Source organism: Kitasatospora sp. GAS204B (assembly GCF_029892155.1).
In the GTDB taxonomy this organism is placed as follows: domain Bacteria; phylum Actinomycetota; class Actinomycetes; order Streptomycetales; family Streptomycetaceae; genus Kitasatospora.
Genome location: NZ_JARZAG010000038.1, coordinates 1 through 57,671 on the forward strand (window position 1 = coordinate 1; position 57,671 = coordinate 57,671).

General features: G+C 66.5%; 30 protein-coding genes and 3 pseudogenes. 20 read left to right on the top strand and 13 right to left on the bottom strand.

Going from position 1 to position 57,671, the window contains the following annotated elements:
* A pseudogene (locus tag P3T41_RS33430) lies at positions 1-284 on the top strand (hypothetical protein); the annotation flags it as partial.
* Between the two features lie 96 nt (positions 285-380).
* Here P3T41_RS33430 and P3T41_RS33435 read toward each other — a convergent pair.
* Positions 381-700: pseudogene (locus P3T41_RS33435) on the bottom strand (ISAzo13 family transposase); the annotation flags it as partial.
* A 447-nt stretch (positions 701-1,147) separates the two neighbouring features.
* The gene (locus P3T41_RS33440) at positions 1,148-1,636 is read right to left on the bottom strand and encodes a hypothetical protein (protein WP_280694376.1); all 489 of its coding nucleotides are present in this window, start codon (positions 1,634-1,636) and stop codon (positions 1,148-1,150) included.
* A 1,471-nt stretch (positions 1,637-3,107) separates the two neighbouring features.
* Between P3T41_RS33440 and P3T41_RS33445 the strand changes: the two genes are divergently transcribed.
* Entirely contained in the window at positions 3,108-3,338 is a 231-nt protein-coding gene (locus P3T41_RS33445) for a transposase domain-containing protein (RefSeq protein ID WP_280694377.1), read from the top strand.
* Between the two features lie 36 nt (positions 3,339-3,374).
* Positions 3,375-4,319, top strand: a complete 945-nt coding sequence (locus tag P3T41_RS33450) for an IS4 family transposase (protein ID WP_280694378.1) — start codon at positions 3,375-3,377, stop codon at positions 4,317-4,319.
* Positions 4,320-4,959: 640 nt separating this feature from the next.
* Here P3T41_RS33450 and P3T41_RS33455 read toward each other — a convergent pair.
* The 3 genes and pseudogenes from P3T41_RS33455 to P3T41_RS33465 all read right to left on the bottom strand — a co-directional run.
* Positions 4,960-6,453 (bottom strand): hypothetical protein, encoded by a 1,494-nt coding sequence (locus P3T41_RS33455; RefSeq protein WP_280694379.1) that lies wholly within the window; start codon positions 6,451-6,453, stop codon positions 4,960-4,962.
* A 329-nt stretch (positions 6,454-6,782) separates the two neighbouring features.
* Positions 6,783-7,022 carry a transposase gene (locus P3T41_RS33460; protein WP_280694411.1) on the bottom strand — a complete coding sequence of 80 codons (240 nt, stop codon included), beginning with the start codon at positions 7,020-7,022 and terminating at the stop codon, positions 6,783-6,785.
* A gap of 680 nt (positions 7,023-7,702) precedes the next feature.
* Positions 7,703-7,960 (bottom strand): annotated as a pseudogene (locus tag P3T41_RS33465) (helix-turn-helix domain-containing protein); the annotation flags it as partial.
* A gap of 681 nt (positions 7,961-8,641) precedes the next feature.
* On the opposite strand from P3T41_RS33465, the gene P3T41_RS33470 reads away from it, so the two are divergent.
* A complete protein-coding gene (locus P3T41_RS33470) occupies positions 8,642-9,154 on the top strand; it encodes a nucleoside 2-deoxyribosyltransferase domain-containing protein (RefSeq protein WP_280694380.1) in 513 nt (170 codons plus the stop codon).
* A 29-nt stretch (positions 9,155-9,183) separates the two neighbouring features.
* Here the strand turns inward: P3T41_RS33470 and P3T41_RS33475 are convergent, their stop codons facing one another.
* From P3T41_RS33475 to P3T41_RS33505, 7 genes are all read right to left on the bottom strand, one after another.
* Positions 9,184-9,666 carry a hypothetical protein gene (locus P3T41_RS33475; protein ID WP_280694381.1) on the bottom strand — a complete coding sequence of 161 codons (483 nt, stop codon included), beginning with the start codon at positions 9,664-9,666 and terminating at the stop codon, positions 9,184-9,186.
* Positions 9,667-9,772: 106 nt separating this feature from the next.
* Positions 9,773-10,450: a hypothetical protein gene (locus P3T41_RS33480; RefSeq protein WP_280694382.1), complete on the bottom strand. Its 678-nt coding sequence runs from the start codon at positions 10,448-10,450 to the stop codon at positions 9,773-9,775.
* An 88-nt stretch (positions 10,451-10,538) separates the two neighbouring features.
* Positions 10,539-10,745: a hypothetical protein gene (locus P3T41_RS33485; protein WP_280694383.1), complete on the bottom strand. Its 207-nt coding sequence runs from the start codon at positions 10,743-10,745 to the stop codon at positions 10,539-10,541.
* Positions 10,746-11,139: 394 nt separating this feature from the next.
* Positions 11,140-11,775 carry a hypothetical protein gene (locus tag P3T41_RS33490; protein WP_280694385.1) on the bottom strand — a complete coding sequence of 212 codons (636 nt, stop codon included), beginning with the start codon at positions 11,773-11,775 and terminating at the stop codon, positions 11,140-11,142.
* An 805-nt stretch (positions 11,776-12,580) separates the two neighbouring features.
* Positions 12,581-13,408 carry a dihydrodipicolinate synthase family protein gene (locus P3T41_RS33495; RefSeq protein WP_280694386.1) on the bottom strand — a complete coding sequence of 276 codons (828 nt, stop codon included), beginning with the start codon at positions 13,406-13,408 and terminating at the stop codon, positions 12,581-12,583.
* A 20-nt stretch (positions 13,409-13,428) separates the two neighbouring features.
* Complete coding sequence (locus P3T41_RS33500) at positions 13,429-13,950, bottom strand: DUF6190 family protein (RefSeq protein ID WP_280694387.1); 522 nt, start codon at positions 13,948-13,950, stop codon at positions 13,429-13,431.
* Complete coding sequence (locus tag P3T41_RS33505) at positions 13,940-15,154, bottom strand: aminotransferase class I/II-fold pyridoxal phosphate-dependent enzyme (protein WP_280694389.1); 1,215 nt, start codon at positions 15,152-15,154, stop codon at positions 13,940-13,942. Before P3T41_RS33505 ends, P3T41_RS33500 begins: the two co-directional genes overlap by 11 nt.
* Positions 15,155-16,580: 1,426 nt before the next feature.
* Between P3T41_RS33505 and P3T41_RS33510 the strand changes: the two genes are divergently transcribed.
* The 9 genes from P3T41_RS33510 (at position 16,581) to sbnA (ending at position 30,603) form a co-directional block, all read left to right on the top strand.
* A complete protein-coding gene (locus P3T41_RS33510; RefSeq protein ID WP_280694390.1) occupies positions 16,581-17,315 on the top strand; it encodes a DUF6444 domain-containing protein in 735 nt (244 codons plus the stop codon).
* Entirely contained in the window at positions 17,246-17,584 is a 339-nt protein-coding gene (locus P3T41_RS33515; protein ID WP_280694391.1) for a hypothetical protein, read from the top strand. Before P3T41_RS33510 ends, P3T41_RS33515 begins: the two co-directional genes overlap by 70 nt.
* Before the next feature lie 227 nt (positions 17,585-17,811).
* The gene (locus P3T41_RS33520) at positions 17,812-19,029 is read left to right on the top strand and encodes a hypothetical protein (RefSeq protein WP_280694392.1); all 1,218 of its coding nucleotides are present in this window, start codon (positions 17,812-17,814) and stop codon (positions 19,027-19,029) included.
* Between the two features lie 1,279 nt (positions 19,030-20,308).
* Entirely contained in the window at positions 20,309-20,794 is a 486-nt protein-coding gene (locus P3T41_RS33525) for a transposase (protein ID WP_280694393.1), read from the top strand.
* Between the two features lie 1,452 nt (positions 20,795-22,246).
* Positions 22,247-24,751 carry a Pls/PosA family non-ribosomal peptide synthetase gene (locus tag P3T41_RS33530; protein WP_280694412.1) on the top strand — a complete coding sequence of 835 codons (2,505 nt, stop codon included), beginning with the start codon at positions 22,247-22,249 and terminating at the stop codon, positions 24,749-24,751.
* The gene (locus tag P3T41_RS33535; protein ID WP_280694394.1) at positions 24,748-27,264 is read left to right on the top strand and encodes an amino acid adenylation domain-containing protein; all 2,517 of its coding nucleotides are present in this window, start codon (positions 24,748-24,750) and stop codon (positions 27,262-27,264) included. The genes P3T41_RS33530 and P3T41_RS33535 overlap by 4 nt, the downstream gene beginning before the upstream one ends.
* A 255-nt stretch (positions 27,265-27,519) precedes the next feature.
* On the top strand, positions 27,520-28,524 hold the full coding sequence (locus tag P3T41_RS33540; RefSeq protein WP_280694396.1) for a TauD/TfdA family dioxygenase: 1,005 nt from the start codon (positions 27,520-27,522) through the stop codon (positions 28,522-28,524).
* Complete coding sequence (sbnB, locus tag P3T41_RS33545; RefSeq protein ID WP_280694397.1) at positions 28,521-29,579, top strand: 2,3-diaminopropionate biosynthesis protein SbnB; 1,059 nt, start codon at positions 28,521-28,523, stop codon at positions 29,577-29,579. The genes P3T41_RS33540 and sbnB overlap by 4 nt, the downstream gene beginning before the upstream one ends.
* Before the next feature lie 37 nt (positions 29,580-29,616).
* On the top strand, positions 29,617-30,603 hold the full coding sequence (gene sbnA / locus P3T41_RS33550) for a 2,3-diaminopropionate biosynthesis protein SbnA (protein WP_280694398.1): 987 nt from the start codon (positions 29,617-29,619) through the stop codon (positions 30,601-30,603).
* Positions 30,604-30,712: 109 nt separating this feature from the next.
* On the opposite strand, the gene P3T41_RS33555 is transcribed toward sbnA, so the two are convergent.
* Positions 30,713-31,831 carry a hypothetical protein gene (locus tag P3T41_RS33555; protein ID WP_280694399.1) on the bottom strand — a complete coding sequence of 373 codons (1,119 nt, stop codon included), beginning with the start codon at positions 31,829-31,831 and terminating at the stop codon, positions 30,713-30,715.
* Positions 31,832-32,697: 866 nt separating this feature from the next.
* Between P3T41_RS33555 and P3T41_RS33560 the strand changes: the two genes are divergently transcribed.
* The 7 genes from P3T41_RS33560 to P3T41_RS33590 all read left to right on the top strand — a co-directional run bounded on the left by P3T41_RS33560 (position 32,698) and on the right by P3T41_RS33590 (position 57,381).
* On the top strand, positions 32,698-34,407 hold the full coding sequence (locus P3T41_RS33560) for a hypothetical protein (RefSeq protein ID WP_280694401.1): 1,710 nt from the start codon (positions 32,698-32,700) through the stop codon (positions 34,405-34,407).
* A gap of 851 nt (positions 34,408-35,258) precedes the next feature.
* Positions 35,259-35,753 carry a hypothetical protein gene (locus P3T41_RS33565; RefSeq protein WP_280694403.1) on the top strand — a complete coding sequence of 165 codons (495 nt, stop codon included), beginning with the start codon at positions 35,259-35,261 and terminating at the stop codon, positions 35,751-35,753.
* Between the two features lie 1,410 nt (positions 35,754-37,163).
* The gene (locus P3T41_RS33570; RefSeq protein WP_280694404.1) at positions 37,164-46,988 is read left to right on the top strand and encodes a non-ribosomal peptide synthetase; all 9,825 of its coding nucleotides are present in this window, start codon (positions 37,164-37,166) and stop codon (positions 46,986-46,988) included.
* Positions 46,985-54,412 (top strand): non-ribosomal peptide synthetase, encoded by a 7,428-nt coding sequence (locus P3T41_RS33575; protein ID WP_280694405.1) that lies wholly within the window; start codon positions 46,985-46,987, stop codon positions 54,410-54,412. Before P3T41_RS33570 ends, P3T41_RS33575 begins: the two co-directional genes overlap by 4 nt.
* Positions 54,413-54,640 carry an MbtH family protein gene (locus tag P3T41_RS33580; protein ID WP_280694406.1) on the top strand — a complete coding sequence of 76 codons (228 nt, stop codon included), beginning with the start codon at positions 54,413-54,415 and terminating at the stop codon, positions 54,638-54,640. It abuts the gene before it with no gap.
* A gap of 278 nt (positions 54,641-54,918) precedes the next feature.
* The gene (locus tag P3T41_RS33585) at positions 54,919-56,118 is read left to right on the top strand and encodes an MFS transporter (RefSeq protein WP_280694407.1); all 1,200 of its coding nucleotides are present in this window, start codon (positions 54,919-54,921) and stop codon (positions 56,116-56,118) included.
* A gap of 576 nt (positions 56,119-56,694) precedes the next feature.
* Complete coding sequence (locus P3T41_RS33590) at positions 56,695-57,381, top strand: hypothetical protein (RefSeq protein WP_280694408.1); 687 nt, start codon at positions 56,695-56,697, stop codon at positions 57,379-57,381.
* Positions 57,382-57,671: the final 290 nt, after the last annotated feature.

Below are 57,671 nucleotides of genomic sequence, written 5' to 3' on the forward strand. Positions count from 1 at the left end.
GGACGTCGTGCTTTCGGGTGATCGATGCGTCGAGGCAGGGGGCGCGGCTCACCGCGGTGGTCGGCGAGCGGGTGCTGCGGGTGGGCCTTCGCGGCCGGACCGGCGACTGCCCGGTCACCGCACTCGTCGACCGGCTGCAGGCCGTGAGCGCCGACTTCCGCCGGAGCTGGGCCGAGCACGAGGTGGCGCTGCGGCGCGTCGAGCGCAAGATCCTGCCGCGTCCACGGGTCGGCGGCCTGCTGATGGACGGCGAGAGCCTGGTCACGCCCGACCAGGGCCAGTAGCTGCTGGTGCTCGCCGCGGCGGGCACCGAGGCTTGCGAGCGGCGGAGCTGCTGCGGGTCATCGGCATCGGGCAACGGCCCGACCGCGCTCGGCCGTCAGCAGTGCGGCGACCGTGTCCGGGCCGACCCGGTGGCCCTGACGAGTCGGCTCGGCCGTCAGGTTCCGGGTGGACTTCACCGTCCAGCGCAAGGGCGACTGCGGATCCCCACGCTGATCCGGCTCGACCAGCGCCAGCAGCGCCGTCACCAGGCCCGGATCGCTCTCACGCAGCGGCTTGCGCCCGCCGCCCGGACCCGGTCGGCGGGCTCCTGGTCCGCGTCCAGCTCCCGAGCGCCACGGTGGACTGCGCCACCCCCTGCCAGGCGGGCGACCCGGCGCACATCCCCATAGCCGAGCATCCGAGCCGCCGGCCCCAATGTCAGGCGCGGCTGCCGCTCATCCAACTGTGGCAGCAGTCGGGCGAGCACCTCCCCGAGCGCCGCCGCACTCTCATCCGTCACACCGTGATCCTGGACCCCAACCACCCCATCAGAGCAAGGAGTTATTAATCGTCAACTCCCTGACCGCCTCCGAGTCGAACGGCAGACTCAGCCGAGCCACCACCGCCCCGAGATCAGAACCGATCCCGTCACGAACGATACCTCCTATTTGTGATCACTCTCGATGGTCTCCGACCAGAACGGTGCCGCGTGCCTAATGATCAGTGGCCGTGAACAACATGGATGCTGAGGTAGTCCTGTTCCCGGACCTGGACGACCTGGCGACAGCGAACAGTGAGATCGGCGGGATACCGTGACCGTCGTTGCCTACGCGGGTGCGCCCGAGGTGCTCTGCCCGGCCTGCGGCGGCCGATTACGTCGGGACTACCGACCCTCAGGCGTTTGCTGATGGCCGCTCAGCTCGTGCCCCGCCTCCCGGCCCCGGCCGTCGACCGGCGGCGACCTGCGGCCACCACCAGGCCAGCCCTGGGCGGCACAGCCGGACAGGGCACGCACAGCCCCGCCACCGCCCACCTGCCCTACGAGCCTCAGTCCGTCGGCGCGGCCCGCCGCCTGGTGCGCGGCGCACTGCGCGAGTGGCAGCTGCCCGACCTGGTCGAGGCCGGCGAACTTCTCGCCAGTGAGCTGGCTGGCAACGCGGTCAAGACCGGTTGCGGGTGGCGTATGACGGTCGCGATCGAGCACCTCACCGACCGGTGTGTGCGCATCAGCGTCCGTGACGGCTACCGGAGCTTGCCGTGCCTGATCGAGGTGGGCTCCGGTGCCGAGCCGGGCCGAGGCCTGGCCCTGGTCCACCAGCTCACCGGCGGGCACTGGGGTGCCACCGCGCAGGCGTTCGGCAAGACTGTCCACGCGGAGTGCGCCCTGCTGTGTGGTGAGGGGCCGGGAGGAGTAGAGGGCCGGCGCTATCGCGATCGCTCCCGGCGCTCCGAAGCTTCTGGACCGCTACGGCGTCGGCCCGGACACCGTTGGCTAACGCATCGGGGCTGCAGTTTCTCTACGTACCTATTTGAGCATGGCTCCCGTCGAACAGATTCATAATTTCAGATAAAGTAAACCCCATCTTTCACGTCGGCTGGAATGGAGGTGGCCTGCAATGCCAGATGCCAGAGACAGGTATCTTAGGCCCGGCAATCCCGAAAGGGATAATTACCACCCAGACGTAGTGCCCAACTCCGACGAAATGAATGCAACAGGCGGACCCCTGAATTCGGCACGATTCCGGGCAAGGCAAGCGGATGCGTGGGCCCAGAACGACCCAGCGAAGGCAGCTTTTCACTACGAGGCCGTTGGGAGAATCAAGAAAGCAGAAGCGCCTAAGAGCACCATGGACTCCCTCAAGAACACCCTCGGACGCCTATCAATGACGAGCGCGCGGGAGCAGGAAAAAAACGTCGGCGGACGGTCTAGAGATGCAAGGAAGGCGCATGAGCACAATAGAACCCCTTCGCCTACAAATCGGAACCCATCGCAAAAATAGCGGCTGACGATGCTCCGATGACTATCTGGCGCTACTGATTCCCAAATAAGCTGACCGTCCCGTGGCTGCCGCGTCAGACGAGATGGCAGGGTTCTTTCCCTGGCGTGACATATCTTCGAAGAGAGGCGCGACATGTCGACCGGCTTCCCCTCCTCTGGCAGCAGTGGACCACCGGACCCTCAGCTAGACAGCCTGCGAGAAGCTGCCGGTAAACTCGATTCTAATATCGTCAAGCAGAAGCTCACTGGGGAGGTGCATGAATTCAGCGAAGCCGATATGAAGGAACTAAAGAGTCTCGACGCGCGAGCAAAGGGTGGAATTGGGCACGGCTATGCGCATGTTGGCGAGGAGGCTCACGAGGAGGCTTACAGAGAGGCTCTGTACGGAAACGCGATCAAAGGGGCGCGAAAGATTTTCGAAAGGGTAGGGGCCACAAATCCAGAGACTACGGAGAAGGAAATTTATCGCCTTCTTGACTCTAGCGCTCGCGATGGCTTTGCGCCCATTGAGCCCTCAAGGAATGGGCCGGGCATTGGACCGGCGGGTACGGCAGTGACTAAGGCCGCGTCATGGCACACCGAAGCCAAGGGTGAAGGTGTCAGCAAGTGGGACCGCCTCACCTCCGCGTTGGGCCGCCTAGGCAAGTCCGTCGGGTTGGGTGTCACGGACTCGCCGAAAGGGGCTCATGGTCCTACCAGTACAAAAGAGAGAGCGGCAGCAAATAATGCGGCAACACAGGAGCGGGCGAATAAAAATGGAGGGCGTCATATTAAGGGGCCCTAGCCTCAATGCCAGTGACTTAAGGATCGTTGCTGGTAGGTTGCCTGTCCAGGAGGTGCCTGGATGCCACGCTCTGGGCAGGTCAAGCCGTCGACGGACGAGCGATTGTCGGACCGGATAGCGATCGGTCTGCTGACGCACGCGTTCCCGCCAGAGCTGGTGGACCGGATCGTGGAGGAGTGCGGCCGGACCGGGCGGCGCCAGCGGCTGCTGCCGCCACGGGGGTGGTCTATTTCGTGCTGGCGATGTGCCTGTTCTCCGGGCAGGGGTAGGAGGAGGTCGCGCGGCCGCTGACCGAGGGGCTGGCAGGGCGAGGCACTGGTCGGGGTCGTGGCAGGTTCCACCATCGCGGCGATCTCCCGGGCCCGGGTCAAGCTCGGGCCCGAGGTCCTCAAGGCGTTGTTCGAGCAGGCGGCCGGCCCTGTGGCGACCGGGGCTACCGCTGGTGCATGGTATGGGCGTTGGCGTTCAATGGTCATTGACGGGACGACGTTCGATGTGCCGGACAGTGAGGAGAACGACGCGCGGTTGGGCCGTCCCAAGACCCACCGCGGTGAGTGGTCGGCGTTCTCGCGGGTGAGGGTGGTGGCGTTGGCGGAGTGCGGCACCCACGCGATCACTCACGCGACCCTGGGCCCGTTCAGCACCGCCGAGTCCGTGCTCGCGCGGGAGCTGTTCGACGTTCTGGGGCCTGAAGATCTGCTGATGGCCGAGCGTGGCTTCGCCGGCCTGGAGCGGTGGCGGGCCGCTGCGGCGAGCGGAGCGGACCTTCTGTGGCGTATCAAGTCCACTGCGGTCCTGCCCGTGTGGCGCGAGCCTCCTGGCGGCTCCTACCTGTCCGACATCGCCGCCGCCGGGGACCGCAAGCGCGCGGACGCGGTCGTCGCGCGGGTCATCGAGTACACCCTGGACGACCCCGGCCGCCCGCAGTACACCACCCGCTACCGGCTGATCACCACCATCCTCGACCACGAGTCCGCGCCCGCGATGGAGTTGGCGGCCCGCTACAACGAGCGGTGGGAGATCGAGACCGTGCTGGACGAGCTGAAGACCCACCAGCGCGGCCCCGCTCAGGTTCTGCGCTCCCGCTCGCCCGAAGGTGTCGAGCAGGAGGTCTGGGGCCACTTGCTCGTCCACCACGCGATCCGCTCGCTCATGCACACCGCCGCGCCCAGGACATCGGCGAGAACCCTGACCGGCTCTCCTTCACCCGCACCCTGCGCCTCGCGCGACGCCACGTCACCGCGCGGGTGGCCTTTTCCCCTGACCGCCTGACCGCAGCCCTCGCCGGTGGGCAGGAGGTGGCCCGCCACCTCCTGCCCACCCGGCGCAGACGCTCCAACGCCCGCGTCGTCAAACGGGCCACAGCCCACCTGAGACCCGATCGAAGCAGGTCACCATTGCGCCGCACCACAAGACCGCCTCGATCAACCCACCCGTCACGGTCAGGCAATCCTGGGACTACTAAGTCACTGTATTGAGGCTGACGCTGAACTGACGACCCTATGCGCAGTCGCTGGCCGCACGAGGCGGGGAATCCTCGAAAGGCGGTCGCAATCGCAGGCCGCACCGGCACATACTGGCGCGCATGTCACGGATGCTGGAGGATCTGTCCACGAGAGCGGGACAACGGGGTGGGCCGTGGGGTTGGGAGCTCTTGCGCGGGTGCGAGCTGGACGCCGCGATATGGAGGTGGACTGAGGTTCTGGTCCGCCGTGGTGGCCCAACGCTCGCCGCTTTGCGCCCATTCGACCCAGCCGAAGTAGAGCCGAATTCCCTGAGCGCACGTTACGGTAAGGCGCTCAGGCGTTGCATGTATGGGCAAACCAGCGAGACGCTCACCACGCACGGACAGCTGACGAATCGAGGTCAACGGTTCCTTCGAAGTCGATCGGCCCGCCCCGCAGCGTTGCGGTCACAGTCTCGGTGAGTGTGCCGGAGAATCCTTCGTGGAAGAAGGGTGCTGCCACACGGCACTGCGCGAGGACTCGCCCTGCTGTGTGAGATCGCCCCTTGCCGTGCCGATCCGTGCGGCGCGCTCTCGTAGCAGCGCGGCACGCTCCGTCGTTGACAACGCCCCCAAGCTGGCTGCTTCCTGGATCGCGGCTGTGAGCTGGGGGGCCATTTTCTCTCGCGCAGGTTTTGCGGTCTCGTAGCGCGATTGGGCGCCTATCTCCCTGAGCCGGTCGACGACGTTCTGCACGGTTGACTTGTTCCGTGATCTCGATCTGACTGCCTCGGCATGCCCGGCCACAATCTCTGGGCTGGGCGCCAATGCGTCGCTCCGGTCGGGCCTCCAGACGACTGGTTCCGCGCCCGCCGCTCCGATTTCGACGCGAGGCATCCCCATGTGGTGCAGGAACTTCGTCTCGACCGTGTGGGCGTAGTTCTCCGTCGGAATGTCTGCCACGTATCCCGCGAAACTATTTTCAAAATTAACCACCCTGGCCAGGCGTGCGGATTGGAGGTAGCCACTGTAGGAGTTCACAAAAGCGACCTCGGCGTCTCGGTGCTCCTGCGTCCCGGGTATCTTCCCGTCCAACTCGACAGAGGCCTTCACGGCATTTTTGAACTCCTTACCCACGATTTCCTTCTGTTCCTTGCTCATCCCCGCAAGTCTCGGCTTTTCATGCCTCCCTGGTCGGTGCAGGTCATCCAGTGGATTTTCATTGAAGGAGTCGATCTGTTTCTTGATCTTCGCCAGTTCCGAGCCGCTGTTCCCCTTTCTGCCGTAGTTACGCAATATGGGATCTTCTGCGTAGAGTTTCTTTGCCGTGCGATCGTGTGGCGAGGGAAACGTGTCCGGGAGTTTCGCGAAAACCTTCTTCCCGCGCCCGAATCCGGTTTCGTAGTACCTCTTTCCCAGTATCAGGTCCTGAGGAGTGGTCAGTCCAGCCTCTACCCGCCCTCTCGCCGCCGTGACCATGTCAGCATGGGGCAGCCTATTGCGCGAGTAGCCCATTTGCTCCCGAATTTTCTGATCACCCTCCCTCGGATGGGTATGGATAAGGTACTCCATCGACTTCATGTCGAACTCGTAGTGTGCCAACTCGTGGACCACCGTTGCTGCACCCTCGAGCGCTGCGGTGGCATAGTTCCCACCGGGAGCTCCCAGGACAGACATTTCATTCTTCACTGCGCTAAAAGACCCTAAGTCCATTCCAATCGAATTCACCGCTTCGGGATCAGAGAACCGCAGAGGCGGGCCCGGGTATCCATCGAGCTGCAGCTTTCTAATGCATTCCTCGTGAACATCTGTGATCAGCTTGCTGTAGTTATCCGCGGAGAGTACCAGTGAACTCTTTTCAGTGGTTCCCGGCTGTGTAACTCCCGGTTGCTCTTGTGAATAATAAGCCACGCGCTGGGTGGTGAAATTTGCGAGTGCCTTGAGGAAATCTTCATCGTCCATGGATCCCATCATGGCCTCCCGGTCGCGGTGAAATGGCCCCTCTCGTAGGATAGCAATCGAACATCCTCGTATCCCCTTATGATCGTAGCGTCATACGTAGTAGCAACGACCCCTGGGAGCTGTTGGTCAATTGCACGCGGCCAGAGCATGCGGGGCTGGCCCTTCAGCCTCGATCCTTCAGTGTCCGGTCGGTGGTGACCGTCTTGGCTGGGTGCCCGGTTTGTCCTGGGTGCCGGTGAGGTAGGCCGTCGCGTGACGCTGTGGGTGCGCCGGGTTCCACGGGCCCGGGTCTGCTTTTCTTTCTGGTTCGTCGGGGTGGTGACCGGCTGTCAGGGTGCGGCCGGGAGCTTGGTGGGGCGTTGCCAGGCCAGGGTGAAGGCTTCGGCCCAGGGCCAGGTGCGGTCGATGCGGAGCCAGCGGCGGCGGGTATGGCGGTTGAGGTGGGCCGGGACGCTGTAGAGGCGGTGGCGTATGGTGTCCGGCTCGGCGCCGGCGAGGTCTTCTTGGTCGTGCAGGGCGAGGAGGCGGACCCAGCAGTCCAGGTCGTGGCCGAGGTTCGCGGTGAGCATCCAGGCCGCGTTGACCTGCCACTTCTTGCTGGAAGGTTCCGCAGCCCCGTCGCCTTGCCGACCCGGAGGCGGGCCTCGACCATGGCGTGCGAGCGGGCGAGCGCGTCGAGGAACTGGGGCTGGTGGGAGCCGGCGATGTCCCACATGTGCCCGATGTTCGTGGCGACGATCGAGTACTTGAAGCCGGTGCGGGCCTCGTAGGTGGTGAGCTTCTTCGCGTGCCGCCCCGACGGTTTGACCCGGCGGACCAGCAGTCGCATCCCCGCCGGCCAACCCGTGCGAGTGTTCAGGCCGGTCAGCTCCGCGATCCCGTAGCCCTCCTGGATCTCGCCATCTTGGCGTAGGGCAGCCTCCCACATCCGCTCGGGGAGTTTGGCGATCGCCGTCTCATCCTGGTCGGTGATGGTCGAGCCAACCAGGTAGCGCACCGTGCGCCGGGCGGTGTTCAACGCCTCGATGTTCTTGATGAGCTCGTGGGTGGCCCCGGCCGTCGACCCGCACCAGGATCTTGGGGAGATCTGCTCTGGTGACCAGTCTTCGGCGAGCCTGGCAGTCACGAAGTCCCGAAGCTGTGTGTTCGTGGCGAGCAGGCACGGCTGCCGGCGTCGGGCGCGGTCCCAGGTGCGGTCCTCGGCGTCCACAGCGCGGTAGCGGGCGGGGCCCTTGTCACGGGCGATCTCCCGGCTGACGGTCGAGACGGCTCGACCCAGGCAGCGGGCGATCTCGCGCATCGAGTCGCCTCGGGCCAGACCTCGCGAGATCGACTCCCGTTCGGCAAGCGTCAGTTGGCCGTCCCTGCGCTGCCGGACCGGTGGAATGTAGCCGCCGTTGGACTTGATGATCGTGAAGATCGAGCCCGGCGGCCGGCCCAGCGCCCGCGAGATCTCGCGAATCGACTCACCGGCCTTCCAGCGGTCCCACAACTCGCGCTTCTGCATGTCCGATATGCCCGGATGGTGTCCCGCCTGGTGGTGTAGCCGATCTTGCTTGAGATCTTCACGACCGCCCAGCCGCCGGCGAGTCGAGTCGTGTTCTGCGACCGAAGCTCGCAGGCTGATGTACCGTCAGCCTTCCGTATGCTCCGCGGAAGCCGGATTCCGGTCCTGAACTGCGCTTCTACCGGCTTGATCGGCTACACCACGCCAAGGGACGCGACTCGAGGCAGGCGAGGGGGTGAGTCGCGATGGCTGGAGGAGACGCGGCCGTGCCCCCAGTCCGGGCCCGCGACAGCGGGTGCGCCGAGGCGGTAAGAAGGGCGACAGCGGGTCGGAACTGGCGAAGATCAAGGAACAGATCGATTCCTTCAATAAAAATCCACGCAGTCACGGGGCGTCCCTTGGGGGCGGCGGAGCGTGAGGCGGCGGCTGAGGGCCGCCGGTCTGTTCGAACAGGGTGTGCGGCAGGCGGAGGTGGCGCGTCTGTCGAAACAGCTCCCGCGCGAGCACGGACCCCGCGGTGGTGAACGGGCCCAGGGTCGCGTGAGTGATCGCGTGGGTGCCGCACTGCGCCAGCGCCACCACCCTCACCTGCGGGAACGCCGACCGCTCACCGCGGTGGGTCTTGGGACGGCCCAACCGCGAACAGGCGTTGCCCCGGCCGCCGCCGAGCAGGCTCCAGCCATGACGACACTTCACCTGACGAGCCGGTACTTCGAGGCCCCGCACGAGTACCGCCCGACCGCCGGCGACCCGACCGCCGTCTTCCTCGGCGGTGGGATCACCGGCTGCCCGAACTGGCAGGAGGCCGCGGCTCGCCGGCTGCTCAGGGCCGGCTTGGTGGTGCTGAACCCCCGCCGCGCAGTCGGCTTCGCTATCGACGACCCGACCGGCGCCCCGGCCCAGATCGCGTGGGAGCACCGCCACCTGCACCTGCCTGGCGTGCTCACGCTGCTGTGGTTCGCCGTCGAGAGCGTGCAACCGATCGCGCTGCTGGAGCTGGGCGCCGCCCTGGGTGAAGGCCGGGCACTGGTCGTCGGCGCGCACCCGGGCTACCCGCGGCGCCTGGACGTCCAGCACCAGGTGCAGCTGGCCCGGCCGGGCACACTGGTGTACGCCGCACTGGACGACGTCCTCGACCGTGTGGTGGAGCTGACGGGTGGGCAGGGCGCCCAGGCGGACCCCGCACGGAAGTAGCCCGGGGTCGAGGAACATTCGAGGTTTGCTCAGGAACCCTCATCCGTCCGGTGGTCCATCCGTTCGCCCAGCTCCACCCCGCGCGCGATGATTGCTGCGGTGAAGGAGTCGACCGGAGCCGGGCCCGTCTCCTCTGGTCGGTAGCGACCCGGGAACGACGGGTCGATGGCTGGTGCCCAGTAGCCCACGTCATGGCGGTTCGCGTACTCGATCAGGGCATCGCACAGGTAGTACTCGGCGCGAGCCCGACGATCTGCGGAGGTGCCGGGGGCGACGACCGCCCCGAACGACAGGTCAGCGAACACAACGCCCGCGTCGTCCCGATCAGCGGCCCGTAGAGCCTCCAACCGCACGTCAGAGGCCGCGCAGTCGAGGGCGAATGCGTCGGCGGGCACCGCACCCATCTCTCCTTCGTAACCTCCGTACATGATTCGCTGGAGTCGAATCCCGGGGTACTCGGCCAGAGTCCACCGGCTGTGCTCGCTGATCTCTTCCCACGGCCTCAGCGTCATGGGTGATCCCTTCGTGTCTGCGTCTTGTCGGGCGCAGGCGCCGAAGGGCGCAGGGCTCGCCGTGGGCGTCGGCGCCGAGCGGCAGCGCGTCACTGCGATCCGATGGTCAGGCTGCCCGCGGCTTGTCCTCCACGGGGTAGAGCTCGACCACGGCGTGGTCACCGAGGAGGAGAGCCGCACTGTCGCAGCTGGTCTTCGTCTGCGCGTCGCGCATACCCAGACCTGCGACGGCGAGCGCTTCATCAACACCCTTGAGCTGTTCGCGGCGGATGGCTGGGGCCTCGCCCTCCCAGGTGGCAGTGAGTTCCAGGGTCCGCCTGCTGCGGGCGGGGCCAGGGTGGATGTGCAGCGGTACCTCCCTGCCGAACCACGGCGCCAGGGCGGTGACCGCCTGGTCGAGCAGGCGCTCCCCGGCCAGGATGTCCAGGGCGATGGGACGGCTGTACACGTTGCCGGCGCGCTCTGCGACCTCATTCGCGCTGGCGCCCGCGCGGTTGTCCAAGAGCATCGCCTTCTCCAACCGTCGCTTGGCCTGCGTCACGGCCATCGCGGCGGGTGTGGTGTGGTCTGGTCCCGATGGCGTGGGCAGCGGCCAGCCGGTGCGCGCGCAGAGGTCATGCAGGTCCCCGGGACGCCCCTGCCATTCCGTCACAGCGGCCACGTGGCCGGCGACATCGTGCACTTCGATCCAGTCCAGTCCCGCGGCGCGCAGCCGCCCGACCAGCGTGTCCAGTGCCCGCAGTGAGCGCCGGGTGAAGGCGATCTCCAGGATCTCGTCAGCCATCGTCGTCCCTTTCGTGTTGGGGTGAACCCGCACACACGACCCTACTGATCAAAATCTTTACCAGTCAAGTTTTTTACCACTAACGAGTTCAGGTGCTGAACTCCCGACGGAGGCGGTCCAGCTTCTCCAGGACCGCCTCCGGAGACGACGAGCCGGCCCGCTCGGCGGCCGCGGTCGCCAGCGACACCGCCACGATCCGGTCGAGGCCGCCCAGGTTGCTGAGCAGCTCGAAGTGGCCGTCGGCGAAGGCCCGCAGCGCAGCCGCCACGTCTGCGGGCATCTCGATGCGCCCCATCGGGGTGGGGTGGCGTGGGCGTGGAGGTGGAATCCGGCGCCGAGTGCTGCCCCGCGCGGCCGGTGGCCAGGGGATGGGGTCCCCGGCCGAAGGCTGGGGGAGGGTGGGCTGATCGTGTTCGCGCTCTGGTTCCGGCGGGCTGCGCGGGGCAGGGGTGGGCGGCCCGTGTGGGCGCGTGCCTCCAGACGCTGGCCGAGGCCTGGTGGGGGGTGAAGCCCCTGGGGCTGGTCGGGGAGGGTGCGCGGCCTCGCCTGGGCGTCGCGCATGGTGTGTGGTGCCGGGTGGGTCCAGTCGTGGACCGGTCCACCCGGTGGCTCTGGGGTGCGGGGGTGGTCACCGCACGGGCGAGTGTCTCTACGACTGGGCGCCCGCCCGCGTGCCCGTTGCGTCACTGTCAGCGCTCGCCGTCCTCCGGTCGCCAGCTGCGCCCGGACCACAGCGGTTCGATCTGTTCCCAAGCCGGCTCCCAGGCTTGCTCTGCCTGCTGTGTAAGGGTGTGACGATGCACGACGTAGGTCGTCCAGACAACCGTCCCGGTGGCGAGGAAGACGCCCAGCCCACACAGTCCCGCGGCTACCGCCAGCTGGCTGTCCAGCGGCGGTGGCGCGGCGGGATTGCCGCTGTCGTCGACCCAGAGTGGGACGCTGCTGCCCGGCGCCGTCTTGGCGGCCACCGAGACCGTCCCGCTCCGATGCTCTGCCTGCGGATAGTCCCAGGACGCACGCGCCGAGGCGGTGTCGAGCCCTAAGCCGTTACTCGCCACCGCCAGCGTGATCGCGGTCACCTGATGGCGGTGCGCGGCGATCTGGTGGTTCTGTGCCCGCATGCTGCTCAGCAATGCCAGCGCGAGCAGCGTGGCGAGGGGCGCGGCTAGCGCCAGGGCCAGCGCGGCTGCGACCAGCAGCTGGCTGCGGGCCCGGTCGACCGGGCGACAGAGCGGATTAGGGTCCTGCCCGAGGGCGCGCCGCAGCTGGCGCACCAGGCACGTGCGGACCGCGGTGTGCCGGTGCGAGGCGGATATGGCGAACATGGCGGGCCTCCTCGTTGCCGCAGGGTCTTTCAGGGCATGACTGCCAGTTGTCGCTGCGCGATCTGCTGACCCGCAGGGCCGACGAGCCCAGGCATGGGCCCGCGACCCGGTCGGGCGAAGCCGAGCGTGTCAAGGGACCAGGCCCCGGCGGCCCAGCGGCGCGAAGGCCGCCCCGATACCGGCCACCTTGGTGGCCGCGAGCACCCCGGGGGATCCCCACGCGATGCTGGCGTTGGGCCGGCGCCTCGCTGGGCGCGTCGTGGTGGAACGGGCCCAGGTAGCCCAGCGGCGCCACCTCGGGCCAGTCGAGCGCCACGAAGGTCACCGCGCGTCCCACCGTGGCGAGCCCGATCACCGCGGCGGCCACCGGGGGCCGGCGACGCCCGACCGCCCAGACCACCAGCGCCGGCCCCCTTGTCCTCCACGCGAAGCCGTGGCCCAGCGGGCCGGCCGCGAACACCCCGCTCAGCAGCACCATCCGAGGCAACCGCGGTGGCAGGGCCACACCAACCGCCACCGTCAGCCTCGCCGCAGCATGGAGCAGTACCGAGGCGAGCGCGAGTATGGCCCTGCGCCGAGCCAGCAGCAGGTTGCGCGCGAGCGGACGAACCATCAGCAGCTCGGTGGCGCCCCACTCCACGTCGGCGGCGAACGCGACAGCGGCCGGCGAGCCGATCGCGGTGAGCTTCCCTACGATCCGAAGCCGATGGACCAGCCCGGCCCCCAGCGATGCGCGATGGCTGGCGATCGTCACCGCGCCGATCCAGCCGCTGAACACCTTGAAAACACCCGGCCAGTTGCCTGCTCACGCGGCCCTACCACCCTCGGCTGCCGCTGGGCCGGCCTGCGCGAGGTCGGCGACGGTCAGGTCGCAACTCAGCACGCCGCGTCGCATCAGCTCACTCTTGAGCGGCCGGTACCAGTCTTCCCGATCCAGCTCGTAGCGCTCGCAGTAGGCGGCCAGCTCCGCGGCCCTGGCTGGTGCCGGGTTCCTGAACAGCTCGGCGCAGAAGGCGGGTTCGACGTTGGCCAGCGCCACTGCCTTGCCATCCGGGGAGCCGGCCTCCAGCAGCAGCCGCTCCCTGCCCTGGTACACCGGTACGCCCGGATCAGCGGCGATCAGCCGCTTGATCGCCTGAGGGCAGCCGCTGGATTCCTTGACCGCCGCCACACCCGGCAGCCGGCAGATCCGCAGCAGGGTCGCCAACTCGGTGGCGTTGCCGCTGTGCACGCTCTCGTTGTACACGATCACCGCAAGGCCCGACTGGGCCGCGATCGCGGCGTAGTGCTGGTAGATCTCCTCCTGGCTGACCTGCGGCCCGTAGGGGCTGGTGGCTACCACCGCGGCCGCTCCCAGCCTCCTGGCCTCGATGGCCCGTTCGACGACCTGATCGGTGGTGGGCCGCTGAACGCCTGCCAGCACAAGGCGTCCGGCCGCATGCTGGATGGTCGTGGCCAGCATCGTGCGCCACTGATCATCCGTCAGGGCCCAGCCCTCGCCGGTGCTCAGCGTCACCAGCAGCGCGGTCACATGATCGCGCACCGAGCGCACCAGGCGCTCCACGTCCTGCTCAGCCACCTGCGCGCTGGAGGTCAACGGCGTTACCAGGGCCACCGTCACTCCTTGGAACATATTCACCTCCTGCCGGCCGCTCACAGCTCGGCGGTCGCGATCCGCAGCGCAAGCGATCGCTGGTAGAGCTCCTCCAGCGGTTGCGGGAAGGCCAGTTCGGGGCCCGGGTCGGGTGCTGCCACCGGCAGGTCCGGCTGCCTCGAGCGTCCGGTCAGGCGCGCGCTGACCGAGCGCAGCAGGCCGCCGCGGTGGATCACCATGCCCAGCAATAACCGTTCGTGGGTGGCGAGGCGGGGATACCTGGCGGCCTCAGGGGCACTGCGCAGATCGTCCTGCTCATAGCCGAGCCGGACGATCGCCATGACGGTGTGCAGGTAGTCCATGAACGGGTAGTAGGCGTCCTGCACCTCGCGCGGGAACTGCCAGACCAGGTCGTCGCAGCGGCCCACCTGCTCCAAGCTCATCATCACCCGCCCGCCGAGCCGGGTGGCGAAGAAGGTCCTGCACACCGCCCGGGTGTACTCATCGGTGCTGTTCATGCCCATGAAGAGCGTCGCGTCGACGTACTCCACCCCTTGGCCGGTCTTGATGTCAAAAGGCATGACGGTTCAGCACCTTCCGGATGATAGCCACCGCGTCGGCGAACATCTGCGGGTCACGGGCCAGCGCGAAGCGCACGTACGCGTCGCCCTTGCTCGGCTCGCTCCAGTAGAAGTACCGCCCCGGCAAAACGTAGACGCCCCGCGCGTAGAGCAGGCGCTGGACGTCCAACGCCTTCACGAGCGGGTGGTTGATCCTCGCCCAGGCCACGCTGACCTTGGCCACCGGCTCCTGGCACTCCAAGACGGTGCCATCCAAGGCCTCCCGGATCAGATCCCGGTTGCCGTCCAACACATCGCGGACGCTGGCGAGCTGCTCCTCGGCGGCGTCCCGCAGGTAGCGCGTCAGCACGTTCAACGTGAACGGCGAGACGTTGAGCAGCACACTGGTGTGCAGGTTATGGACAGCCTCACGAATGTCGTCGCTGGTGGTGATCATCGCGCACTTGGCGTCCTGGACCGGCCAGGTCTTCCCCGTGTCCTCGATCGCCAGATAGGTCACCCCCGAGTTCTCCAGCAACTCGTAGACATCGAAGCGGGTGACCGCAGAGTCGAACAGCGTGAACGAGGCGAAGCAGAAGTCGAGGACCAGCACCTTCTGCTGGTCCTTGCAGAAGCGGACCACCTCCTCGAAGCCGCGCCGACCGTGCCTCAGCAGGGTGAAGCCGGTGGGGTTGTTGGGGTCGACCAGGAAGAGCGCATCGGTGCGCACCCGCCGCTCGAGCTCCTGGTAGATCCGATCCGCAGCGTGCAGCGCCGACTCGTCGATCGGGTAGGCGGCCACGTCGAGGTTGGCGAGCACGTCGTACAGGTTGTCGAAGCACGGCTCGATCAGCGTGACGGCCATGTGGCGCTGCTTGAGGAACATGCCGACCACCATCGTGGAGATCGAGGCGGCGTAGGAGAGCATGGTCTTGTTGCGGGCCAGCGCGGTGGGCTGGCGCTGCAGGCGGAAGAAGGCCTCGGTGAAGCGCTGCTCGGAGGTGGCCTGCAGCCCACGCTCGGCCTCATACCACAGCTTGGGCAAGTCCGCGATGATGCCGCGCTGGCGATCCGACTGCCTCTGGTGGGTATGCGCGTCGGCAAGATTGTACCGGGTACGCAGCGCCTCGATCTCATGCTGCGTCAGATCAGGCAGCGCCGTGGCCGCGCTGGCGGCCTCGGTGACGGGCGGGTGGGAGCGGGGCTGGCTCTGAAGCGGGTTCATCACGGTCTCCAAGCCACCCGCGGGCGGGTGGACTACCAGATCTTGCATACGCCAGCCAATGCTCCTCTCACAGGAGATCCGGCGACATGGCGCGGAAAGTGGATCGAAGCGCCTAAGCCGAGGGATACACTGCCAGGCATCAGAGCGGGCCACATCGGGCGGAATGCTTCTGGGGCTACTTAGCCTCGATCTCGCACGACTGCCGTTGGCTTGGCCGGTAGGCCGTTTCTGCTTGGGCCGGGCCGGGTTTTCTGTCTGTCTCCACCAATCGGGCAGCGGCCCAGCGGGATTGGGAGATACCGCGCCACCCACGGGGGTTCGATCTTGGCGTAGCAATGGTCGACGACCGCATCGATAGTCCTCTCCCTGAGGCCCCTGACCTCGCGGATCTTGTCCGTGACGCCGATGAACAAGAGGCCGCCGTCGGTGCTGGCCAGTGCTGCCACACCGCAGGCGACCGAGTCGGCCAGCTGCTTCCTGTATTCGACGGTGGGAGCCGCGGGGCCGACTTGCCGCACCGCAGTGCGCACCCGGTCGGTAGTGAACTCTGAGGGAGCTGCGTCGAGCAGAGACGGTGCTGAACCACGCCTCGCGTCTTCCTTTGCCACCTCTGGCTTTGGATTGGCCGAGCCCCACGCTGGCGGTAGCCTCTGGCCGCTCTCGGGCAGTTGAGGGACTGTCGGGTCATGCTGGGTGTCGGCCGCGGTTGAGGGGGCTGAAGCCCTGGCTCTCGACCACATCCCATTGAACCTAGGTGTCCACATCACTGGGCAGTCGGGAAGATGTGGCCCGCGCGGCGTCTGTCGCGCGGAGCTTCTCCTCCCCAAACGCCGTGCGTGGCCTGCAGGCGGCGGCCCGCCTCACGGCACTCACGACGAACGGGGCAGAGCCTGCACCACGCCGCGGCCACCCGTTGGCCAGCGAGATCGTCAGTGAACCACAACTCCGGGTCCATGGCACGGCAGGGTATCCGAGCCTGCGCGTGATCCCGGATCCGCTGATACAGCTCCTCAACCGATCGTCTGATCTCTTTGGCCATCACGCTGCAACGATCCACTTCTCAGCCACGGCGATACGCTCCGCTCGCTCACCTGCACAAGGTGGCGGAGGCCATCAACTGTGTCCGAGTATGCCGCAGCGCCGCTGTCCGCGGACGCCCGGCCGATCCGGGCAGGGGGACCCGAAACTCCTGGCGTCGCACACCAATTGCCCAGCGCGGCAACCTCGATGCGCGTTACGTGCTCGGTATCCGAGTGGGACGACCACCTGGGGCCAACCCACTTATCAATATTTTTGAACGAGTTGCGCCAACCCGCTGGTTCCATCACGCCAGCTGTAGTTCGCGGTAAGCGCCGAGTCTCCGCTGGTCAGCGATCTGCCGAGGGCACTCCCGGCCATGGGGACCGCCACCGCGATCATGACCTTGGTGACGAAGAATCAGAGCGCGGCGGCGGTGGAGGCCACCGTAGCGCAGGCGGTGTGGCGGGACTTCTTCGGGGCGTTCATGGGGTTTGCGGCGAACTGCGTCCCACGCCGCGAGTCCCGGCAGACCTTGTGGGAGGTGACCGAGGCGGTCCTGATGGGACTGGAGTGCATCGCGCTGATCGGGCTGCTGCGTGAGCAGAATTCGGCGCTGGTCGAGCGGTGTGCCCAGTTGGAGGAACAAAACGCGAGGCTGACCGCGCGGGTGGCGGAACTGCAGCGCCGGCTGATCCGCGACAGCGGCAACTCCTCCAAGCCTTGCTCCTCGGACGTCTTCGGACGCCCGACGGAGAATCCGAAGCCGAAGGTCGCTGCCCTGCTCGCCCCCTACGACCTGGCCGGTGTCGTCACCGCCGACGCCCCGCACATCCAACGCGCCCACGCCCGCCACCTGGTCCAGGACAAGCAGGCGCACCACGTCCTCACCGTCAAGAAGAACCAGCCAAGCCTGTACGAGCAGCTCCGTCTCCAGCCCTGGGGCCGGGCGAGCGCGAAGTTCTACCACCGCACCACGGGCCACGGCCGGCTGCAGACCCGGGTCGTTGAGGTCCTTCACCTTCACGAACCTGGGCATCGACTTCCCCCCACGCCGTCCAGGCCGCACGGATCGTGCGGCACCGCACCGACACCCGCACAGGCAAACGCACCCGCGAAACGGTCTACGCCATCACGGACCTGACCAGCTGCGACGCTGCTCCCGAGCGGCTCGCCCCAATCGCCCGATCCCAGCAGACGGTCGAGAACCGACCCCACTCCCTGCGCGACACCACCTCCGCCGAGGACGCCTCCAAGATCCGCACCGGCCACGGCCCCGCCAACGCGGCCACCCTCCACGACCTGACGATCAACCTGCTCCGCGCGGCCGAACACACCAACATCGCCGCCGCCATCGGTGACGTCTCCTACCAACCCTTCCCCCGACCCCTGGACCTCCTGAACATCCCATGACCTGCACCACAACATGATCACCACGACTTTGAATCAGCCCGCCTCCCCCCGATCACGAGGGACGAGAGGGGCGAACCACCGAGCCCGTCAGCGACTCAACCGCCCCGACAAATCGAGGCCAACGGAACATCAGCACAAAATTAAGCACGTTCCCCGATCTATCAACTGCTTTCTCCGGACGATTATCTGAACTCCGGGGTTCTAATGGCCAGCCCAAGGAGAGAGAAATGGCAGACGCCCATGAGACTGCATCGGGAATGATCACAGAAAAGAATGCCCTAGAAGTCCGGAAGGCCATCGACACTCTCATCAGTGTCCGCAAGGAGCTCAAGCAAGATAATTACCAAGGCGACCAGTCCGGCTTTCGGAATCGTGGCGGAAAGGAGAATGCGGCACTCCAGAGCGCACTCATGGAAAATGGATGGCAGGGAAATCCTGGCCAAAATTGGTCGTACAAGGAAATATGCAAAGAGGGAGATAAGTTTTTAGCGGACCGCGGTTTCTCTCACCTGAAAACCGCGGGAGGGATGCAAAAGGACCTGACCCAAAGGTCGAACCAGCCGGCGGAAAACGCCCGTATCGTATTGCCAAATGAGAATTCCCTCAAAAATCATGTTGCCCTAGCTGAGATCGAGGCAGGTTTCAAACTCCTCGACAAGGAGGCGGCGGGACTGGGCGGGAACCGATCCCAGTCGACATCGAACGCAAAGGATGAGGAGCTCCAGGGGAAGGCTAAGTCAATTCTTCAGGGCATGGGATATGGGCAGTCAGGGTCCATGGACCGCTCCAAACTTCGGGGTGTCATGAAAGATGTACTGACAGACTTCCAAGTCGACCACCCGGCGTACAAGGGAAGAATTGACAGGATTCTCCAGGGGCATACCGCTAGAGAGATGCTTGCGAACCTGAAAGAGCCCACCGTAGGGCTGACCGCTGGCTCCCAGGACGCCGCGGAGAGGCTTGCGAACCTGAAGACCATACCCAAAACCTCAGGGCTGACCGGCGGCATCATGGACGCGGCCGCACGTACGGGCGGCGCGACGGGCGACGACAGGAATCTCCTCAAGCTCGTTTATACCCACTTTGCATCAATCGAAATGAACCCTGGAGGTGGAGGACTGCTGAAAGCGAACGTCGCAAATCAACACCTTGGGACACTGGCGGAAAAAAATCTAATAACCGCAGGAAAATACACCCCAAAGGCGCTTGAAAATAAGGACGTTAGGGCAAATCTATTGGATGATATAAGCCGCCAGCTCAAGCCGCCAACGAATACCAGAAGCACCCTTCAGAAAATAGAGACAGGCATTCGCAATCTGGCGATACGTGGCCACCGTGGCATCAGCGCCCCGAGTGCCCACAAAACGTCTACCCAGAGGGCCACACCTCATCAGTCTGGACCACTGGACCCTATGCAGAAGAGAACGTCACCTCATATAAAATAGCTTGATCTTATTCAATTTGGTTCTCGTCGCGGATGTAGCCACGGCCGTTTCAAGAGCCACGCGGTAGTCCGAGGACGCTGTAAGGGGCGGTCCATGGAGCGGCAGCCGACCGCATCACCACATGCGCCCGGCTCCGGCCAGCCCAGGACCTGACCGACCCGACCGAAGCGTCCAAGTTCACCCTGCGCCGCCTGGCCCGCCGATACCAGGACCTGGACCGCGAAATCACCGAATACAACGCCGAGTTGATCGCACTCGCGACCAAAGCCGCCCCGGAGATGCTGGCTGTGAACGGAGTCGGCCCCGAAACGGCCGCCCGCCTCCTGGCCGCGTCGGCGACAACCCCGAACGCCTGCGCTCCGAGGCCGCCTTCGCCCATCTGTGCGCAGCCGCCCCACTCCCCGCCTCCTCCAGCCGGCGGGACCGGCGCCGGCTCAACCGCGGCGGCAACGGTCCGCCAACGCCGCCCTCCAACCCATCGCCGTCGTCCGGATGCGCCAGGATCCGCGAACACGCGAGTACATCGCGCGCCGCACCGCTCAAGGGCTGCAGAAGAAGGACATCATCCGCTGCCTCAAGCGGTACATCGCCCGCGAGGTATACAGGGCGCTGACCTGCAAGAACACCACGTAGTTCCGCACGTCGCGGGTCACTGCGCAGTGCTGCGGGGCGACGCCGACGGACTTGGTCCCTTTCTCTGCACCTGGGTGTCGTCCAGCACCAGCGACGCGGCCTGATCGCCCAGGTGCTCGGCCACGTACGCCTGCGGCTCGTCCAGCAGCGCATCCGCCGAGCACGACAGCGCGTTCAGGAACTTCTAGATCCGCGAAGGCGTGACATGGCCCGCCCGTGCGGCCATCGTCCACGCGTTCTTCCGGCGTAGGTCCGACAGCAAGCCCTCGACCAGGTCCGCGAACACCTCCCGCGGCTGCGGCCGCGGAACAGATGGTCGAGCCCACCCAGCAGAACAGCCAACTCCTCGGCCCACCCGCCGAGATGCTCCTCCGTCACATCCACCAGCATGACCGCTCAACGACAGAACCGATCAGCAGTCACATGATCTGCCGCTGTAGTACCAGTTCCCGGGCGACAACGGTGACGTTCCGATGCGGCGAGGGGAGTGTCATGAATTCGGTGGACGCCCTGATCAAGGGAGTCACTGAGGAGCTCGCTGACGGATCACCAGATCGGGTCGGTTCCTGGCGGAGCGGTTTCGCCGGAGGTGGGATCGGCCGATGCCTTGGACATGGGGCCGAGGAAGAACACTGGCGGGTCGGATGTGGTGGCGTCGGTTGCCGAGCTGGCGGCCGAGCAGGCCAGGGGAGGCGGGATGCAGTTGCTGGGTGAGGGCGGGCTGCTGCAGCAGCTGACCTGGCACCTGCTCCAGGAGGCCTTGGAAGCCGAGGTGGATGAGCACCTGGCCGGCGCCGAGCCGGGTCGCAGTGCGCGCAAGGGCGGCAACGCACGCAACGGCTACCGGGCCAAGACGGTGATGACCGAGGCTGGGCCGGTCACGCTGGAGGTCCCGCGGGACCGGGCCGGGACCTTCGAGCCGAAGGTTGTGCCAAGGAATTCGCGTCGCACCGAGGGCCTGGACACCCTGGTCATCTCGCTGACCGCGAAGGGCTTGACCGCGGGTGAGATCGTCGCTCACCTGGCCGAGGTCTACAGCATGGCGACCAGCAAGGAGACCGTCTCGACGATCAGCGACCGGGTCCTGGAAGGCATGGCCAACTGGCGCACCCGTCAGCTGGATGCGGTTTGAGTTCTACCGGTGGTTGCGGACGCTGCCGGAAGCAGAGCGTGGCGCGGGGCGTACCGGCGTTGGTGGATGTCATTGGGGGCTGGTGGTTCCTGGGCCGTTGCGGTCCGTGCTGCGGGGAGCGAGCGCACCCCTGCTCGTTGGTGTGGCGGCACTGGCCGGCTGTGTGGGGGAGCTCTGGCCGGCGGGCGCGGGTGGTGAGCGTGCGGGTCGGGTTCCTGCCGGTCTGCGGCTGAGGGTGTGTGCTTTCCGCTGGGGCCGGGGTGGAGCGTGTCGGGCCGGCGGTCGGCGGGTGGGGCAGGGGCGGGGGGCGTTCGGGTGGGTCCAGGCCAATATTGCGTGCTGCTGCCGCGGGCGCTGCCGCTGGGTCGCTGGGGGGGGAGGTGCTTTCTGGGAAATGTTTTTGACGATTGGTCAGGAAATTAGCCGTGGCGCCAGCGCGGTGGGTGGCGGTTCGGGGCGCGGTTGGCAACTGGTGGCAGGGGGTGGGCGAACGGTCCGCTTGGCGGTTCTTTGGGTCGGGTGCGGCCATTGTGTCGGGCGGGTGGGGCGAGAAGGCGTCGGCTGCTACGGCAGTGGCCGATGATGATGGCGCAAAGTAGTGCCACGGACCCTGTGGGTGATGCCTAGGCTGTGGATCTCCGGCGCCGGTTCCACCGAGCGCATGTCATGCTCAGGCCATCAGTCCGGTCGGCCCGTGCCGGGTCCTGGCCCGGGTGGGGTTCGTGGCCGTCGGTCGTCGTGGTCCGGGCCGGGCTGGTGGAGAGAGACGAGGAGTACCTGTGGCACACGTGTTGGTCCGACGGCTGGTACCGCAGCTGCGTCCGGGTGCGGGGCGCAGATCGGGCGGTAGGCCGCGTGTGCGACGTTGACGCAGCGCTCTGTAGCGGGCGTCGCTGAGCCGCTGGTTCACGGTGCACCCGGACACGGTGGAGCAGCGCAGCAAAGAGCCGGACCGTCAGCCGCCGGAGCATCCGCAAGCCCTGCGGCCCGCGGTGGCACAGCAGTGGCGGTGGCCATGGCGATCTGCACACGGCGCGGCGTCGCGAGGGCCGGGGCACCGGCGGCGCCGCGATCCCCGTGCGGGTCAGGACGCCGGCGCGATGCCGGCAGGCAGCGCTCGGCGTCAGGCGTGGAGGCTACCGAACACCTCAGGCACCAGCGCGTGGGCGCCCATCGCGACACGGCATGAGCGCCAGGTGCCCGCAGGTCCGGCCACGCGACTCGACAAAGCGCCCGTCACGGCGTCCGTGGCCCGCGCCGTCGCCGGCTGCGCAGCAACCACCTTGCCAAACCGAGAAGTGAGTGCCGAAGACACGACACTCGCCCTGAGGAGTTCACGTGGCAGAAGAACCCGCCGATGTCCCAGTCCCCGAGCAGCCGGCTACGCAGGAGATCCGCGCGGATGCGGCGCGAGATGTCGAGACGGTCTACGCCTCGGTGCTGGCCGAGATCATGGGTATCGAACGGCTGTCCGTCGACAGCCACTTCTTCGACGAGCTCGGCGCCGACTCCATGGTGATGGCCCGGTTCTGCGCACGCGTCAGGAAGCGCGGTGAGGTGCCGCCGGTGTCGATGAAGGACATCTACCGGCACACGAGCGTGCGAAGTCTGGCCGCCGCGCTTGCCGGCGCCGCGCCTGCCCCCACCGCGGCGGCGCCCGCACCGCCGCCCGACCCGGTGCTACCGGGCAGCACGGCGCGGTACATCCTGTGCGGAACGCTGCAGTTCGTCGCCTTCCTCGCGTACTCCTACCTCACCGCGCTCGCCACCACGCGGGGTTACGACTGGGTCTCATCCGGGCAGGGCCTGGCGGCCGTCTACGGGCGCGCGGTGGCCTTCGGCGGGGCCTACTTCATCGGACTGTGTGTCTTCCCGGTCGTGGCCAAGTGGATCCTGATAGGCCGCTGGAAGCCCGGTGAGTTCCCGGTCTGGAGCCTGGCGTACCTGCGCTTTTGGATCGTCAAGTCCTTGGTGCACACGAACCCGATGGTCCTGTTCGTCGGAAGTCCGCTGTACGTGCTGTACCTGCGGGCACTGGGCGCGCGGATCGGCAGGCAGGTCACGATCCTCACCCGCACCGTTCCGGTGTGCACCGACCTGCTCACGGTTGGCGCGGGCACGGTCGTACGCAAGGACGCGTTCCTGCTGTGCTATCGGGCGCACGCCGGGTGCATCCAGGCCGGGCCGGTCACCCTGGGCCGGGATGTGTTCATCGGTGAGCGGACCGTACTCGACATCGACACGTCGATGGGAGACGGCGCACAGCTGGGTCACACGTCCGCGCTGCACAGCGGGCAGGCCGTACCCGCGGGCGAGCGCTGGCACGGGTCGCCCGCGGGGCGTACCGAGCTGAACTACCTGAGGGTCGCACCCGCGGTGTGCGGCGGTGTGCGGCGGTGTGCGTTCGCCGTGTTCACCTTGCTCAAGACGGTCCTGGTGACGGTGCCGCTGACGCTTGTGGGCCTGTACGTCCTGCTGAACGACCTGCCGCTGCTGGAGGGGGCCGGCGCGCAGTCGCCGACCTCCTGCGCGTTCTACCTGGACACACTGCTGCTGTCCGCCGTGCTGTTCTTCGGCTTCGTCGTTGCGGGACTCGGTGTGCTGTTCACCGTTCCGCGGCTGACGCGTCTGGTGATCGAACCGGGGCGGACCTATCCGCTGTACGGCGCGCGCTATGCGATGCATCGAACGGCCGCGCGGATGACCAACCTGAAGTTCTTCATCTGGCTCTTCGGCGACAGCTCCTACATCGTCCACTACCTCACCTGCCTGGGGTACGACCTGTCGCAGGTGGAGCAGACGGGTTCGAACTTCGGCGGCGCGGTGCAGCACGAGAGCCCATACCTGAGCGCGGTCGGCAGCGGGACGATGATCGCCGACGGGCTGTCGATCATGAACGCGGACTACTCCAGCACATCCTTTCGGGTGTCCCGGACGAGCATCGGGGCGCGCAACTTCCTCGGGAACTTCATCGCCTACCCACCGGAAGGCAGGACAGGAAACAATGTTCTCCTGGCGACGAAGGCGATGGTCCCGCTCGACGGCGAGATCCGTGAAGACGTGGGTCTGCTGGGCTCGCCGTGCTTCGAGATCCCCCGCACGGTGGAGCGCGACACCCGCTTCGAGGGCCTGCGGGCCGAAGAGGAGCTGCGCCACCGCCTCAGGGCGAAGAACCGCCACAACCTGCACACCATGGGCATCTTCCTGCTCCTGCGGTGGCTGGACTTCTTCGTGCTCACCGCGCTCGCCCTGGCCGCCATCGGACGCGACGACGCGTTCGGACAGCTGCTGGACACCGTCTTGCTGGTGGCCGGCCTCGGCTTCACAGCCGTGTACTTCGCGATCGTGGAGCGCTGGTTGACCCGCTTGCGCCCGTTGCGGCCGCGGGTGTGTTCCATCTACGACCCGTACTTCTGGCGGCACGAGCGCCTGTGGAAGGTCCCGGACACACATTTCGCCGTCTTCAACGGCACACCGTTCAAGAACGTGCTCTGGCGGCTGTTGGGCGTGCGGCTCGGCAAGCGGGTCTTCGACGACGGTTGCTATCTGACGGAGCGCACGTTGATCACCATCGGGGACGACTGCGTGCTCAATGCCGGAAGCAAGCTCCAGTGCCACTCGCAGGAGGACGGCACGTTCAAGTCCGACCACATCGTGCTCGGAGCCCACTGCACCATCGGTGTCGGCGCGCTCGTCCACTACGGGGTGGCGATGGGCGAGAGTGCCGTACTGGCCGCCGACTCCTTCCTCATGAAGGGCGAGGACGTGCCCGCGCACGCCCACTGGGGTGGAAACCCCGCCACCGCGACGCGAGCGCCCGCCGGCCACAGCCCCCGCACGCCAGGGCCCCGGCGGCTCGACGTCGTGGCGGCGGCACACAGAAGGCAGCAGGGCGGCATCCGACCCGCATCGCCCGTGCGGCACCAAGGCAACGACGAGAAAGTGAAGTCACCATGATCAACCCACCCGGCAGTGCACGGGAATTCTGGCGTGACATGCTCGCCGCGGCCCACCCCACCACGATTGCCCACTGGATCAGCAAGCCAGCACAGGCAGTTGCGGAGCACGAGGACGTCATCGCCGCCGATCTCGAAGCGGCACTGCACCGGTTGGCCGATGCGTGCGCGGTCTCCTTCGACGCGGTGCTCCTGGCCGCCCACGCGAAGGTTCTCGCGGCACTGTCTGGCGAGCCGGAGGTCGTGACCGGCTACGTCCTGACGCCCGGTGCAGCGGCGTTGCCGTGCCGCCTGACGACCAGGCCCTCCTCGTGGCGGGCGCTGCTGCTCGAAGCCCACCGCACGGCATCAGGACTGCGCACGTACCGCGACTTCCCCTTGGACGCCATGCTGCGCGATCTCGGCCTGACGCAGCCGGTGCTCACGTCGCTCTTCAGCGCAACTGGCCACGGCGGCGAACTCGCCCAGAACACGGTGCTGTCGGTGGCGTTCACCCGGCGTGGCGAGCACCTGGCGCTGCGATTGCGGTACCGGACGCAGGCCCTGGACGCGGACTTCGCCGCGCGGATCGCGGGCTACCACCAGGTGGCGCTGGCGTTGATGGTGGCCGGCGTGGACGCCGTGCACGGACAGCTGAGTCTGCTGTCAGCCGAGGAGCGCCGTTTCCAACTGGAGCAGTTGGCCGGTCCGGTCCGCGAGCTGCCAAACCGGCGCTTCCACGAGCTGTTCGAGGAGCAGGTACGGGCACGCCCCGATGCCGTGGCCGTCGTACGAGGCGAACGGCAGTGGACCTATCAGGAACTCAACCAACGCGCCAACGCATTGGCGCGGGCACTGCTGGCACGAGGGCTCGGCGCCGAAGACGTCGTGGCGGTGGTCACCGAGCGCACCCTGCACTGGGCGGCCGCCGTCCTCGCGGTCTTCAAGGCAGGCGGTGTCTACCTGCCCATCGAACCGCATTTCCCGGGCGAGCGGATCACGGCCATGCTCGCGCGCGCGCAGTGCGAACTGGTGGTGACCGAGCCCGCCAGCACCACCACCCTCGACCAGGCGCTGAAGTCGCTGCCGCAGGTGCGCACGCTGTTCATCGACGCGGCTCTGGAGGAGGGTCACGCCGGCAATGACCTCGGCGTCGAGGTGGCGGCGGATCGGCTGGCCTATGTCTTCTTCACCTCCGGTTCCACCGGTGAGCCCAAGGGCGCGATGTGCGAGCACGCGGGGATGCTCAACCATCTCTACGCGAAGGTCGGCGACCTGGGGGTCTCCCAAGGGCAGGTGGTCGCGCAGACGGCACCGCAGTGCTTCGACATCTCGCTGTGGCAACTGCTCGCAGCCCTGCTGGTCGGTGGGCGGACCCTGCTGATCGAGCAGGAGGTGATCCTGGACGTGGACCGGTTCATGGACAAGATCGCCCAAGGACGCGTCGCGGTGCTCCAGGTCGTGCCCTCGTATCTGGAAGCGGTGCTCTCCCACCTGGAACGGCATCCGCGTGAACTGCCCCACCTGCGATGCGTATCGGTCACCGGCGAGACACTGAAGAAGGAACTGGTGCAACGCTGGTTCGCCGCGAAGCCGGGAATCAGACTCGTCAATGCCTACGGCCTGACGGAGACGTCGGACGACACCAACCACGAAGTCATGGACCACGCCCCGGACGGCGACCGCGTCCCGCTGGGCCCCTGCGTCCCCAACGCCCGCGTCTACATCGTTGACGACAACCTCTCACCGGTGCCGCTGGGCGCCCCCGGGGAGATCGTCTTTTCCGGAGTGTGCGTCGGGCGCGGCTACGTCAACGACCCCGAGCGCACCCGCCAGTCCTTCACCACCGACCCCCACCGCGCCGGCGAACGGCTCTACCGCAGCGGCGACATCGGCCGCTGGCTGCCGGGCGCCAAACTGGAGTTCCTCGGCCGCAAGGACGACCAGGTCAAGATCCGCGGCTTCCGGATCGAGATCGGCGACATCGAGAACGCGCTCCTTCGCGTACCCGGTATCCGAGACTGCGCCGTGGTGATCGCCGAACGGATCGACCACAGCAAGCACCTCGCGGCTTTCTACCACGCACCCCAGCCGCTGGAGAGCGACATCCTGCGGGAGCGTCTGGGCGCGACACTGCCCGCGTACATGGTTCCCACCACGTTCAACTGGCGCGAACGACTGCCCCTGACCGCCAACAGCAAGATCGACAGAAGGGCGCTCACCGCCCTCGCAGCGCAACTCGACACCCCCGACGGGACCTGCCAGGCCCCGCGCACATCGGCCGAGAAGCGGCTGGCGGCAGCATGGGCGAAGGTTCTCGGCGTGCCCGAGAACCGGATCAGCAGGCAGGACCACTTCTTCGACCTGGGCGGCACGTCACTGTCGGCGGTGAAGCTGGCCATCGCCCTGGACCGCGCGGTGTCTTTGAAGGACATCACCCACCGCCCGATCCTGGCGGACCTGGCCGAGCTGGTCGACAAGAACCCTGATGCCCATGCCGGACGACAACCTGGACACGGCTTCGACCAGGGATGATGGCTTCATCTCTCCCACCGCCCAGACGTGGCAGGCCCCTGCGGGGAAGCCTCCGTTGCCGCCGGCGCCTCACCATCACCCCGGTCGGGCCGATCGCCACCAACGACAGGTCAATCGGGCGCGGCCTGCTTCTGCGTCACGCCCGATCACCTCCCTCGTCCACCAAGCGGACCGAACAGGCGCGCAACCACCGACAAGCCGTCACACCACGCTAGGCCCGAAGGAACACGCGCCATCCCACGAAAAGGACCACACATGTCATCATCACCCCTGAACCTCGCGCTCAATGTGGAAGTCAGCCCGGGTAAACCGCCCCTGCTGCGAGCCCAAGCCCTCGGCGCCACCCGGCAGTGGGCAGCCACGCATCGGGACGCGCTGCGCGCCGTCGTCGCCGAGCACGGCTCGGTGCTGGTCCGCGGACTGGGGCTGCTCGACACCGCGGGAGCCGGCGCTGTCTTCCAGGAGATAGGAAGCACACTGCTGCCCGAGGCGGAGCCCTTCGCCCCCCGGCTGCCGTACGGCAACGGTGTGCACTCCTCGACGAAGTGGCCGCAGAACCAGCCGATGTGCATGCATCACGAACTGAGCCACCGGCTGGAGTTCCCCGCCCTGATGCTGTTCGCCTGCCTGACCGCACCCGCCAGCGGCGGGGCCACCACAGTGGCCGACGCGCCATCGGTGCTGCAGGCGCTGCCGGCCGCACTGGTCGAGCGGTTCGAACGCGACGGCTGGCTACTCACCCGCACCTACAACGAGGAGATCGGAGCCTCCGTCGCCGAGGTCTTCGGCACCGAGGACCGCCAGGCGGTCGAGACCTACTGCCGGGCCAACGCCATCGACTTCGACTGGCAACCCGACGGCGCACTACGCACCCGCCAGCGGCGCAGTGCCGTGCTGCGGCACCCGGTCAGCGGCCGGCGCTGCTGGTTCAACCAGGTCGCCTTCCTCAACGAATGGACCATCGGCGACGAAGTGCGTGAATACCTCCTGGACGTCTACGGCCCCGACAAACTGCCGTTCAACACCTGCTTCGGCAACGGTGATCCGATCGACAAGGACATCGTGGAACTCCTGAACGCGGTCTACGAGGACCACACGCTGCGCGAGCCCTGGCAGGACGGCGACCTGCTCATCGTCGACAACATCCGCACCGCACACGGCAGGGAACCCTTCGAAGGGCCACGCGAAGTGGTCGTCGCCATGACCGACAAAACCCGCCTGGCCCACTGCAGCCCCACCACGCAGGTGACCGCCCCGTGACCACACACGCTGCGTCAGGGCCCGAAAAGCCAGCCGGGGCACCACCGTTCGCGGTGATCACCGGCACCCAGGTCCACCAGGCACTGCACGGCCGACAAAAACAGATCACGGAACTCGTCGAAGCCACCTACCGGCTGCATGCGGACGGAGAAACGCTCAACCCGCCCTCGTACTTCCTGCAGTTCCCCGACCGGCCCTCGTCGCGGATCATCGCGCTGCCCGCCTCGATCGGCGGGGACCTGCGGGTCGACGGACTGAAGTGGATCTCCAGTTTCCCGCAGAACGTCGCGACGGGCACCCCGCGGGCCTCGGCGGTGCTGATCCTCAACGACCACGCCACCGGCTACCCCTTCGCCTGCCTGGAAAGCTCCATCATCAGCGCCACCCGCACCGCCGCCTCAGCCGCACTCGCCGCCGACCACCTCACCCGAACCCGGCAACGCCCCACCCGCATCGGGTTCTTCGGCACCGGACTGATCGCCCGCTACATCCACACCTACCTGGCGGGCACCGGCTGGACCTTCGAGAGCATAGGCGTCCACGACCTGTCCGCCGACAGCGCCGACGGCTTCCGCACCTACCTCGAACAATCAGGGGCCCGCGCCGCGCTCACCGTGCACGACAATCCCGAACAACTCATCCGCCGCAGCGACCTGATCGTCTTCGCCACCATCGCAGGCACGCCCCACGTCCACGACGTGCGATGGTTCGACCACCACCCCGTCGTGCTGCACGTCTCCCTGCGGGACCTGGCCCCCGAAGCACTGCTCACCTGCGCCAACTTCGTGGACGACATCGACCACTGCCTCAAGGCCGACACCTCGCCCCATCTCGCCGAAAAGCTCACCGGCACAAGGGACTTCATCACCGGAACCCTCAACGACGTCGTCACGCGGCAGGTGACCGTCCCCAACGACCGCACCGTGGTGTTCTCCCCCTTCGGACTCGGCGTCCTCGACCTCGCCGTCGGCAAATACGTCTACGACGCGGTCACCAGCTCCGGAGAACTCCACGTCATCCCCGACTTCTTCCACGAACTGCGCAGGTACGGGTGAACAAGCGCCGTACCGCGACCGACGAGAGGAGGACGCCATGGGCGTCATAACCGCTCCCATGGACTTCAACGAGGAAGAACTCTACGTCGACCTGCGACCCATGACCGGCCACCGCGTCTTCCTCAAGTGCGAAGGCGTCAACTTCGCGGGCTCGATCAAACTCAAGGCCGCCAGCGCCATGGTGGAAGCCGCGATCCACAGCGGCGCCCTCACCCCGGAATCGACCCTCGTCGAATCCTCCTCAGGCAACCTCGGCGTGGCCCTCAGCATGATCGCCGCCAGCAAGGGCTACCGCTTCGTGTGCGTCACCGACACCCGCTGCAACCTGTCCACCCGACGCCTGATGGAAGCACTCGGCAGCCAAGTCCACATCATCACCGAACCATCCGCCACCGGCGGCCTGCTCGGCGCACGGATCGACCACGTCAGCGCACTGTGCGCCGCGGACGACCGGTACGTCTGGCTCAACCAGTACACCAACCCAGCCAACTGGAAAGCCCACTACCACACCACCGCACCAGCCATCGCCCGACGGTTCCCACACCTGGACGTGCTGTTCGTAGGAGCCGGTACCACCGGCACCCTGATGGGCTGCGCACGCTACTTCCGCGACTCGCACCACCGCGCGCGCATCATCGCGGTGGACACCGTCGGCTCAGTGACCTTCGGCGGCCCACCCGCCCCCCGGATGATCCCGGGCCTTGGGACCAGCGTGCGCCCACCCATCCTGGACGAGTCCTACGTCGACGAGGTCATCCAGGTCGAGGAGGCGGACACCATCCGCACCTGCCACCACCTGGCGCGACACGGATTCCTCTTCGGCGGCTCCACCGGAACCGTCGTCAGCGGCGCGACCAACTGGCTGAGCCGGCACGACGCGCAGCACCTCACCACCGTCGCCATCGCCCCTGACCTGGGCGAACGCTACCTCGACACCATCTACCAAACCAACTGGGTGCAGGACCTCTACGGCGGACACCTGCTGCGGAGCGAGGAACTGACCATCGACGCCCGCAAACCCTGACCACCACAGCCGTGCAGCCGCCGCCACGCCCCGTGACACGGTGGACGGGGGTGCCTTCGTATAGGCCCGTTGAAGGCACCCCCGTACCGCAGCCCCAGGACGCCCGAGGTCAGCGTTGGCAGGTACCGTCGGCCGGCACCGCGGCGAACGCCACCGAGGAGGGACCGCTTCCGGTGTTGACCGCTGCGGTGACCGTGTTGGTGGCAGTGTCGATCACCGAGAGCCCGCGCGGATTGCCCAGAGAACTGGCGACGTAGGCCTGGCGCCCGTCGGGGGTGAAGGCCACGGTCATCGGATTACGACCAACGGTGATCGTGTTCGGCAACGCCGTGGCCGTTGCCGTGTCGACCACGGCCACCTCGTCGGACGCCGCTTCCGTGACATAGGCGCGGCTGCCGTCGGGGGTGACCGCAATACCTTCCGGCAGCCCCCAGCCGGGCAGCTTGATAGGCGCGCCGGAGACACGCGCCGTTGCCGCATCCACGGTAATCACCGTCCTGCTCACGCTGCCCGCGACGTACACCTGTCGGCCATCGGGAGCCACAGCGACGCCCTGGGGATCCCGGCCCTGCGGACCGAGGCCGACACTGGAGGTGACCTTGCGGGCAGCGGTGTCGATGATCGCCAGCGTGCTCTTGGCCGCGCTGGTGACGTAGGCGTGCGTCCCGTCGGGGGCAAAAGCGATCGCCGCGGGGCTGAGGAGGCCGTCGTCGCTGATGGTGTCGATCACGCGGTCGCTCGCCGTGTCGATCACCGTGATGCTTCCCGGGTCCTCGGTCGTGCCGGAGTTGACCACGTAGGCATAGCGGCCATCGGGCGTCAGCGCGACCTGAACAGGCTGGCGCCCGACGGCCACCGCGCCCAGAACATTCCCTGTCCCGGTGTCGACCACCGATACGGTCTGCGGGGGAGTCGAAGGGTCAACGGGGTTGAGGGGCAGGCCACCGAAGTTCGCGACGTATGCCTTCTTCCCGTCGTGGGTGATGGCAATCGACGAGGGGTTCAGGCCCAGGCCAGTGGTGGTTCGGACGACCTCGTGCGACGTGGTGTCGAGTACTGCCAGGCTGCTCCTCGCCCCCGACGGGTTGTCGGCGTTGACCACGAAGGCGTAGAGACCGCCGGGAAGGCAGGAGGCAGAGGAAGGGGCCGCTGCGGTAGCCCCAGGAGCGGCTGCCCCGACGGTGGAAATGGTGACCGCTACCGCGGCCAGCGCCAGTGACTTATTCATTCGTTCTCTCCACTCGGCACTCTGTACAAGTATTGATATTGCTCACGGCTTGTCGCCGTGTCATAAATTAGTAGCGGTTTGGAGGTAGACCTTGCCACCTCATTTAGTTGTGGTCGGCTACTACTTTGATCCAGCTTGGCCTCGATCCGTCAGCTGCTTCCGCTCGGTGATGCCTCGGCGGTTCGCCCGAAATGTCTTCGATGTCATCGAGGCGGGCCGTCGCGTGACGCTGTGGGGACGCCGGGTTCCACGGGCCCGGGAGCGCGCTCCCTTCTGATCGTCGGAGCGAGGGTCGGGCGTCAGGCGCCGGTCGGAAGGTCGGTGAGCTGCTGCCAGCTCGATCCGGAGCCAGCGGCGGCGGGCGTGTGTCGCGAGGCGGGCGGGCAGGTGGTAACGCCGCAAGCGCATGGTGTCGGGCTCGACCTGGGCCAGGCCGTCGATGTCGTGCAGGGCCCGCAGCCGGACCCAGGCATCGAGGTCGGCCGCCGCCGGACACCGGGTTTTCGTGCGCCGCGAACCCGCCGTCCTCGTGCGCGGCCAGCGCAAGCGAGGGCTGAAGATCCCATCAACCTGGCCCTGGGCGGACGAGATCGTCACCGCGTTCCGCCGCCTGCAGGTCCTGCCCCGCCCCACCTGACCTGGGTAAGCGCCTGGCCGAGCACCGAGAAAAGGCCACCTCGCCATTCCCGGACCAGGCCCGTGGAACCCGGCTCCACTACGTATTCTCCCCGTTCCCGTACGGGGAGCAGAGTGAAATAGTTGACCAGTTCATGTCCTCGCGCCGGTCAAAGGCGCGAAGAGAAATCGAGACGCAACGACAGAGGCACGAGATTGCAGCGAGATCACCGCTCGAGGAGATGGGAAGCATGACTACCCCGCATGACGCGCAGGACCAGGGTTCATCGCCCTTCTCGGATGCGCAAAGGCGTCAGGATGCTATGGCCGCCGAGCTTGACACGATTAATCGCCTACGGGGGCTGGATCTCACTGCTCGCACGGGTAGGTTTGCTGACAGGTATCCCGCGAGACCGGATGATAAAAAGGGGGTCGAGCAGAAAGACCACGAGGCGAATGCCCGCAGCCTTCTTGGCGAAGCCAGAAAGTATGAATTGATTCAAGACGGCGATATTCCAAATGGATTGGCTGACATTCAGGGGGCGGACCTGTATGCCGCAGTTCGAAAAGCGGCAAAGAATGGGGTCGACAGATCCAATGCCCTGCAGGCGGACATTGGTGAAATCCGCGAGTGGATGCAGGATGTGCTAGATGTTGGCCCGTTGCATCCAGAACACCCTCAATTCAGGCCGCAGCCGCCGCCGGGGCAGCCCGGCGATCCTGAAAGTCTTGATGATGCTCTTGGTGATCGGTCGCTATCGGCTTCGGGCCACCTCGAGGAGCCACCGCCGCCACCACCGGCGGATGCCTATCCGGGAGACGGGGAGCACGGATCCCCATCCAGTAGCCCAGAGAAACCTCCAGAGGTTCGAGGGCAGGACCAGGCTCCTGGAATCACCGAGAGGGGACAGGGAAACCCGGAGCCGGCACCCGCCCCGCAGCATCATATGCATGCGGTGCTAGGGGAAGAAGATATCAAAAATGCCAGGGAGTGCATGGCACTCCTTGCGGGAACGCTCGAAATCGAAGGGAACGGCCGAGGCCGACCGGGGCCTGGGATCGCCGACATGCAAGACGCTTTTTCGCAGCGGTACCTCAAATCGGCGAGGGAACAGGCAGCCAAGATTGGCATCGAAGGAGCCGATGATCTTTCGGGGAGGGACCTTCTGCGCGAATTTAATCTTTGGGAAGCGCGCCGGGGCGGGGATAAATTCATCGGCTTTCCAGCAGTAGCCGCCCAGGCACCCGAGGCACATGGGCAGCGCGGGCCGGGAAACATTGCATGGGACGAGTTCAAGAACTCCATCAAGAACTCGATTTCGAGCCTTGCGGGCTGGGCCAAGAAGCACCCGATTGCGGCGGGGGCCGGGGCGGTAGCTATTGGCTCTGCGGCTGTTTTGGCGGCCGTGTTTGCCCCGCCCGCTGCCATTGCGATAGGTGGCCTTGCTGCGGCTTCTGCAGGGGCAGTTGTTGGTAAAGGAATTTACGATGCTCGCGCTCCTTTGAAAGAGTTAGCCAAAAATAGCTTCGGAAAATTCTCGAGCGGAATCAAGAGCCTCTTCGGCGGGCCCCGGCCATCCAGGAATATCGGGCAGGAGACGCAACCAGAGCCGGCGCCTGGGCCAGTGCAGCCAGCGGCAAGGGTGGGGCCGCAACAACCGGTGCAGCAGCCGGTAGCGGTTGAGCAGTCGACGGAACGGGCGGTACGCCCCCCTGCGCCTTTGGCGCAGCCGCAGAGGCTTCAGAAGCCGGCCCCGGATCAGAAGGACATGGAGCGGGAGACGCCTTCGAAGCGCCAGGAGATGCCCTTGTCTACTGGCGACCGGCTGGCTGCGTCACTGGAGAGACTTGAGGACCTGCAGCCCAACGTCTCGCTGCCCAAGCCAAACCCCTCACCGCGGCGCAGCCAACCATCGGTGGAGCACGAGCAGCAGCGGCATGGAAATCCCGGACTCTCGTGATCCGTTGGGGACCTGCGCAGTTGCCTGCTGCCCCGGCCCAGCGGGCGCCGGCGACCCAGGGGAACTCTGCTGCTCAATTGTGACTGCTCACGACCGCACCAGGCTCCGCAAGCACCTCGAGTTCGGATACCTCACCCCACTCGAGACGGCCGCGTCCCCTGGAGTGGTGTAGCCGATCAAGCCGGTAAAAGCGCAGCTCACGACCGGAATCCTGGTTCCGGGGACCATGGGCAGGCTGACGGTGCGTCAGCCTGCGAGCTTCGGTCGGAGCACTCCACTCTCACGATCCTGGCCGCCGCCCGCCTGCAAGCGGAGGTGCCGGCTGCTACGGGCGACGTGATGCGCGATCGCCTGGAGGCGGAGCGCACCCGATGGATCAACCAGATCGGCACGGCCGCCCGCGAGCTGGTCGACAGCCTGCTGCCACTGCTCATGGATCTCTGGGCCGGCAGGCCATGACGCGGCGCGGGCCGGCGCGTCATGCCGGCCCGCCGGGCGGCGGCAGCCGCACGCCCCCGGGCGGGAGCGGCCTGGAGGGTATCCATGACGGCAACCTTCTCAAGATCACCCCTACGGTTGGTATTGGCGGCCCGCGATCGCCTCAAGTAGGACTTTTGTCAGGGGAGTTGGTTGAATTTGTAACCTCCGGGGTGGGGTCGGCGCACGGCCGCAGGCGCGTCCCTCGCATGCCGGGCCCGGTGGCACGCTACGGTTCGATGCACCGGAGAGACCCTCAACAGCCCGGCCACGACGATGCGACCGGTCGGCCAGGGCCTTGCTGCACCCGCGTGCGCCTCCTGCCGTACGGGGACGGGCGGGGAGTGCGTGACCGTTGTGAAGGAGAGTTTTGAGTGACAGAGGTGGCGCTGCAGCCCCGCTACTGGTTCGTCCAGCCGTCCCAGGCCGAGTGGGCCGGCGGTTGTGTCAGAGCGCTGGATCCTCAGATGCTCCAGCGACACACTCTGTCCAGGGATTGCGCAGACATCCTGCGGGTCGCTGACGCGTTCCAAACTGTGCACCCTGCGCGGCGCGTGGTGTTCTTCGAGGACCTGACCGCGTGGCTCGAACGCGCAGGCAGCAGCTGGGCACAGCTCGGCACCAACTGGCGCGAGGGTCTGGCGGAGCTGAGGAAGGTGCCCGCCCCGGCGCTGACCATCACACTCGACCAGGCCACCTCGTCTGTTACGAGCGCTGCCCAGGCTGGCACACGGGATACCGGGAGCGGGCCGCGGAACCTCTCGTGCGCCGGCCCCGACGCCCTGGCCCTCATCGAACGCGAGCTCATCTGCTACTGGTCCCAGTACATCAGGGTGCTCACCAGCCTGGGCGCGCTCACCAGCCACTGACCGCACACCCGCTGGCCGCGTAGGCTGCCACAATCCGCAGGCGGCGGCGCGCCTGCCTCGTGCATGTTCACCGAGGCTCGCGACGACGACAGCCCTCAACCTGATCAAAGAGGTGGCCGCCACCGCGCCGACCTGGGCCGGCCGGGCACTTGGCCGGCCTTCACGTGTGGCTGCGGGAGCGTCGGTTGCCCTGGTGCACCGTCCCGTGCCGGTCGGCGTGATCCTGGAAAGTAACGGGAGCGGGTGCGTTGCGGTGGTCGGCTGCGCGGTACGGGCGCAGCGGGGCCTGCTCGTGTCGCTCTCGGGTTGGCAGCCGGCGCGGGCGGTAGGGACCGCGGGCGTGGCCTTCGCGCGGATGCGACGGTAATCACCCGGCGGATCTGTCGGTCCCTGTGGTCGCACCCGATGGTGAGCCGAGTCGCAGGGCACATTACAGCGCTGGATGGTTTCGGCGGCGTCGCCCAGGCCGGTGGCACGGGCGGGGATTGGCGCGCCGATGGCGAATCCCGGGTGGCGCCGGCTTCGCTGGAGCCCAGCCTGCCCTCCGCGCAGGTCCTCACAAAGGGGGGCGGCTTCGCTGCTTCGAGGATGCGTGCCGTCAAGCCTGCCTCGTACCGGGCGCGGTGCTCAGCAGGTCCGGGACGAGCACCGCGAGCGGTGCAGGTAACCAGTGCCGCCCGCCCCGGCCCCCACACCCCGGCGCCGGATCGCCGGCGCCGGGGTGTGGGGGCCGGGGCGGGCGGTGGTGCGGCACGGCATGTCGGTTCGGGCTTTCATGTGCCGCTACCGGGATCGGTTGTCTGTGCAGGATGAGCGTACTGAGAGGCCGCCATGACGACTCCCCCCATCTCGATGTGTCCGATGTCGCCCGTGGACGCCTGGACGCCTCACGCCAGGGCCGTGCGTCGAGGGCTGGGAACATGCTGGTTAGAAATCAATCAGCCCATTAACTCGAACATTTGAACCGGCGTCGGAGGCGTGCCTATCTATCCACGTGTGGTTTGTCTGATTCTGCAAGCTTCCGATTGCTTATGCCCGTTGGCGTGTGGCGCCTTCTGCGGGGCTATTGCTGTGCCGGGCGGGCATTGCCATACTGTGGAGTCGGATGCAGTTCCAAGCGGCTATGGCCGCTGTCGGGTCTGCTGGCTGTACGTGGCTGCCCTTGGGCGGCGTGTGAAGATCACGGCGGCTAGGCTGGTTCAAGCCAACCCCTTGGAGCAATCGCAGCTTTGGCGTCGCGGGTCCTCGTCGCCGCTGACCGGTTTGTTTTGAGCTGTACATAGCCGACCCCCATCGTGAGGCGCCGGCGGCCGTTCAGTGCCAAATGGAGTGGTCGTGTCGTGTAGCCGTGGTGAGGCATTTCTTGGCGAGAGCGCACCGCGGGCTTGGCAGTTGAGCCGAGGAGAGATCATGTCATCCCACTATGAGCCTGAAACCTATGAATTGATGAGTAGTCAATTCTTCGTGTGGCGGTCCCAGCGGACTGAACCGAACGGCTCGCCATTCAACATCGGGGCGTACTGGGACATTCGTGGGACGCTGGATGTGGGCCTGTTCGAGATGGCCCTGCGGCGGGCGATCGCCGAGTCCGAAGCCCTGCATTTGCGGTTCACCGGGGATGCCGCCGAGGTACGCCAACACATCGACAGGACGGCGCAATGGCGGCTGCATGTGGTGGATGTGAGCGGCGAGGCGCAGCCGCTGGAGGCCGCGGACGAGTGGATGTGGGCGGATATGTGCCGCCTGGTTGATCTTGAGCGCGGGCCGCTGTTCACACAAGCTCTGTTCAAGATCGGGACCAGCCGTTTCCACTGGTACCAGCGCTGTCATCAGATCGCCGGCGATGACAGCAGCCTGCGGGCGATCGCTGAGCGCCAGGCCCGGCTCTACTCGGCATTGGCCACCGGCACTGCAGCGCCCGAGCCCGGCCTGGATCAGTTCACGGCGCTGCTGGCAGCAGATCGGTCCTACCGGGCATCGCCGCGGTTCGAGCAGGACCGGCGGTACTGGCTGAGCGTTCTTCAGGGCCGGGAGAACACGGCCGAGCGGTCATGGGGAGAACCTCACAGGCCGGCGCGGTGCACAGATTCCTCCGAACCCGCGCACGCTCCTGGGCCTCGCCCCGTGGTGTGCCGACAGGCCACGGACTCGGCGGAGGCAGTGATCACGGCCGCCGCCGTCTATGTCAACCGCACCACCGGATCGAAGGACATCGTTGTCGGCGTTGCCGATCCCGGTCGGGAAGGAGCCGAACCGCAGGCCATTCCTGGTTCGGCCTTGAACGTCATCCCCCTGCGCCTCACGGTAGCGCCGGACATGTCGGTTGAGGAACTCCTGCGCCAGTCCTCTTGCATGCTGCGCGAGGGACTCGCCCGCCGACGATACCGCTATGAGAGCATCCTCACCGACATTGACGTCACCGACCCCAGCCGACTGTTCGACGTCGTCGTTCACGTCCTGCCCATCGAGGAGCAGATACGTTTCGGCGACAGCCGGTCAACCCACCACTGGCTCGGGACCCGGCCGGTTACTGCAACGACGATCACCGCCCGCACGCTGCTTCACGGGAGCGTGGGGATCGACGTCCTGACCCATCCAATGCTGCATGATGCCGAATTGGCTCGGACTGCAGCCCAGCATCTGAAGAACCTGTTGAACGGATTGGCAGCTGCCACGCCATCCGACCTCGTCCACCGGCTTGAGATGCTGACTGAGGTGGAGCGTCGTCGGGTGCTGGGGGAGTGGAACGACACCGCCTGTGAGGTGCCGGATGTGACGTTGCCGGGGTTGTTCGAGGAGCAGGTGGGGCGCATTCCTGGCAGTACGGCGGTGGTGTTCGGTGAGCGGTGTGTGAGCTATGGGGAGGTGAATGGGCGGGCGAACCGGTTGGCCCGGTTGCTGGTCGCGCGTGGGGTGGGTGCGGAGGATCGGGTGGGGGTGGTGATGGGTCGTGGTGCGGAGCTGGTTGTCGCGCTCTTGGGTGTGTTGAAGGCGGGTGCAGCGTATGTGCCGATCGATCCGGCCTACCCGGCGGAGCGTATCGGGTTCATGCTCGCCGATGCGCAGCCGGCGGTCGTCCTCACGACTCGCGACGCGGCGCCGGCCTTGCCCGATCCCGCCCCCGTCGCGCTTGTCATCGTCGACGACCCGGACACCGTCGTACTGCTGGAAGCCCAGGACCCCGGCGACGTGGCCGATACGGAGCGTGTCAGGCCGTTGGTGGCGGCGCATCCGGCGTATGTGATCTACACCTCCGGTTCCACCGGCCGGCCCAAGGGGGTGGTGGTCGAGCATGGTGCACTCTGCCACTACCTGCGGTGGAGCGTTGAGGCTTATCCGTCGGTGGCAGGGCACACTTTGGCGCATTCGTCGGCGGCGTTCGATCTGGCGGTGACGTCGTTGTACGCCCCGCTGATCAGTGGCGGTCGGATAGAGGTGGCCGCGTTAGAGGCCGGGGCGGGGCGGGAGCCTGTCGGGGTTAGCTTCCTCAAGGGGACGCCGGGCCACTTGGCGCTGCTGGATGTGTTGCCCGAGACGTTCTCGCCGACTGGTGAACTCGTTCTGGGCGGAGAGCAACTCCTTGGTGAGGTGCTGAACCCGTGGCGGGCGGCTCACCCCGGGGCCACGGTGGTGAATGAGTACGGTCCGACCGAGGTGACGGTCGGGTGCGTGGTGTACCGGGTTGCTCCTGGAGACTCGCCGTCGACCGGGGCGGTTCCGATCGGCCGGCCGATCGCCAATACCCGCGTATACGTGCTGGATGGGGGTTTGCTGCCGGTGCCGGTGGGGGTGGCGGGCGAGCTTTACATTGCGGGAGCGCAGTTGGCGCGCGGCTACCTCAATCGTCCTGGCTTGACGGCGGGGCGGTTTGTGGCGTGCCCCTTCGGAGCGGCTGGCGCGCGGATGTATCGCACCGGGGATCTGGTGCGTTGGACCCCACAGGGGGAGCTGGTGTACCTGGGCCGGGTGGATGACCAGGTGAAGATCCGTGGCTTCCGGATCGAGCTGGGCGAGATCGAGGCCGAGCTCCTGTCGCACGAGAACGTCGCGCAGGCCGCGGTCACTGTCCGCGAGGACATGCCGGGCGACAAGCGCCTGGTCGCCTACGTCGTGCCGACACAGGATGGCGGTGGTCTCCAGGATGTGGCCGGGCTGACCGACACGGTGCGGAGGGCTCTGGCCACGCGTTTGCCGCAGTACATGGTGCCCTCGGCCGTCGTGGCGTTGGAGGAGCTGCCGTTGACGGCCAACGGCAAGCTGGACCGCAAGGCGCTTCCCGCACCCGACTACGGGGGATCTCCAGGGCGGGAGCCAAGGACGCCTCGTGAGGAAATACTCTGCGCAGCCTTCGCGAAGGTGCTGGGTCTACCCCGGGTCGGTATCGATGACAACTTCTTCGAACTCGGCGGGAATTCACTCCTCGCGGTGTCGCTGGTGGAGCGCTTGCGGAATCGAGGTGTGACGATTCCGGCAAGTGGGTTGTTCGCATCGCCGACGGTTGCCGGGCTGGCTTCGGGACTTGGACCGGAGCCGGTGGTGGTGCCGGCGAATCTCATCCCGCCAGCCGCTGAGATGGTCACGCCCGAGATGCTGCCGCTGGTCGACCTGACGATGGAGGAGATCGAGAACATCGTCGCTCGCACACCAGGAGGAGCGGCGAACATCGCCGACATGTACCCGTTGGCACCACTGCAGGAAGGCCTCTTTTTCCACCACGTCATCGACCAGAGCGAGTCGAACTCGGGCAGCGATGTGTATGTGTTGCCCGTGGTGCTGGGTTTCGACACACGTCGGCATCTCGACGCGTTCGTGGACGCGCTCCAGCAGGTGGTGAACCGCCATGACATCCTGCGCACCGCGGTGCAGTGGCAAGGATTATCGCAGCCGGTACAGGTGGTGTGGCGCAGTGCACCGCTACTGGTGAACGAGGTGGCCCTCGATTCCGGGGGCTTGCGTCCGGTCGACCAGCTTCTGGCGGCCGGCGGGGCAGGTATGGACCTGACCCAGGCGCCACTCCTGAAACTGACCATTGCCAGGAATCCTGACGCCACCACGGATGATGGGCGCGGAGGATGGCTTGTGCTGATGAGGACCCATCACCTCGTCCAAGACCACACAGCGCTGGAGGTCATGCTGGAAGAGGTGAGCGCGGTCCTGCGCGGAAGCCAGGATGAGCTGCCCGCCCCGGTGCCGTTCCGTGATTTCGTGGCCCACACCCGTTTGGCCATTCCTCGAGAGGAACACGAGGCATTTTTCGCTGACTTGCTGGGAGATGTCGAGGAGCCCTCCGCGCCCTACGGGGTGCTGGAGGTGCACGGTGAAGGCCGCACCACCGCCCAGGCGTATCTGGCCTTCGACGAGCATCTCTCCGAGCGGCTGCGGGAGCAGGCGAGCCGTATGGGAGTGAGCGCGGCGACGTTGATGCACGTGGCGTGGGCGCGGGTGGTGGCCGCGACCAGCGGGCGCGATGACGTGGTCTTTGGCACCGTGCTGTTCGGGCGCATGAACGGCGGTCAGGGTGCCGATCGTGCCGTGGGCCTGTTCATGAACACCCTTCCAGCCCGTCTGCACACCCACCGAGTCGACGTCACAAGCGCGGTGCAAGCCATGCAGGCACAGCTTGCCGGACTGCTGGCGCATGAGCACACCCCACTGACGATTGCCCAGCGAGCCAGCGCCGTCACCGCACCCACTCCGCTGTTCACCGCCCTGTTCAACTACCGCTACAGCCCAAACCTCAGCCCTCAAGCCTTGTCCGGTCTCGACGGCATCCAACTCCTCCACCTCGATGAACGCACCAACTACCCGATCACCCTCTCCATCGACGACACCACCTCCCGATTCAGCCTCACCGCCCAAGCCGTCCTACCTGTTGACCCACGCGCCATCTGTCAGCTGCTCCGCACCACCACTGCCAATCTCCTCACAGGCCTACAGAGCGATCCCACCACCCCGCTGTGCCTGATCGATGTCCTGGACGACAGGGAGCGACGACGGCTGCTGGTGGACTGGAACAACGACGAGCGCGAGAAACCGCGGGTAACGCTGCCGGAGTTGTTCGAGGCGCAGGTGCGGCGCACGCCCGACAGCATGGCGGTGGTGTTCGACGGCGAGTGCCTGACGTACGTGGAAATGAACGCGCGGGCGAACCGCTTGGCTCGGCTGCTGGTCGGTTATGGAGTGGGAGTGGAGGATCGGGTCGCCGTGGTGATGGGCCGAGGCATCGACCTGGTGCTTGCTCTTTTGGCTGTGCTCAAGACTGGTGCGTCGCATCTGCCGATCGATCCCACCTATCCGGTGGAGCGCATCTCTTACATGCTCGACGATGCGAGGCCGACGGTCCTGCTCACCGCACGCGATTCGGTGCCGGCGCTTGCGGACGCGGACGCGATTGCGGTCATCGTCGTCGACGACCCGGACACCGTCGTGCTGCTGGAAGCCCAGGACCCCGGCGACGTGGCCGATACGGAGCGGGTCAGGCCGTTGGTGGCGGCGCATCCGGCGTATGTGATCTACACCTCCGGTTCCACCGGCCGGCCCAAGGGCGTATGCGTTACTCACCAAGACGTGGTGGCGCTGTTCACCGCCGCCGAAGGGCTGTTCGGCTTCGGCGCGAACGACGTGTGGTCATGGTTCCATTCCTTCGCGTTCGATTTCTCGGTGTGGGAGATGTGGGGGGCACTGCTGCACGGTGGGCGGCTGGTGGTGGTGCCCCAGGACGTGGCCCGCTCACCACTGGACTTCCTGCAGTTGCTGGTCCGGGAGCGGGTGACAGTTCTGTCGCAGACGCCGTCGGCGTTCTACGCGTTGGTCCAGGCCGACACCGAGCATCCGGCAGTCGGTGACGGCCTGGCCCTGCGATGGGTCGTGTTCGGTGGTGAAGCGCTTGATCCGGGGCGTCTTCTGCCGTGGTACGGCCGCCACGGTGATGATGCGCCGACGTTGGTGAACATGTATGGCATCACCGAGACCACTGTCCACGTCAGCCATGTTCTCCTGGATGCGGAACTAGCCGCCCGCACCGGCGGGTGCAGTGTGGTCGGCCGGGCCCTGCCGGGCTTGCGCACCTTCGTGCTGGATGCTGTCCTGTCCCCGGTGCCGGTGGGGGTGGCCGGGGAACTTTATGTCGCCGGTGCGCAGTTGGCGCGCGGCTACCTCAACCGTCCTGATCTGACGGCGGAGCGGTTTGTGGCGTGCCCCTTCGTGACAGGCGAGCGGATGTATCGCACCGGGGATCTGGTGCGCTGGACCCCGCAAGGGGAGCTGGTGTACCTGGGCCGGGTGGATGACCAGGTGAAGATCCGTGGCTTCCGGATCGAGCTGGGCGAGATCGAGGCCGCCCTCCTGTCCCACGACAGCGTCGCGCAGGCCGCGGTCACTGTCCGCGAGGACACACTGGGGGACAAACGCCTGATCGCCTACGTCGTGCCATCCCAGCCGAGCAGCCAACTGCACGAAGCGGCGCTTCCGGAGGCGCTTCGAGAATCTCTGGAAGCTCAGCTGCCGCAGCACATGATGCCCTCAGCCATTGTGGTCCTGAACGATCTGCCGTTGACCGTGAACGGCAAGCTGGACCGCCGGGCGCTACCCACACCGGACTACGGTGCTCAGCTGTCCGTGCGGGGCCCGCGCACAGCACGTGAAGAGACCCTCTGCGCGGCATTTGCAGAAGTTCTGGGCCTGCCCCACGTCGGAATCGACGACAACTTCTTCAAGCTGGGCGGGCATTCGCTGCTGGCGGTGTCACTGGTGGACCGGCTGAGGACCCGTGGTGTAGCGGTGTCGGTGCGGGCATTGTTCGCATCCCCGACCGTGGCCACTCTGGCCGCCGTGGCCGGGCAGGAGGCGGTAGCGGCGCCTGCGAACCTTATCCCGCAAGGGGCCGATGTGATCACCCCGGAGATGGTGACCCTGGTCGAGCTCACCACCACTGAGATCGAGGAGATCGCCTCCCATGTTCCTGGCGGGGCGGCCAACATCGCAGATATCTACCCACTCGCACCATTGCAGGAGGGCATTCTCTTCCATCACCTCCTCACCCCCGACAACGGCGGCGACATCTATGTGCTGTCACTAGTTCTGAGCTTCGACACACGCCAGCGCCTGGACGCCTTCTTGCGGGCGCTCCAGTGCGTCGTAGACCGGCACGACATCCTGCGCACCGCCGTCCAGTGGCAAGGCTTATCACAACCGGTGCAGGTCGTCTGGCGCGCCGCATACCCACCTGTCCGCGAGGTCACACTTGATCCGCACGGAGCGGACGCGGGGCAGCAGCTACTGGATTCCGACCGTGCGGACATCGACCTGACCCAAGCTCCGCTGCTGCGGCTGACTATCGCCCAGTGTCCTGCAGCCAAAGGCCCAAGGCACGACAGCGGCTGGCTGCTGCTACTGCGCACGCACCATATGGTTCAGGACCACACAACATTGGACGTCATGCTGGAGGAAACGAATGCGTTCCTCCACGGACGCCAGGAGGACCTGCCCGTACCTGTGGCCTTTCGGGCCTTTGTGGCGGAGACCTCCCTGGGAAGCTCCGATGAGGAGCAGGAACGCTACTTCATCGAGCTGTTGGGGGATGTAGAGGAGTGCACTGCCCCGTTCGGCGTATGTGACGTGCGCGGTGATGGCAAGACCGTCGCACAGATCCGGAGGCCGTTGGATCCGCACCTGACCGCCCGTGTGCGGGAGGCGGCCCGACGGCTGGGCGTAAGCGCGGCAACCCTGATGCATGTGGCATGGTCGCGGGTGGTAGCCGCGACCAGCGGGCGCGATGACGTGGTCTTCGGCACCGTGCTCTTCGGGCGCATGAACGCCGGCCATGGAGCCGAGCGCGCTCTTGGCCTGTTCATCAACACGCTACCCGTGCGAGTACCCGGCGGCGAGACCGGCAGCGTGCTGAGCGTCACCACCGCAGTTCGCGCCATGCAGGAGCAATTGGCTGGCCTCCTCGCGCATGAGCACACCGCGTTGGCCGTGGCCCAGCGAGCCAGCGCCATCACTCCACCCGCCCCACTGTTCACCACACTGCTCAACTACCGTCACAGCCCCCGCCCCGAACTCAACGCTGACACCGGTTTGGAGGGCGTGCGGGTCCTGTACGACCTGGAGCGCACCAACTACCCGCTGGTCGTGTCCGTCGACGACGCCGGCACCGACCTCAGCTTGACCGCCCAGGCCGTCGCGCCGATCGACCCGCACGCGATCTGCGTCATGCTCCAGATCGCCACCGCCAACCTTCTCAGCGCTCTGGAGAACGAGCCCGACACTCCGTTGTGCCGGATCGGGGTGCTGGACGAGGTCGAGCGCTGCCGGGTGCTCGTGGAATGGAACAGCACTGGCCGGGATGTGCCCGGTGCTGTGTTGCCGGAGTTGTTCGAGGCGCAGGTGCGGCGCACGCCCGACAGCATGGCGGTGGTGTTCGACGGCGAGTGCCTGACGTACGTGGAAATGAACGCGCGGGCGAACCGCTTGGCTCGGCTGCTGGTCGGTTATGGAGTGGGAGTGGAGGATCGGGTCGCCGTGGTGATGGGCCGAGGCATCGACCTGGTGCTTGCTCTTTTGGCTGTGCTCAAGACTGGTGCGTCGCATCTGCCGATCGATCCCACCTATCCGGTGGAGCGCATCTCTTACATGCTCGACGATGCGAGGCCGACGGTCCTGCTCACCGCACGCGATTCGGTGCCGGCGCTTGCGGACGCGGACGCGATCGCGGTCATCGTCGTCGACGACCCGGACACCGTCGTGCTGCTGGAAGCCCAGGACCCCGGCGACGTGGCCGATACGGAGCGGGTCAGGCCGTTGGTGGCGGCGCATCCGGCGTATGTGATCTACACCTCCGGTTCCACCGGCCGGCCCAAGGGCGTATGCGTTACTCACCAAGACGTGGTGGCGCTGTTCACCGCCGCCGAAGGGCTGTTCGGCTTCGGCGCGAACGACGTGTGGTCATGGTTCCATTCCTTCGCGTTCGATTTCTCGGTGTGGGAGATGTGGGGGGCACTGCTGCACGGTGGGCGGCTGGTGGTGGTGCCCCAGGACGTGGCCCGCTCACCACTGGACTTCCTGCACCTGTTGGTCGATGAGCGGGTGACGGTCCTGTGCCAGACCCCGTCGGCGTTCTATCAGCTGATTCAGGCCGATACCCAGGACCCCGAAGTGGGTGATCGTCTCGCGTTGCGCTGGCTGGTTTTCGGTGGTGAGGCGTTGGACCTGGCTCGTCTCGGCTCCTGGTATGCCCGGCACGCGGATGACGCGCCGGTGCTGGTGAACATGTACGGCACCACCGAAACGACCGTTCATGCCAGCTTCCGCCGCCTGGACGCCTCATCGGCCGCCAGCGCTGGCGGGCGCAGTGTGATCGGGGCAGGGCTGCCGGGGCTGCGGTTCCTTGTCCTGGATGGGGGTTTGCTGCCAGTGCCGGTGGGGGTGGCCGGGGAACTCTATGTCGCCGGTGCGCAGTTGGCGCGCGGCTACCTCAATCGTCCTGGCTTGACGGCGGGGCGGTTTGTGGCGTGCCCCTTCGTGACAGGCGAGCGGATGTATCGCACCGGGGATCTGGTGCGCTGGACCCCACAGGGGGAGCTGGTGTACATGGGCCGGGTGGATGACCAGGTGAAGATCCGCGGCTTCCGGATCGAGCTGGGCGAGATCGAGGCCGCCCTCCTGTCGCACGAGAGCGTCGCGCAGGCCGCGGTCACTGTCCGCGAGGACATGCCGGGCGACAAGCGCCTGGTCGCCTACGTCGTGCCGACACAGGACGGCGGCTGTGAGGAAACGGCCGGATTGGCTCAGGCTCTGCGCGAGGCTCTGGTCCGCCGGTTGCCGCACTACATGATCCCTGCAGCGACCGTGGTGCTAGAAAGCCTTCCGCTGACAGTCAACGGCAAACTCGACCCCAGGGTCCTGCCGGCACCCGACTACGGCGCCTCAGGCCGGGGCTCCTCTCGGCGGGGACCTCGCACCGTCCGCGAGGAGATCCTTTGCGCTGTTTTCACCGGCCTGCTCGGCGTCGAGGTTGGCACCGATGACAATTTCTTCCAGCTCGGAGGGCACTCACTGTTGGCGACGCGACTGGTCAGCAGAGTGCGCTCGATGCTGGATGTGGAGCTGCCGATCCACGTGCTGTTCGAGAGGCCGACACCGGCAGGAGTCGCGGCGTGGCTCGCTGAGCACACCGACCATCCAAGGGATACGAGGCCTACCGTACGGCCGATGCGTACGAGCGAGGAGTCATGATGATTCCGCTGTCGTTCGGCCAGCAGCGTCTATGGTTCGTGGACCAGCTCGACAGCCTCGGCGGCCTCTACACCATCCCGCTGATCGTACGCCTGACCGGGAGCCTCGACCCGGTATCCCTGGCCAATGCGCTGCGGGACGTGGTGGCCCGTCACGAAGCCTTGCGCACCATCTTTCCCTCCCCAAACGGCAACCCCGTGCAACAGGTCCTGCCCCCCAACGAGGCCGTTGTCGAACTACCCGTCACCCATGTCACCGAAGTCGACCTGACGGGGGCAGTGGCCGAGGCGAAGGCACAACCATTTGACCTGGCCACCGAGATCCCGATCCGGGCCGAACTGTTCGCCCTCTCGGCCACCGAACACGTCCTTGCCGTGACCATCCACCACATCGCGGCCGACGGCTGGTCCATGGGTCTGCTGGCCCGGGACCTGTTCACCGCCTACAACGCCCGCACGAACGGCCACCCCCCCGCCTTCCCCGACCTACCTGTCCAATACGCCGACTACACACTCTGGCAGCGCGAACTCCTCGGAAGCGACGACGACCCCCACAGCCGCCTCAACCAGCAACTCGCCTACTGGCGCCGCGCCCTCGCCCACCTGCCCGAAGAACTCACCCTCCCCACCGACCGCCCCAGGCCCAGGGTCGCTAGCCACCACGGCGCCACCGTCGAGGTGACCATCCCCGCCGACGTGCACCAACAACTCCATGCCCTCGCCCGTGCCCATGAAGTGACCGTCTTCATGACGCTACAGGCCGCCCTGGCCGTCCTCCTGGCCCGGCTAGGCGCGGGCGAGGACATCCCCATCGGCGCCCCCATCGCCGGCCGCACTGACGAAGCCTTCGATGACCTCATCGGCTTCTTCGTCAACACCCTCGTCCTGCGCACTGACCTGTCCGGCAACCCCACTTATAGCCAGACCCTTGCCCGCGTCCGCGAAACCACCATTGATGCCTACGACCACCAGGACCTGCCATTCGAACGTCTCGTCGAAGACCTCGCCCCCACCCGCTCCATGGCCCGGCACCCCCTCTTCCAGGTCGCACTCACACTGAACAACACACCCGCCACCGCGCTCCACCTCCCTGGACTGGAATCCACTGCCCTACCGACCGGCTCGATGCCGGCAAAGTTCGACCTGGAATTCGAACTTGCAGAATCGCGCAACCAGAACCAGCCATCGGGCATCCACGGCACACTCACCTACGCGACCGACCTGTTCGACCACGAAACCGCCCAGGCCCTCACCCAACGACTCATCTTCACTCTCCGCACCCTCACTACTCACCCCGACACTCCGCTGTGCCGGCTTGAGATGCTGACTGAGGTGGAGCGTCGTCGGGTGCTGGGGGAGTGGAACGACACCGCCTGTGAGGTGCCGGATGTGACGTTGCCGGGGTTGTTCGAGGAGCAGGTGGGGCGCATTCCTGGCAGTACGGCGGTGGTGTTCGGTGAGCGGTGTGTGAGCTATGGGGAGGTGAATGGGCGGGCGAACCGGTTGGCCCGGTTGCTGGTCGCGCGTGGGGTGGGTGCGGAGGATCGGGTGGGGGTGGTGATGGGTCGTGGTGCGGAGCTGGTTGTCGCGCTCTTGGGTGTGTTGAAGGCGGGTGCAGCGTATGTGCCGATCGATCCGGCCTACCCGGCGGAGCGTATCGGGTTCATGCTCGCCGATGCGCAGCCGGCGGTCGTCCTCACGACTCGCGAGGCCACCCCCGCAGTCCCTGAGCCGTTCGCCGGGCCGCTGCTGGTCCTGGATGATCCCTCGACGGCCGCTTTCCTGGCACGGCAGGACAGTGCTGATCTGGCCGATACGGAGCGTGTCAGGCCGTTGCTTCCGGAACACCCGGCCTACGTCATCTTCACCTCCGGCTCGACGGGACGGCCCAAGGGCGTCGTGATCCCGCACGCGGCCCTGGCCAACTTCCTGACCGACATGAGCCGCCGTTTCCCACTCGGTACAGAGGACTGCTGGGCGGCCGTGACCACGATCGCCTTCGACATCGCCGCACTCGAGCTCTACCTGCCGCTGATCAGCGGCGCCCGCCTGGAACTCGTCCCACGACAAACCGTCATCGACATCCCCGCCCTGGCCGAACTGCTCCACCGCTGCGGTACCACCATCATGCAAGCCACCCCCTCCCTGTGGCACGCCCTCACCGAACATCTGACCCAGAGCACGATGGAGCTGCCCCGCCTGCGCATCCTCACAGGCGGCGAAGCACTGCCCGAACCCCTTGCCACCACACTCAGCTCACTCGCAGACGTCACCAACCTTTACGGCCCCACCGAAACCACCATCTGGTCCACCACCGCACCCATCACCCCGACCCGCACCCCCACCATCGGCCGCCCCATCGCCAACACCCGCACCTACGTCCTCGACGCGGGCCTGCAACCCGTCCCCACCAGCGTCACCGGCGAGCTCTACATCGCCGGATCCGGCCTGGCCCGCGGCTACCTGAACCAACCAGGCCTGACGGCAGGGCGGTTTGTGGCGTGCCCGTTCGCGTCGGGTGAGCGGATGTACCGCACGGGCGATGTGGTCCGGTGGAACAACAGGGGCGAGTTGGTGTTTCTCGGCCGGGCGGATGACCAGGTGAAGATCCGCGGCTTCCGGATTGAACTGGGCGAGGTCGAGGCCGCACTGTTGACTTACGAAGACATCGCGCAGGCGGCGGTCATCGTACGGGAAGACGTCCTGGGCGATAAGCGTCTGGCTGCTTACGTCGTTCCTGTGCACGGCGCTTCCGGCAACAGGAAGCCGCCCGCCACCGACGGGACGCCCGCTGTGGACGGATCCTCTGCCAAGGGCGGGTCCAGCGATTCCCATGGGTTGTCGGCACAGAGCGTGCGCCGGTTTATCGCCGCTCGGCTGCCGCACTTCATGGTGCCCTCGGCGGTGGTGGCGCTGGATGAGTTGCCGTTGACGGTGAACGGCAAACTCGACCGCAAAGCCCTGCCCGTGCCCGACTACCTGGCCGCGTCCTGCGGGGTCGGCGGGCGCGGTCCGCGTACCGCGAGGGAGGAGGTGCTGTGCGCGGCCTTCGTCGAGGTCCTCGGTGTGCCCGCGGTGGGGATCGACGACAACTTCTTCGAGCTGGGCGGGCATTCACTGCTGGCGGTGACCTTGGTGGCACGGCTGCGGGAGCAGGGTGTGGCGGTGTCGGTGCGGGCGATGTTCGACACCCCGACGGTGGCCGCGCTCGCCGAGGCCGGCGCGCAGGACGTTGTGGTCGTACCGCCGAATCTGATACCGCCCGGTGTTGAGGTGATCACGCCTGAGATGCTGCCCCTGGTCGATCTCACCGCGGCTGAGATCGAGCTGATCGCCTCCCTTGTTCCGGGGGGTGCGGCGAATGTCGCCGATATCTATCCGTTGGCGCCGTTGCAGGAGGGCATCTTTTTCCACCACCTCATGGGTACGGGTGGTGCCGGTGGGGATGTGTATGCGCGGCCGGCGGTGTTGGGGTTCGACACGCGTGAGCGTGTGGACACCTTCGTGGAAGCTTTGCGGCGGGTGGTGGAGCGTCATGACGTCCTGCGCACCGGAGTGCAGTGGGAGGGTTTGTCGCAGCCGGTGCAGGTGGTGTGGCGTAGCGCGCCGCTGCCGGTGCGTGAGATCGTCCTGGACCCTGAGGGTGGGGATCCCGTCCGCCAGCTCCTTGATGCCGGTGACACCGCAATCGACCTGGCCCAAGCCCCCCTCATGCGCGTCACGATTGCCCCCAATCCTGACCGTCCCGGCTCTGGTACCGGCCGGTGCCCTGACTTTGGGGCCGGGGCTGGTCTCGGTGCGGACGGCGCCGTCGAATCCGCTGGTGCTGAATGGTTGTTGCTGTTGTGTACGCATCACCTGGTGCAGGACCACACGGCGGTGGAGGTGATGCTTGGGGAGGTGGGGGCGTTCCTGACCGGAGGTGGGGAGGGGTTGCCCGTGCCGGTGCCATTTCGGGACTTCGTCGCCCAGGCCCGCCTGGGAGCGCCGCCCTGGGAGCATGTGCGGTACTTTGCCGACCTGCTGGGGGACGTGGAGGAGCCGTCGGCGCCGTTCGGGGTGCTGGATGTGCTCGGTGACGGCTCGGGTGCGGCCGAGGCGCAGCTGGTGGTGGATGGGGAGCTGGCGGCCCGGGTGCGGGGGGCGGCGCGTGAGCGGGGGGTGAGTGCGGCCACCGTGATGCACGCGGCGTGGGCGCGGGTGGTGGCGGCTACCAGCGGGTGTGATGACGTGGTGTTCGGCACGGTGCTGTTCGGGCGGATGAACGCCGGCACCGGCGCCGAACGGGCCCTTGGACTGTTCATCAACACCCTGCCCGTGCGCCTCACAACCACCGAGCACAACGTCGCCACGGCGCTGCGTGTGATGCAGACCCAACTCGCCGCACTGCTGGTGCGTGAGCACGCCCCGCTCGCTCTCGCCCAGCACGCCAGTGCCCTCACTCCGCCCACACCACTGTTCACCACCATCCTCAACTACCGCCACAACCCACAAGACCGGGAGACGACCCTCGAGGGGATCCGCTTCCTGCACAGCGAAGGACACACCAACTATCCGCTGACCGCCTCCATCGACGACACCGGTACCGGCTTCGCACTGACAGTCGAGGCAGTGGCGCCCATTGATCCGCACGCGGTCTGCGCGATGTTCCACACCGCCATCAACAACTTCGTCACCGCCCTGGAAAGCGAGCCCCACACCCTCCTGTCCCGAGTGGGGGTGCTGGAGGAGGCCGAGTCCCGGCTGCTGCTGGTGGGGTGGAACGACACCGGCCGGGACGTGCCGGATGCGACGCTGCCGGAGCTGTTCGAGGTGCAGGTGTGCCGCACCCCCGACAGCACGGCAGTGGCGTTCGAGGGCAGGTGTCTGAGTTATGCGGAGGTGAACGCGCGGGCGAATCAGCTGGCGCGGTTGCTGACCGGACAAGGGGTGGGGGCGGAGGACCGGGTCGCGGTGATGATGGAGCGCTCGGTCGACCTAGTGGTCGCGCTCCTGGCGGTGCTGAAGACGGGTGCCGCCTACCTGCCGATCGATCCTGCCTACCCCGGCGAACGCATCACCTACATTCTCGCCGATGCCAAGCCCGCGATCGTCCTCACGACTCGCGAGGCCGCCCCTGCGGTCCCCGAGGAGTCCGACATCCCGCTGTTGGTCCCGGACGATCCCTCGACGGCCGCCGTGCTGGAAGGCGAGGACACGGCGGACATGACGGATGCCGAGCGGGTACGGCCCCTACTACCCGAACATCCGGCATATGTGATCTACACCTCCGGCTCGACGGGACGGCCCAAGGGCGTGGCGGTTGCCCAGCGTGGTGTCGTTAACCGCCTGGCCTGGGCGCAGAGCGCGTACCCCCTGGAGCTTGGGGATCGGGTGTTGCAGAAGACGCCGTTCGGTTTCGACGTGTCGGTGTGGGAGTTCTTCTGGCCGCTGCTGCAAGGCGCCACTCTGGTCGTGGCCCGGCCTGGCGGGCACCAGGATCCCGCTTACCTCGTGCAGCTGATCCAGCGTGAGCACATCACTCTCCTCCACTTCGTCCCGTCCATGCTCCAGACCTTCCTCCGCGAGCCCGCCGCAGCGAACTGCACCGGCCTGCGCGCGGTGCTGTGCTCGGGCGAGGCCCTGCCCGCCGACCTGTGCGACCGCTTCCACGCGGTGCTGGATGTGCCTCTGCACAACCTGTACGGGCCCACCGAGGCCTCCATCGACGTCACCGCCTGGCCCTGCACCCCCGGCACTGCCGGCCCCAGTGTCCCCATCGGCCGCCCCGTGGCCAACACCCGGGTCTTCGTCCTGGACGCCGCACTGCAACCGGTACCGGTGGGAGTACCCGCAGAGCTCTACCTGGCCGGCACCCAACTCGCCCGCGGCTACCTGAACCAACCCGCCCTCACCGCCGAACGCTTCATCGCTTGCCCCTTCGGCACGGGTGAGCGCATGTACCGCACCGGGGACATCGTGCGCTGGAACAACGACGGCACCCTCGTCTACCTCGGCCGCACCGACGACCAGGTCAAAATCCGCGGCTTCCGCATCGAACTCGGCGAAATCGAGGCCGCCCTCCTGTCCCATGACACCATCGCGCAGGCCGCAGTCACCGTCCGCGAAGACAGCCCGGGGGGCAAGCGCCTGGTGGCCTATGTCGTGCCGTCCGGTGACAGTGGCCTTTACGAAAGGTCGGTGGTCCTTGGGACTCTGCGGAGGTCTCTGGCCACGCGCTTGCCGGAGTACATGGTGCCGTCGGCGGTGGTGGTACTGGAGGAGTTGCCGTTGACAGTGAACGGCAAACTCGACCGCAAAGCCCTACCCGCACCCGACTACGGGGGATCTTCAGAGCGGGGGCCAAGGACGCCTCGTGAGGAAATACTCTGCGCGGCCTTCGCGGAGGTGCTGGGTCTACCCCGGGTGGGTATCGATGACAACTTCTTCGAGCTGGGTGGGCATTCGCTGCTGTCAGTGCGGCTGGCCAGTCGTGTTCAGGCCGCGCTGGGTGTGGAACTGACGCTTCGGACCCTGTTTGAGGCACCGACGGTGGCCAGACTCGCCGAGTGGCTCGACTCGGATTCCCGCGATGGCTCGTCGATGGGACTGTGGGATGTCCTGCTTCCGCTCAGGGCGCAGGGTAGCGGCCGTCCCTTGTTCTGTATCCATCCGGGTGAGGGGATGAGCTGGCTGTATGCCCGACTGATGCGGGAGCTGGGCGCTGGCGTTCCGATATACGGGCTTCAGGCCCGTGGGCTCGCCCGCCCCGAGGCGCTCCCGCGGAGTGTGGAGGAGATGGCGGCGGATTACCTGCATGAGATCCGGACCGTCCAGCCGCACGGGCCGTACCGCCTGCTGGGGTGGTCCTTCGGCGGCCTCGTCGCTCATACCATCGCCACCCGGCTCCAGGCCCAGGGCGAGCAAGTCGATCTCCTAGCGATACTCGACGCCTATCCACCCACATCTGCGGAGGGAACCGCGGTCGACAACGCCGAGGATCTTGAGCGCAAGGTACTCGCAGGGCTGCTTGAGGATCTCGGGTACGACGCCGTGAAGGTGGGGGGCGGGCAGCTGTCCAGGCCCACGGTCGCGCAGTTCCTCCAGCGCCAGGACGTCGGGCTTGCCCTGATCGAGGAGCGCCATCTCGACGCCATCCTAGCCGTCTCGCTGAACAACGCCCGGCTGCCGCACTGTTTCACTCCTGGCGGCTATCGGGGGGATGTGTTGTTCTTCAACGCGGCACTCGACACCGGTGTTATGGCTTCCCGCACTCCCAGCGAGTGGGGGCCGTATGTGGAGGGGTGGATCGACAGCCATGATATTCCGTGTGCGCACACTGCGATGTTCGAGGACGGTCCGGTCGCTTTGATCGGGCGGATCCTTGCCCACGAGCTCGACGATTTGGCGAGGAATCGACCTCAGTCTCAGGAAGGAGCAGAATAGATGGCAAATCCCTTTGAGGACCCGAGCGGTATCTATATGGTGCTGGCGAATGATGAGGGCCAGTACTCGCTGTGGCCGGCGTTCATCGACGTGCCGGCTGGCTGGAGTGTGGCTCATGAGGCGGATGCCCGCCAGGCCTGCCTCGACTACATCGAGACCCACTGGGCCGACATGCGCCCAAAAAGCCTTATCAAGGCTATGAAAGCTGCAGAGAACCGAACGTCCTGACCGTCAGCCAATACGCCAACCACAATTTATCGGCGGTTGTGAGTCGCTGACCATCTGGTCGGTTCACCCGTTACGCCCCTCATGGTGGCGGCTGGGGGCTTCGCGTGTCGCTGCACTCGGTTTCCATGGCAAATTAGGAGGATCCTGGGTAGTACCCAGAAGGAGCGGTGCTGAATTCTGACGGTGCGTGATCGCGGCTGGCCATCCCGAAAGGTGAGCCATCAGACGCCCTCGCCCGGGGGCACCCGACGGAATACCCCCGGAAGCGGGTCTTGCCCATGCGACATCTTCTCACCGACCGCAACATACGCCTCTACCTCGCCGGACAGTGTCTGTCCGTACTTGGCGACTTCGCCCTGTGGCTGGCCGTTGCGATCTGGGTCAAGATGCTCACCAGCAGCGCCTCCGCCGCTGGCCTGTGCATCCTTATGCTCTCCCTCGGTTCACTGGCCAGCCCGCTCACCGGCGCCCTCGTCGACCGCACACGCCGCCGCCCGCTGCTCATCATCGTCAATACCACCACTGCCGTGCTCGTCCTGACCCTGCTGCTGGTCCACCGGCCCAGTCAGGTCTGGCTCATCGACACGGTCATGTTCGGCTACGGCATCTCCGGCGCCATCCTGACCCCGGCCCAAGCCGCCCTGCTCCAAGCCATAGTTCCAGAAGAACTCCTGGGCGCGGCCAACAGCATGTTGCAGACCATGCAATGGGGGATGCGAGTAATCACTCCACTCCTTGGCGCAGGTCTTCTGGCCGGGTTCGGACCTGTACCGGTAATCATTGGCGACGCGACCAGCTTCGTAGTGGCCGGCACCACACTCGTGGCTCTACGCACCTGCGAAGACCTCCCCACGCCGTCCAGCGGGCACCAGCTTGCCGAAGCCGCCGCTGGCGCCCGGCATATCCTCCAAACACCCGCCCTGCGCCAGTGCACCGCTGCCGCCGCGCTCGCCATGGGGGCATTCGGCCTCGCCGAACCCACCATCTTCGCTGTCGTCAGCCAAGGACTGCACCGCCCTGATGCCTTCCTGGGCGTCCTGGTCTCATTCCAAGGAGCCGGTTCCATCGCCGCCGGCGCCAACGCGGCCCACCTGCTACGCCGCCTGAACGAAACGCGCCTCACCACCGCCGGGCTCGCATGCGCCGCCGTCGGGTTCCTCCTCGAGGCCGTCCCATCCATACCAGCCGCGCTCACCGGCTGCGCGTTCATCGGGGCCAGCCTGCCCTGGATCACGGTAGGCATCACTACCCTCTTCCAACGGCGCACTCCGCCTCACCTGATGGGCCGCACCACTGCAGCGCTCAATCTGGCGCTCTCCCTGCCCGACACCACCGCGGTCGCACTCGCCGCCGCCCTCATCACCGCGCTCGACTTCCGGATCCTTCTCCTCATCATCGCGGCCTTGGTCACACTCGCAGCCGCCTACCTTTCCACCCGAGGCGTGAACCATCACCTGACACACGCCCCCTGCCAGTAACCGTTCCTGATCAGTGATCAGGAGTTTCTTGGACCAACGGTTCATCACTGCGTGCGTCCCGAACGGTTTTGGGTGCGCTGGTCGCCCGCGTTCTTGTCGTCTCTGTTCCGACGTGGGCTTGCTCCGGTTTGACGCAGCCGCCCGGCCGGACCCGCGGGGCTCTCCGGGCCATGGGGTGTGGGCGTACGTGGGGGCGGGTGCCGGTGGGGCACGGCATGTCGGTTCGGGCCGTCTTGGATGTGTCGCTACTAGGATCGGCTGTCTGTGCAGGATGAGCGTACTGAGAGGCCGCCATGACGACTCGGCTCAGCTCGATGTGTCCGATGTCGCCCGTGGACGCCTGGACGCCTCACGCCAGGGCCATGCGTGCTTCACCTCCGACCTGTCGGTCAACGAGTTCGTGTTGCTGGGCGATGCGGGCTTCGAGCCGCCGCGCCTCACGCTCCGCAGCCCCCAGGGGACGCCCTGTGACTGCACCCATACGTCCGGCTTAGCAGAAACTGGCGAAGCGTCAAGAGACTGCATAAAGATCAGTATGCGTCTCGGAACGTTTCCCGATGTGCCAGGGGGTGCATCATGGATGAAGTGGAACTCCAGGTCATCGGTGAAGGGCTGAATGGAATGCCAAAAAATGGCCAGAGTGCCGCGGAACAGATCTTAAGGCGATTCCAATCGACACGAACCGCGGGGAGTTTAGTTAATCCGGGCTCGCCGGAAGAGGAAGCTAAAACGATCCACTATGGTGCGCTTGTCGCCAAGGGTGTGACTGACTACTGCAAAGAAAACAAAATTCCGGCAAAATTTAAATATGAGAGATTGAAGGAGATTGATCATGCCTTATTTGATGAGAGCTCAGGCGAGATCGATTCTCTCGAGAAGCTAGGGGGGCGGCTGCAGGGACCCGGGCAGATCAAAGCGCTGAAGGAGTGCGAGCTGCCCGGTGGCAAGGGTAATCTTGGCGTCGAGGACGCAAGGTCACTCCTGGGTCAATATATGTCAATCAAGGGAGAGATGGACAGTAGTTCGGATATATCCACCATTAAAGCCGTCGAGAAGATTTTCGACATCAATGACCTTTCGCAAAAGGTGACTGCATATCTGAAAATTGCCGCCCGGGAAGCAAGGAAGGAAGAGGCTGTTGGGGTGGTGGATCGTTATGTTGCAAGCTTTGGCATTGGGCATAAGCTCACCAAGCTATTCGAGAAGGGTCCTGATGGTGCTCATATTTTAAAGGAAGCCGAGAGGGGCGGATCTGGGGCTTAGGCGAACTAGCGCTATTGACGCTGAGATGGAAGCGGAAAGCCGAGGCCGAAGCCCGCCGGGCTGCCGCACCGGCTCAGTCTGCCGACCGCGAAGCGCCCACCGCGCGCACCGCCTTGGACCAGGACCGGCTCGCGCACCTGCCACCTGTAGAGCACGCACACTCCGAAGTATCAGCAGGGGGCCTCAACGAGCGGGGGCTCGAGCAACTCGCATTCCCACAGAGCGTTGCCGCACTCGGTACAGTCGGCGCCTGCCCCCAAGCACCGGTAGGCACATCGCAGCAGTGGACG

Coding starts and splice junctions, on each gene's coding strand:
- P3T41_RS33445 (WP_280694377.1), top strand. CDS start 3,108: ATGCCACGCTCTGGGCAGGTCAAGCCGTCGACGGACGAGCGATTGTCG.
- P3T41_RS33455 (WP_280694379.1), bottom strand. CDS start 6,453: ATGGACGATGAAGATTTCCTCAAGGCACTCGCAAATTTCACCACCCAG.
- P3T41_RS33460 (WP_280694411.1), bottom strand. CDS start 7,022: ATGCTCACCGCGAACCTCGGCCACGACCTGGACTGCTGGGTCCGCCTC.
- P3T41_RS33470 (WP_280694380.1), top strand. CDS start 8,642: ATGACGACACTTCACCTGACGAGCCGGTACTTCGAGGCCCCGCACGAG.
- P3T41_RS33475 (WP_280694381.1), bottom strand. CDS start 9,666: ATGACGCTGAGGCCGTGGGAAGAGATCAGCGAGCACAGCCGGTGGACT.
- P3T41_RS33480 (WP_280694382.1), bottom strand. CDS start 10,450: ATGGCTGACGAGATCCTGGAGATCGCCTTCACCCGGCGCTCACTGCGG.
- P3T41_RS33485 (WP_280694383.1), bottom strand. CDS start 10,745: ATGGGGCGCATCGAGATGCCCGCAGACGTGGCGGCTGCGCTGCGGGCC.
- P3T41_RS33490 (WP_280694385.1), bottom strand. CDS start 11,775: ATGTTCGCCATATCCGCCTCGCACCGGCACACCGCGGTCCGCACGTGC.
- P3T41_RS33495 (WP_280694386.1), bottom strand. CDS start 13,408: ATGTTCCAAGGAGTGACGGTGGCCCTGGTAACGCCGTTGACCTCCAGC.
- P3T41_RS33500 (WP_280694387.1), bottom strand. CDS start 13,950: ATGCCTTTTGACATCAAGACCGGCCAAGGGGTGGAGTACGTCGACGCG.
- P3T41_RS33505 (WP_280694389.1), bottom strand. CDS start 15,154: ATGAACCCGCTTCAGAGCCAGCCCCGCTCCCACCCGCCCGTCACCGAG.
- P3T41_RS33520 (WP_280694392.1), top strand. CDS start 17,812: ATGGCAGACGCCCATGAGACTGCATCGGGAATGATCACAGAAAAGAAT.
- P3T41_RS33530 (WP_280694412.1), top strand. CDS start 22,247: ATGGGTATCGAACGGCTGTCCGTCGACAGCCACTTCTTCGACGAGCTC.
- P3T41_RS33535 (WP_280694394.1), top strand. CDS start 24,748: ATGATCAACCCACCCGGCAGTGCACGGGAATTCTGGCGTGACATGCTC.
- P3T41_RS33540 (WP_280694396.1), top strand. CDS start 27,520: ATGTCATCATCACCCCTGAACCTCGCGCTCAATGTGGAAGTCAGCCCG.
- sbnA (WP_280694398.1), top strand. CDS start 29,617: ATGGGCGTCATAACCGCTCCCATGGACTTCAACGAGGAAGAACTCTAC.
- P3T41_RS33555 (WP_280694399.1), bottom strand. CDS start 31,831: ATGAATAAGTCACTGGCGCTGGCCGCGGTAGCGGTCACCATTTCCACC.
- P3T41_RS33560 (WP_280694401.1), top strand. CDS start 32,698: ATGACTACCCCGCATGACGCGCAGGACCAGGGTTCATCGCCCTTCTCG.
- P3T41_RS33570 (WP_280694404.1), top strand. CDS start 37,164: ATGTCATCCCACTATGAGCCTGAAACCTATGAATTGATGAGTAGTCAA.
- P3T41_RS33575 (WP_280694405.1), top strand. CDS start 46,985: ATGATGATTCCGCTGTCGTTCGGCCAGCAGCGTCTATGGTTCGTGGAC.
- P3T41_RS33580 (WP_280694406.1), top strand. CDS start 54,413: ATGGCAAATCCCTTTGAGGACCCGAGCGGTATCTATATGGTGCTGGCG.
- P3T41_RS33585 (WP_280694407.1), top strand. CDS start 54,919: ATGCGACATCTTCTCACCGACCGCAACATACGCCTCTACCTCGCCGGA.
- P3T41_RS33590 (WP_280694408.1), top strand. CDS start 56,695: ATGGATGAAGTGGAACTCCAGGTCATCGGTGAAGGGCTGAATGGAATG.